This is a genomic window from Neorhizobium fuzhouense, from assembly GCF_042611105.1.
Taxonomy (GTDB): domain Bacteria; phylum Pseudomonadota; class Alphaproteobacteria; order Rhizobiales; family Rhizobiaceae; genus Neorhizobium; species Neorhizobium galegae_A.
In genome coordinates, this window is the sequence record NZ_JBHFFP010000006.1 from 1 (window position 1) to 56649 (window position 56649).

Sequence of the window (56649 nt, forward strand, 5' to 3'; positions counted from 1 at the left end):
ACCATGCCATGCCGAGACTTACGGCGGCCCATGCAGGCGGGCAGCCTTTGCCGCGCTCAACCAAACTCCCCCATCGAATGTGGATGGAAAGGCAGAGGCCCGGGACGCGGGGATTTCATTTGGCATTGCCATTTCCGTTGCTTTTCTCATCCGTGACCGTGACGAACCGACCATCGCCCGCGAATGGTGGGATGCAGCCGGCCTCACGATCGAGCAGTGCGAACGCATCGGCGTTGACGAATATGACCTTGAGCCGATCCGCGCCGCCCTCGCCACCACGGAGGGCAAGCCATGAGCATGGAGTGGGTCAGAAAGAACTACGGCGTTCCGGCAAAGCGCGGCGGTCGCGTGGAATATACAGGCGACAAGTCAGGTCCGCGCCTCGGCACAATTACCGCCTCAGTCGGCCCCCGTATCCGCATCCGGCTGGATGGCGACAAGGACGCCCTGATCTACCATCCGACTTGGGAGCTTCGCTATCTCGACGCCCCATCGCCCCAGACGAGGGAGCGGGCGCAGAAATGAGCACAAGCCTTGTCCTGAAGAGCGCGAGCATTCAGACCGCGCTGCACGCAAGATCTACTGCCGTTGTGGATCGTCTGAGAAGCCTTGAAGCTGGGGAAAATTTCCAGCTTCCCACCACCTGCAAATTTCTTCGCGACACATGCCCGCAACGCGGTCAGTGGAGGCGAAAATTTACCTACTACGGCCAATCCATGCATGGCACTGACTGGCCTGATCGGTGGCTGGTTGAATTCGGAGAGGCGGAAAAACAATGCTCCGAACCGAGGGAGGATTCGTGATGGGACGCCGCGCCGTCATCAGATCAACCGACATCACCACGACGATCGCAGCCCTCAAAGCGGCCGGCCTTACGCCAGTTGCAATGGACACATTGCCAGATGGTGGCACAAGATGGCACTTTACCGCGCCGAACCGCGCGGACGAAGACGAACTAGACCGCGAACTGAGGGAACACGAAGAGCGCCATGGAAATCGAGCTTAAGGGCATCCACACGGTAAAGGCCAAAGGCCGCGTCTACTATTATGCGTGGCGCGGCGGTCCAGCACTGAAAGGACTACCCGGCTCGATCGAGTTCATGAAATCCTATAACCAGGCGATCGCCGATCGGCAGACGCCGGATGACAGCAAGTTTCGCGCGGTCGTCACCCACTACAAAACCCATGAATTTCCAAAACTGGCAGCATCGACACGCCGCGTGTGGGCGCCATGGCTTGATAAGGTATCGCTGCGCTTTGGTGATTTGAGCATCGCCCAGTTCAACCGGCCGGAGAAGATCCGGCCCGCCATCATTCGCTGGAGGTCGGAATTTTCCGAAACACCACGCTCCGCAGACTTCGCGCTGCAGGTGCTTTCACGCATCCTTGCCCACGCGGTCGATCCAATGGGCAAGATTGCCTCAAACCCTTGCGAAGGCATCAAGCACCTTTACAGCGCCTCCCGCGCCGAAATCATCTGGACGCCCGATGATATCGCCCAGCTGAAGGCGGCGGCATCTGAAGAAGTCGGCTTCGCGGTCGATCTCGCCGCACACACCGGCTTGCGCGTCGGAGACATGGTGCGCCTCTGCTGGTCCCATGTCGGCCAGGATGCAATCATCATCACCACCGGCAAAAGCCGCCATCGCAAGGAAGCGGTGATCCCGCGCTATGACGCGCTAAACGAACTGTTGGATCGTATTCCGAAACGCTCGCCCGTCATCCTCACCAACAGCCGCAAGCGCCCATGGACGCAGGACGGCCTTGCCAGCTCCTTCTGGACGGCAAAGGTGCAAGCCAAAATGCAGGAGCGCGATTTACACTTCCACGACCTGCGCGGAACAGCCGCCACGAAGTTTTACATCGCCGGCCTCTCGATCCGGGTGATTGCCGAAATCATGGCGTGGGAAGAAGACCAGGTGGAGAAGATCATCCGCCGTTACGTCAGCCGCGGATCCGCAACCCGTGAGGCCATCAGGCAGTTAAACGAGGCGATGCCGGCCAGAGCGTCAGACTACATGGAAGAAAATCTTGAAATGTCTGAAGCGGTAAGGGAAGCCGCTATAGCCGCCGCGAGATTGGGTGGCGGCGTGTACTTTGTTAGGGCGCTAAAGGCAAAGCGTATAAAGATCGGTTTCGCCGCATCTCCTCTTGCTCGGATGCTATCACTGTTCACGGGATCACCTGAAACTTATCAGTTGGCGGCAGTGATACCGGGAGACAGAAAGATCGAGGCATATATGCACGATTGGTTTAAAGGCAGTCGCGCAAAAGGAGAGTGGTTCGATGAAAGCAGCATCTTGCTCGATTTCATTTCGTCTGCGTCTAGCAACCCCATGCTCGATTTCAAAGAGTGGCGCTGGCTGCGCGACATGGAAAACGTTGTGCCGATAGAACGAGACAAGAACAACTGATCGACAAAACTGCCTGTAAAACTTCATTTTGTTCTCGTCGGTGGAAAACGCCTGAAACCCTTGTGGAGCAGGCTGGAGCGGGTGAAGGGAATCGAACCCTCGTATTCAGCTTGGGAAGCTGCTGCTCTACCATTGAGCTACACCCGCCCACTCTTTAGGCTTGAGCGGCCAAGCTCTAGCATCAAGCGGCTTTGCCGTTCAAGACAAAAGCGTGAAAAAAGCAAGCCGCCGTCAGCTGCGGAAATGCTTGGACAGTTTCAGCCCCTGCGCCTGGTAGTTGGAGCCGAGGCCCGAGCCGTAGAGGCCTTGCGGGCGCTCCAGCATGTGTTCGTAGACGAGGCGGCCGACGATCTGGCCGTGCTCGAGGATGAAGGGCACTTCGTGGCTTCTGACTTCCAGAACGGCCCGCGCGCCCGCCCCGCCAACGGCGGCATGGCCGAAGCCCGGATCGAAGAAGCCGGCATAATGCACGCGGAATTCGCCCACCAGCGGATCATAGGGCGTCATTTCGGCCGCATAGAGCGGCGGCACATGGACGGCCTCGCGCGACACGAGGATGTAGAACTCGTCCGGGTCGAGGATCAGTTCGTCGCGGCCGCGGCTGTAGAGCGGTTCCCAGAAATCGAGCACGTCATGGGCGCTCTTCTGGTCGACATCGATGACCGAGGTGTGGTGCTTGCCGCGGTAGCCGATCAGGCCGTCAGGGCCTGTGCCCTTCAGATCGATGGAGAGCGCGATACCGCCGCCGGATACGTTCGGGGTTTCGCTCGCCACCAGCGTTTCCGCCTCATGCAGTGCCAGAACTTCCGGCTCGGTCAGAAGCGCGTGGCCGGTGCGGAAGCGGATCTGCGAAAGGCGCGAGCCGCGCCGTACGATGACGGGAAAGGTGCGCGGGGAGATTTCGAGATAGAGGGGTCCGGTATAGCCGGCCGGGATCTTGTCGAATTCCTGCGCGCGGTCCACCATCACGCGGGTAAAGATGTCGAGACGGCCGGTCGAGCTTTTCGGATTGGTGGAGGCCGAAAGATCGGCCGGAAGGTCAAGGCTTTCCATCAGCGGCACAATATAGACGCAGCCGGTTTCCAGCACGGCGCCGTTTTCAAGATCGATCTCGTGCAGCGTCAGCCGCTCGATCTTGTCGGCCACCGTGTGGTTGGGGCCGGGCATGAAACTTGCGCGCACGCGCAGCGCCTTGGAGCCGAGGCGCAGGTCAAGGCTTGCCGGCTGGATCTGGTCACCATCCAGCGGCGCCGTGCTTTTCAGCCGGCCGGCCTCGAAAAGGGCGCCGATGGCGCTGTCCGCCAGAATGCCTGATGTACGTGTCATAAACCCTATCCTTCAATCGTCGGACAAAAGCAAAAGCGGGCAATTGACGCAAGCTCCAGAGAGGCGTAAGGCAGGCTTATCCCGTGGTGATTTGGCCGGTCGGCTTGCAGCCACGTTAAATAAGTGGCTAAAAAGACCGGGTGCGAAACCGGTCTGCATATGCGACCGGTTTTTTTGTTACGAAGGTGACACGCATGAGCAAGACCTGGCGCCCCGCAACCCGATTGGTTCACGAAGGCACGCTGCGCTCGCAGTATGGCGAAACGTCCGAAGCGATCTACCTGACGCAAGGGTTCGTCTACGAGAATTCCGCCGCCGCCGAAGCCCGCTTCAAGGGCGAGACGGACGGTTTCATCTACGCCCGCTACGGCAGCCCCACCAATGACATGTTCGAAAAGCGCATGATCGCGCTGGAAGGCGCTGAAGACGCGCGCGCCACGGCATCCGGCATGGCAGCGGTTGCTGCGGCAATCCTGTGCCAGGTGAAGGCCGGCGACCATATCGTCGCTGCACGCGCGCTCTTCGGCTCCTGCCGCTACATCGTCGAGACGCTGGCGCCGAAATATGGCGTCGAGTGTACGCTGGTCGATGGACGCGACCTTGCCAACTGGGAAGCCGCGATCCGCCCCAACACCAAGGTGATGTTCCTTGAAAGCCCGACCAACCCGACGCTGGAAGTGGTCGATATCGCAGGCGTTGCCAAGCTCGCCAACCAGATCGGCGCCAAGGTGGTGGTCGACAATGTGTTTGCCACCCCGCTCTTCCAGAAGCCGCTGGAACTGGGTGCGCATATCGTCGTCTACTCCGCGACGAAGCATATCGACGGCCAGGGTCGCTGCCTCGGCGGCGTGATCCTCTCCGACAAGCAGTGGATCGACGAGAACCTGCACGACTATTTCCGCCACACCGGCCCGGCCATGTCGCCGTTCAATGCCTGGACGCTGCTGAAGGGGCTGGAGACGCTGCCGCTTCGCGTGCGCCAGCAGACGGAAAGTGCGGCCCGCATCGCCGATTTCCTGGCCGGTGAGCAGAAGGTGGCAAAGGTCATCTATCCCGGCCGCAAGGACCATCCGCAGGCCGACATCATCGCCAAGCAGATGACCGGCGGCTCGACGCTGATCTGCATCGAGCTGAAGGGTGGCAAGGAAGCCGCCTTTGCCGTGCAGGACGCGCTGGAGGTCATCAAGATTTCCAACAATCTCGGCGATTCCAAGAGCCTGATCACCCATCCGGCGACGACGACGCACAAGAACCTCACCGACGAGGCCCGCGCCGAGCTTGGCATTTCCGGCGGCACGCTGCGCCTCTCCTGCGGCATCGAAGACACCGACGACCTGATGGACGATCTGACGCGGGCGCTTGCGACCGTCTCCGCCTGAAAATCCCTGAGACATCTGCAAAGCACGCAGTTGAACGCGGTTAATTGACAGTTCGTGACTGTCCCGATGGGCGCATTTCTTGACCTTGCGCCCATCCTGTACGATATCCCTCTGTGTACAGAGTAAAGGTATCGCGCATGTACCGGGCCCGGACGAAGGATATCGAAGTCGAGGTGGAACCCTATTATCTGGAGGAGCAATCCGATCCGGACGACAGCCGCTATGTCTGGGGCTACCGCATCGTCATCGCCAATCACTCGGATCTCACCGTCCGCCTCATTCACCGCTACTGGCACATTACCGACCAGAACGGCCTTGTGGACGAAGTGGAGGGACCGGGCGTCGTCGGCGAGCAGCCGCGGCTGAAGCCGGGCGATACCTATGAATATTCGTCGGGCTGCCCGCTCGATACGCCATCAGGCCTGATGTTCGGCCATTACCAGATGGAAACCGACGAAGGCGAGATCTTTACCGTCGACATCCCCGCCTTCTCGCTGGATAGCCCGGGGCTTGCGCGGGTTCTGAACTGACGTCCCGCGCAAGGTTTGATCAGGCCGGCTCGAATTCCGACGGATCGTAGCGGTAGGTTGTCGAGCAGAATTCGCAGGTGACCGCGATTTCGCCCTCTTCGATGCTGGCGGTGATTTCCTCGGCGGTAAAGCCGGCCAGCACGCCCTTGATCTTGTCGCGCGAGCAGCTGCACCGGTCGAGAACCGCCTGCGGTTCGAAAATGCGCACGCCGCGCTCATGGAAGAGGCGAAACAGCAACCGCTCGATCCCGACCAGCGGATCCGTCAGTTCGTCGGTATCCACCGTCTGCACCAGCGTGCTGGCTTCCGTCCAGGCATCGTCGGAGACATGGTCGAGCTCGCGCTCATCCCCGTCACCGCCATGCAGGTCCTGCTGCCGCATGCGCTCGGGCGCCTGCGGCAGAAACTGCGCCAGCACGCCGCCGGCGCGCCAGTTGTGGCGCGGCTTTCCCGCTTCATCCCGGTCGATCAGTTCGGCCACGCCGAGGCGCACCTTGGTCGGGATCTGTTCCGACTGGCGGAAATAGACGCCGGCGATTTCCTCAAGCGAGGAGCCATCGAGCGGCACGATGCCCTGATACGGGGTCATGCCATGGCCCTGGTCGATGGTGAAGGCGAGAAACCCCTCGCCCAGAAGCTCCGGCGGCGAAACGCGCCCGGCCTTGACCGCAGCCGCAAGCGCCTCCTCGTCGAAACGGGCATAGGCGCGCATGCTTTCCGGGCTCGAAAAATCCGCCACCAGCAGGTCGACCGGACCGTTCCCCTTGGTCTGAACGGTGAACCGCCCTTCGAACTTCAGGGAGGTGCCGATCAGCGCCGTCAGAACGATGGCTTCGGCCAGCAGGCGCGCAACCGGCGCCGGATAGTCGTGACGACCCAGAATGGTATTCAAAAGCGGCCCGAGCTGCACGGCACGGCCGCGCACATCCAGTCCCTCGACCTGGAACGGGATGACGCGGTCATCGCCCGCCAGATCAAGTTCACTCAGGTCCACTACAGCTTCTGCCATGACTTACTCCTTCACGCCGGAGCACCCATTTCGCACAAAAGGCGGCCGAGCGGAACCGCTGACCGGGCAAAGAGGCCGACGATATGTCTTGAAACGCCCGAACCGGCAGGGTTAAGGGCGCAATTGGAAAGCCGACAGATGGGGTGGCCCGGCCGCTAAATCAAGCCGGGCGCCCAACACGCCTAGACGGCGCCAAAGCACCAGGCCAGGATCGACTTCTGCGCATGCAGGCGGTTTTCCGCCTCGTCGAAGACCACCGACTGCGGGCCGTCGATCACCTCGTCGGTGACTTCCTCGCCGCGATGGGCCGGCAGGCAGTGCATGAACAGCGCATCGGCACCCGCCCGCTGCATCAGCTGGCTGTTGACCTGGAAGGGCTGGAAGACATTGTGGCCGCGCGCCTTGTGCTCCTGGTTCATCGAGACCCAGGTATCGGTGACGACCATGTCGACGCCTTCGACGGCCCGCTCGGCATCATGGAACAGCTTGACGTCGCCGCCATTGTTGCGCGCCCAGTTGAGATATTTGTCGGAGGGCTCCGACCCGAGCGGCACGGCCATGTTCATGCGGTAGCCGAAGCGGGCAGCGCCCTCGACGAAGGAATGCAGCACGTTGTTGCCGTCGCCGGTCCAGGCAAAGGTCTTTCCCGCCACCGGTCCACGATGCTCCTCGAAGGTAAGGAGGTCCGCCATGATCTGGCAGGGATGCGTCTCGTCGGTCAGGCCGTTGATGACGGGCACTGTCGCATGTTCGGCAAGCTCCAGCAGGCGCTTGTGATCGGTGGTGCGGATCATGATGGCATCGACATAGCGCGACAGGACCTTGGCCGTGTCGCCAATAGTTTCGGCGCGGCCGAGCTGCATTTCGGTGCCGGAGAGAAACAGCGTCTCGCCGCCGAGCTGGCGCATGCCGACATCGAAGGATACGCGGGTGCGCGTCGACGGCTTTTCGAAGATCATCGCCAGCATCTTGCCGGCGAGCGGCTTGTCCGCCGTGCCGGCCTTGGTGGCCTGCTTGCGGGTGCGGGCGTCGTCGAGAATGCTGCGCAGTTCCCCGGACGAAACCGCCGAGAGATCGAGAAAATGCTTAGGTGATGCCATGGTCCAATCCATCGGGGCGCCGTCCGGCGGCCCTTGCGTTACGAAAGAGCCCGTCAGGCCGTTTTCTTCAACTGTTCGCGGCTGAGCTTTTCGGCAGCCCGTTCGATGCGCGCCAGACCCTCGCGGGCCTCATCCGCCGTGACCACCAGAGGCGGCAGCAGGCGGATGACGTTATCCCCGGCGGGAACGCCGAGCAGATGCTCCTCCCGCATGGCAAGCGCCAGATCGCCGGCCGGCACGCGCGCCTTGATGCCGAGCATCAGGCCTTCGCCGCGGATCTCCTCGATCACATCGGGAAAACGGTCTTTTAGCGAAGCAAGGCCCTGACGGAAGACGAGCGCCACGTCACGCACGTTTTCCAGAAAGCCATCAGCAAGCACGACGTCAAGCACGGCATTGCCGACGGCCATGGCGAGCGGATTGCCGCCATAGGTCGTGCCGTGGATGCCGGGCTTCATGCCGGACGCTGCCTCGGCGGTTGCAAGGCAGGCCCCGAAAGGAAAGCCGCCGCCGATGCCCTTGGCAACGGCCATGATATCGGGCGCGATGCCGGTTGCCTCATAGGCGAAGAATTTTCCGGTACGGCCAACGCCGGACTGCACTTCATCGAACATCAGGAGAATGCCGCGGTCATCGCAGATCTGGCGCAGCTCGCGCAGGAATTCCTTGGCGACGACGCGGATACCGCCCTCGCCCTGGATCGGCTCGATCAGCAGGGCTGCGGTGTTTTCCGTGATGGCGGCCTTCAGCGCCTCGAGATCGCCGAAGGGAACCTGGTCAAAGCCTTGCGCCTTCGGGCCGAAGCCCTCCATGTATTTTTCCTGGCCGCCGGCGGCGATCGTCGCGATCGTGCGGCCATGGAAGGCGCCTTCGAAGGTGATGATGTGGAATTTTTCCGGGTGACCCTTGGAAAAATGGTAGCGGCGGGCGGTCTTGATGGCGCATTCCAGCGCTTCCGCGCCCGAATTGGTGAAGAACACCTTATCGGCAAAGGTCGCCTCGACCAGACGACGGGCCAGCCGCTCCTGATCGGGGATCTCGTAGAGGTTGGACAGGTGCCAGACCTTTTCGGCCTGATCCTTCAGGGCCTGGACCAGATGCGGGTTGGAATGGCCGCAGGAGGTGACGGCGACGCCCGCACCGAAATCGAGATATCGCTCGCCCGTTTCCGTCACGAGCCAGACCCCCTCGCCACGCGTAAAACGCAGCGGGGCCCGTGCAAAGGTGTCGAAAAGCGCGGCTTCAGCCATGGCGACATCACTCCTTGGGCAATCATCCGTCCAAGCGCCCGCGGGCTGCCCGAACGCAAACCAGAAATCAAAAATGCCGCCTTGAGCGGCGGCAGGCGCACTATCTGCATTTCAGGATCAACTGTCAACAAATCGCTTGAATTCCGGGGGATTTCCGCTGCGTGAGGCTGGCTTGCGCCAGGCTTTCGCGCTGTGACAAAAAAGACTCGCCTTAAAAGCAAGTTGGGGAAAACCCGGAAATCGATTCGCGGCGATTCCACCGACTCTTGTCAGCGAGTCCCCGGGCCGATAGGTTAAAGATCAATTACTAGACTGCATGCGGCGGAACTAGTCACCAAACGTATAGATATGGTATGTCCGGCAGGAAATCCTCCCGCCGGAGGGTGAACGATTCTGTCTCGCACAGATGCTCTAAGGCGGAGAGACAGCATGAACTGGACGGACGAGCGCGTCGAGAGACTAAAGCGGCTTTGGGCCGAAGGCCTGAGCGCAAGCCAGATCGCCACACAGCTGGGCGGCGTCAGCCGCAACGCCGTGATCGGCAAGGTGCATCGCCTCAACCTGCCGGGCCGCGCAAAGGCCGGCGGCACGCAGGCAACGGCGCGCACCGCGCCCGCCAAGCGCACCACGTCGGCGCCGCGCGCACCAAACTTTGCCGCCCGCACCCCGGCCGGCGCCCCCACCCGCACCGTTACCCGTCCGCTCGGCGCCACGCTGGTGACGGAAGAGGTCGAGGCCGAAGCCGCCGAACCGGCAGAATTCAAGGCACCGAGCAATGTCGTCGTGCCGATGTCGCGCAAGCTGTCGCTGACGGATCTCACCGAGCGCACCTGCAAGTGGCCGATGGGCGACCCGCTGAAGGACGATTTCCACTTCTGCGGTTCGGAATCTGCCGATACCTCGCCCTATTGCAAGTATCACGCGCGGCTTGCCTACCAGCCGGTGAACGAGCGTCGCAAGGCCGCCAACATCTCGGCCGCTGCCCGCGCCTGATCCTTAAGGGATCGTCAGCCGATGCGAACGAAAAACGGGCCCCGCGCCCGTTTTTTTTGCGCGCTCGGCAGTGACCGGTGACTGGGGACAAGACAAACGCCCGGCAGCAGGGCCACCGGGCGTTGAACGTTTTGGGTCTGGCAAAACCGGCGTGCGGGGACCGCCTCAGGCTTCCATCGAATAGCCGGCGCCGCGCACGGTGCGGATCACATCCTGCATGTTGGAAAAGTTGAGCGCCTTGCGCAGGCGCCCGACATGCACGTCGACGGTGCGCTCGTCCACGTAGATATCGTGACCCCAGACGCCATCGAGAAGCTGCGAGCGCGAATAGACGCGGCCGGGCGATGTCATCAGGAATTCCAGCAGGCGAAACTCGGTGGGCCCAAGCCGCACTTCGCGGCTCTTGCGGTGAACGCGATGCGTTTCGCGGTCGAGTTCGATATCGCCGCAGCGCAGCACGCTCGACAGAACCTCCGGCCGGGCGCGGCGCAGCATGGCTTTCACACGCGCCATCAGTTCCGGCGTCGAGAAGGGCTTTACCACATAGTCGTCGGCACCGGTCGCCAGACCGCGCACACGCTCGCTTTCCTCGCCGCGTGCCGTCAGCATGATGATCGGCAGGCGTTCGGTATCCGGACGCATGCGCAGGCGCCGGCAAAGCTCGATGCCGGAGACGCCCGGCAGCATCCAGTCGAGGATCAAGAGATCCGGCAACCGCTCCTGCAGGCGGATTTCCGCCTCGTCGCCGCGCAGGATGGTCTCGACCTCGTAGCCTTCGGCCTCGAGATTATAGCGCAGGAGGACGCTGAGAGCTTCCTCGTCCTCCACAACCGCAATTTTGGGCAGCATGGTTCAGGCACTCCGTCAGTATGGCCTTACTCGGCCACGGCACCAAGCGTGTTGGACGTATCATCCTTGGGGCGCTCGCCTTCCGGCTGGGCACCGGTTGCAATGTAATAGATCGTCTCGGCGATGTTGGTGGCATGGTCGCCGATGCGCTCGATGTTCTTGGCGCAGAACAGGAGATGCGTGCACGACGTGATGTTGCGCGGGTCTTCCATCATGTAGGTCAGCAGCTCGCGGAACAGCGAGGTGTACATGGCATCGATTTCCTCGTCGCGCTGGCGGATGGCTTCCGCCTTCTGCACCGAGCGGCTGGAGAACACATCGAGCACTTCCTTCAGCTGCACGAGCGCCAGCTCGGACAGATGCTCGAGGCCACGGGCAAGCTTGCGCGGAACGCCGGTGCCCTGCACGGCAATGACGCGCTTGGCGGTGTTCTTGCCCAGATCGCCGACGCGCTCGAGATCGGCTGCAATGCGCAGCGTGCCGATGATTTCGCGCAGATCCGCCGCCATCGGCTGGCGCTTGGCAATCGTCACGATCGCCTTTTCCTGGATCTCGCGCTCGGCGTGATCGAGGATCACGTCGTCGGAGATGACCTTCTGGGCAAGCGCGCCATCGGAATTGACGAGCGCGCGCACGGCATCGCCGCACATCTGCTCGGCAAGGCCGCCCATTTCGGAAATGCGGCGGTTGAGGTATTTCAGGTCTTCGTCATAGGCCGAAAGGATGTGCGAAGGCATTTTGGCGTCCTCGGATAGGGGTGTCAGCACAAGGCGGCAGGCAGGGATCGGCGGCGGCAATCAGCCGAAGCGACCCATGATGTAGTCCTGCGTGCGCTGATCATCCGGGTTGGTGAACATCTTGTCGGTGTCGTTCTCCTCGACCAGCTGGCCGAGGTGGAACATGGCGGTGCGCTGCGAGACGCGGGCCGCCTGCTGCATCGAGTGGGTCACGATGACGATGGTGTAATTGCTGCGCAGCTCGTGGATCAGCTCTTCCACTTTCGCGGTCGCGATCGGATCGAGCGCCGAGCAGGGCTCGTCCATCAGGATGACTTCCGGCGACACGGCAATGGCGCGGGCAATGCACAGGCGCTGCTGCTGGCCGCCCGAGAGGCCGGTGCCGGATTCGTGCAGGCGGTCCTTTGCTTCGTTCCAGAGACCGGCGCGCTGCAGGCTTGCCTCGACGATCTGATCCATGTCCGCCTTGTTGCGGGCAAGACCGTGGATACGCGGACCGTAGGCGATGTTTTCGTAGATCGACTTCGGGAACGGGTTCGGCTTCTGGAACACCATGCCGACGCGGGCGCGCAGTTCCACCACGTCGATCGACGGATCGTAGATATCGTCGGTATCGAGCGTGATGCGGCCGGTGACGCGGCAGCTTTCGATCGTATCGTTCATGCGGTTGAGGCAACGCAGGAAGGTGGACTTGCCGCAGCCCGAAGGGCCGATCAGCGCCGTCACCGTATTTTCGCGGACATTGAGATTTACGTCGAAGAGGGCCCGCTTCTCGCCGTAATAGACGGAAACGTCCTTGCCCACCATCTTGTAGGAAACGTCATTCATTTTCTGATCCAGAGCCTTTTCAACTGCTGCTTCCGACATCATGTTCATTGGCCGTATCCTTCTACCAACGCCGTTCGAAGCGACGACGCAAGAGGATCGCGCCGACATTCATGACAATGAGGAACAGGAGCAGGATGATGATTGCTCCGGAGGTGCGCTCGACAAAGGCGCGCTCCGCCTCGTTTGCCCACATGTAGATCTGCACCGGCAAGGCCGTCGACGGGTCGAGCGGCGTCGTCGGGTAATTGGCGACGAAGGCGACCATGCCAATGAGAAGAAGCGGTGCGGTTTCGCCCAGCGCATGGGCAAGACCGATAATGGTGCCGGTGAGAATGCCGGGCATGGCAAGCGGCAGGACGTGGTGGAAGATCGTCTGCATCTTGGAGGCGCCGAGCCCGAGCGCTGCGGCGCGGATCGACGGCGGCACAGCCTTCAGCGCCGCACGCGTGGCAATGATGATCGTCGGCAGGGTCATCAGCGTCAGCACCAGGCCGCCGATCAGCGAGGCCGAGCGCGGCAGGCCCATGAAGTTGATGAAGACGGCAAGCCCGAGCAGGCCGTAGACGATCGAGGGCACGGCGGCCAGATTGTTGATGTTGACCTCGATCAGGTCCGTGAAACGGTTCTTCGGGGCAAACTCTTCCAGATAGATCGACGCGGCGACACCAATGGGCAGCGCCAACACCAGCACGATCAGCATCATGTAGAAGGAGCCAATCAGGGCCACGCCGACACCGGCTGCTTCCGGACGGCTGGAAGCACCGTTGAAGAAGATCCCGGTGTTGAAATGCTTGGCCAGAACGCCGCTTTCAGCCATCTGGTTCATCCAGCCGACCTGGCGGTCGGAAACCTTGCGGTTGTTTTCGGTGACCGACAGGTTGATCTGCCCCTTGAAGGCCGAGTCCGTATCGCCCGAGGCGAGCAGTTGGACCGTCTGCGTCTTGCCGATGATCGAGGGATCGGCAACGACGAGGTCACGCAGCTGCGAGCGCACGCTGTCAGACAGCATCAGGCCCACATCGCGCATGGCGGTGCGGTCGGTTTCGGCAACGCCCAGAACCTTGGCCACCGCAGTGCGGGCGAGGACCGGATAATTGGCGGTCAAAAGCTTCTGCGGATTGCTTGCCCGCTCATTCTTAGGATCGATCAGCTGCTCGGAAAACTCGACCGGCACCGTGATCATCGTCTGCTGAAAGGCCGTATAGCCTTTGGAGACGACCGACCAAAGAAGGATGAACAGGAAGACGAGGCCGAACAGGATCGCGGCAATGCCATAGGCGCGGAAACGACGTTCGGCAGCATAGCGGCGCTTGATCCCGATATCGCGGCGCGGGCGGCCAAGAGCGGCGGCCGGTGCGGCCGAAGGCGTGATGACCTGGCTCATTCGTACTGCTCCCGGTATTTGCGCACGATGTAGAGCGCGTAGATGTTCAGGCAAAGCGTGATGGCAAAGAGCGTAATGCCGAGCGCAAAGGCAACCAGCGTCTGCGGCGAGGTGAACTCGAGGTCACCCGTCAGCTGGTTGACGATTTTTACCGTCACCGTGGTCATCGGCTCGAACGGGTTGATCTGCATGCGGGCGGCAACGCCGGCGGCCAGAACCACGATCATGGTTTCGCCGATGGCGCGCGAGGCCGTCATCAGGATGGCGCCGACAATGCCGGGAAGTGCTGCCGGCAGGATGACGCGCTTGACCGTTTCGGATCGCGTCGCGCCAAGGCCGAGCGAGCCGTCCCGCATGGCGCGGGGCACCGCCGTGATGATGTCGTCCGACAGCGAGGAGACGTAAGGGATCAGCATGATGCCCATCACGAAGCCGGCCGTCAGAACGCTCTGTGCCTGGATGAAGCTCGTATAGTTGCCGGTCGTGAGGCCCGCGATCTGCGCCGAGATATCGCGCAGGAACGGCCCGACGGTGGTCAGCGCAAAGAAGCCGTAGACGATGGTCGGGATGCCGGCCAGCACTTCCAGAAGCGGCTTCACCACCGAGCGCAGGCGCGGCGAGGCATATTCGGCCATGTAGATGGCCGAGAAGAGGCCGACCGGCACGGCAAACAGCATGGCGACGAAGCCGATATAGAGCGTGCCGAGCAGAAGCGGAACGAGACCGAACTGGCCTTCCGAGCCGCCGGAACCGGCTGCCGCAAAGCGCGGATCCCAGACTGTGCCGAAGAAGAATTCCCAGGCGGGGATCGCATGGAAGAACTGGGTCGCTTCCGTCAGCATCGAGGCGACGATGCCGACGGTGGTCAGGATGGCAATCGAGGAGGCAACGATCAGGCTGCCGAGAATGACATGTTCGACCCGGTTGCGGGCGCGAAACCGCGGCGCGATCAGCCGGTAGGAAATGAGGGCGCCGAGCACCGCGACGATGAGGACGCCGACCGCCGAGCCCCAGGAATTGAGCATGCGCATGCGGTTAAGGTCGATGGCGGCCTTGACCATATAGGGTTCCGGATCGCCGGCAATCGCGACACCGCGGCCGCCCATCAGGGCGCGAAGGTCGCCGGGATTGCGCTCGGCCTGCGCCGTCTCGTCGGGCGAGAGCGCATTGAGGCCGCGGGCGATGCCTTCGATCATGCCGAAGTTGAGGCTCTGGGTTGCCGAAGACTGGGCAAGCGCCTCTGCGGGGAAATCACTGCGCACGACATTGTTGATGACCGCTGGCGAAATGATCAGCCAGGCGGCAAGCACCAGAAGGGCAGGAAGCGCGGTCCAGACGGCGACGAAGGAGCCGTAATAGCCCGGGCGCGAATGCATGGTGGACGACCGGCCGCCCGACAGGGCAAGTGCCCGCCGCGTCCCGGCCAGATAGCCCAGAATGGCTATCACCGCCGTCGTCAGAAGGAGCATTGATGTACTCATGAAATCCCCCGGCTACCGCCTGTCCGGCCACCATGGTGCATGGCCGTTCGGCTTCATTCATTGAAGCAGACTAAATTTTGGTAAAAACAGGTGTTAGCAAATGTCTTTTGGTCGCCCGGTCGATCCAGGCATGCCGTGGCGGCCATCGACCGGCGGGACCAAGCCCCGCCGGTCGATCGTTTTGCAATTACATGGTCTTGCCGGCGGCGAATGCCTTGCGGACAGCGTCGCGCTGGTCATCGGGAGCAGCAACCAGGCCGTACTGGGCCAGCGGCGAGTCAGGGCCGACCATATCGTCAGAGATGAAGAACTCGACATATTCCTTCAGGCCCGGGATCACGCCGAGATGGGCCTTCTTCACGTAGAAGAACAGCGGACGCGAAACCGGATACTTGCCGGACGAGATGGTTTCCGTCGACGGAACAACGTCCTTGACGGTTGCGACCTTCAGCTTGTCCTTGTTGTTTTCGTAGAAGGCCAGGCCGAACACGCCAAGGCCGGTCTTGTTGGCCGAGATGCGGGCCAGCGTTTCGGTGTAGTCACCGTCGATGTCGACGGCAGCGCCGTCCTTACGGACAGCAACGCACTTGGCGGCAGCCTGCTTGGCATCGGTGATGGCAGCCTTGATCACGTCAGAAGCGCCTGATTCCTTGCAGCCTTCCGTCATGATCTTCTCTTCGAAGACTTCGCGGGTGCCGTGCTTGGAGCCCGGGATGTAGGCAGCGATCGGGCCCTTCGGCAGCGTCGGGTTGATCTCCGACCAGTTCTTGTAGGGGTTGGAAACGAGCTTGCCATCGACGACGACTTCAGCAGCCAGCGCCTTGTAGAGGTCCTTCGGCTCCAGCTTCATGTCGCTATTGCCGGAATCGGTGGCGAAAACGATGCCGTCATAACCGATGCGGACTTCCTGGACGTCCGTGACGCCGGCAGCCTTGCAGGCTTCCAGCTCAGACTTGTTGATCGGGCGCGAGGCATTGGCGACGTCGATCGTGGCTTCGCCGACGCCCTTGCAGAATTCCTTCAGGCCAGCGCCGGTGCCGCCGGATTCAACAACCGGGGTCTTGAAGTTCGGGAAAGTTTCGCCGAACGTTTCAGCAACAATCTTGGCATAGGGCAGAACGGTGGACGAGCCGGCAACCTGGATCTGGTCGCGCGCGGCAGCTGCGCCTGCGAATGCGACAGATGCCACCAGGGCAGCTGCGGAAAGTTTCAGGATGGTCATTGTAGTCTCCCGTCATGGGCTGGTGTGAATTCTGGCTGCAACCGGCTGTCGCTCTCGCCGATCATCAGGCAGCCTGTCTTAGCCGCCCGAGCCTCACCCTTTTATGTCATTTCGGTGAAACATTTGTGACAGAACAAGCGATTGATTTTAATCGGAAATAATCATCGCCCCACAGATCGCCGGGCGCTTTGTGTCAGAACCGGACGGTAAAGTCCGTGCCCTTGCCCAGTTCGGATTTGACGATCAGCCGTGCACGATGGCGCGTGAGGATATGCTTGACGATGGCAAGGCCAAGACCGGTGCCTTTCTTCGACCGGCTGTCGGCCACGCTCACCCGGTAAAACCGCTCGGTGAGCCGCGGCACATGCTCGGCCGGAATGCCTGCACCCCGGTCGACGACGCTGAATTCCACCGGCTGCTGCGGCTCGCGGCGCAGGTGGACATCGACGATCTTGCCCTCCTGGCCATATTTGCAGGCGTTCTCGATGAGATTTTCGATGACCTGCACCAGTTCGTCGCGGTCACCGGTCACCTCCACCTTACCCTCGGGCAGGTGCATGCGGATTTCCACCCCCAGTTCATGGGCAAGCGGCACAAGGGAATCGCGCACGCTGCCGACGAGCGGCACGAGATCCACGGTCTGGTTCGGCGCGATATGCGCCTTGGATTCCAGCCGCGACAGGGACAGGAGATCGTCCACCAGCCGGCTCATGCGGGTCGCCTGGTCCAGCATGATCGCCAGGAAGCGCTCATGCGCGCCGGGATCGGATTTCGCCGGCCCCTGCAGCGTCTCGATGAAACCGCGCAGCGAGGCAAGCGGCGTGCGCAGCTCATGGCTGGCATTGGCGACGAAATCGGAGCGCATGCGGTCGATGCGTCGCAGCTCGGAAATATCGCGAAAGGACAGCGCGAAGTAACGCTTGGCGGAGCGGCTGCCTTCCTCCTCGATGGGGGCTACGCGCAAGATATAGACCCGTTCGGAGGGAAGGCGTTCGGAATGCTCGATCTGGTTCGGCTCGCCGGTGGCGATGGTTTCGCGCACCATGTCGAGAATGCCGGGCGTGCGCAGCCGCGCCGACAGATGGGCGCCCGGCGTCATTTCGCCGAAGGCCCTGGTGGCTGCCGGGTTCTGGAAGAGCACATTGGCATCGGTGCCGAGAACGATTACCGGCATATCGAGCGCGCCATAGGCATCGGCAACGTCCTTCAGCGGATCGCGCGGCGCGGGCGCGGGTGCCGCCACCGGCGCTGACGGCTCCTCGTCGATCGGAAGCGAGGGCCCAAGAGCCAGGGACAGGAGGATCAGCAGGAAGCCCGCGCCGACGAAGACCGGGTTGACATCGGCTGCAAGCGCAAGGACCGACAGCAGGCTTGCCGCCGCAACGACCAGCCAGCCGCGCCGCAACTGCTCGACACGCCCTGCCTTTACCTCACGCGCCATGCACGCCCTCCCCGCAAAATCCCTGATGAAACGCCAGCCTGACGGATGGTGATAATCGTCTCGCATGACAGATATACATCGGCACGGCGCGGCGTTTCACAAAATTGGAACCCTTGCAGCTTTCTCAACAGCAAAACATTTTTTTGGATCGCCTCCCTGACGGCGCGCATTCCTGCTTTAGATAGATAAGCGCACAGGATGAGGACACACGGATGGACGCATACGACAGAACGGGCGAGATCGGCAGCCGCATCGCGCACCTGACGATCGACGGCAAGGGCCGAAGCTTCGATATCGACGATCCGCATCTGCCCAAGTGGGTGTCCGAAAACGCGCTGGGTTCCGACAACTATCCCTACGACAAGAAGCTCGATAACGACCGCTATCACGAGGATCTGGAAAAGCTGCAGATCGAACTGGTGAAGGCGCAGATCTATCTGCAGAAGACCGGCAAGCGCGTGATGGCGCTGTTTGAAGGCCGCGACGCCGCCGGCAAGGGCGGCTCGATCTTTGCCATCCATGCCTGCCTCAACCCGCGATCCGCGCGCGTGGTGGCGCTGACCAAGCCCACCGAAACAGAAGCGGGACAATGGTATTTCCAGCGCTATGTGACGCATTTTCCGACGGCGGGCGAGCTCGTGCTGTTTGACCGCTCCTGGTACAACCGTGCCGTGGTGGAGCCCGTGATGGGTTTCTGCACGCCCGAGCAGCACCGGCACTTCCTCAAGATGACGCCCTCCTTCGAGCAGCTGATCGTCGACGAGGGCATTCATTTCTTCAAGTTCTGGCTGAATATCGGCCGGGAAATGCAGATGAAGCGGTTTCACGACCGGCGCCATGATCCGCTCAAAATCTGGAAACTGTCGCCGATGGATATCGCCGCCTTGTCCAAATGGAACGATTACAGCGAAAAGCGCGACCTGATGCTGGACAAGACCCATACCAAGGCAGCCCCCTGGACGATTGTGCGCGCCAATGACAAGCGGCGGGCGCGGCTCAACATCATCCGGCACATCCTGACGACGCTCGATTACGATGGCCGCGACGACAGGGCAATCGGCAAGATCGATGACGACATCCTGGGCTTTGGCCCGGATGCCTTCTCCTGAGGCTCGCTTCTCACCCGACGGCAAGAAGCGCCCGGCTCATTGGCCGGGCAGCACCCGCACCGAAAACAGGTAGATCGACGACCGGCCGCCGAGAATATCGCTGTTGATATAGATGCGGCCCGGCTGGGTGGGCGCCAGCGTGCGATCGAAGGTGACGCGGAACAGGCTGTCGGCGCGCTCCTGCGAGGCGGCAATGCGGTGGCGCGCGCAATCGCCAAGGCTTGAGAAATCGCAGCGTACCGCCACCTGGACCGAACTGTCGGCCGCCGACTGCAGGGTGAGCGCAATGGTCGAGGTCTTGCCGGAGAGTTCCCGCAGAACGTCGACCGGAACCTCGATGGCGACATCGCCGCTCTGGCTGGGCGAGGTAGACGTAATGCGCAGCGCCGGACCATCGGCCATGGCAACCGTTTCCACCGTGGCGGACGCTCCCGCCGCCGCTGCCGCCTTGCGGTTCGGCCCATAGACCTCCAGCCAATCGGAGGAAAAACCGTGCTGCGGGTCAAAGCCCGAGGGCGTGCCGGGAGCCGCGCCGGAAAAATCTTCCTCGCTGACGGTGGCCGGCGGATTGGGAACGCTCGTATCGCGCTGGGCGGCCGTGAGGAACAGGCCGGACGTCCAGGCCCACCAGCCGCCCATCACGATAAAGGTCAGCATGGTCAGCCAGATGAACAGGCGCGAAAAAACGCCACGCCGGCGGCGCTTGCGCTTTTCGCCGGGAATGCCGGGGGCAAGATCACCGCTCTCTGCCGCCGTCTGAGCTTGGCCTTTGCGGCCACGCGACGCTTTTGCCTTGCCGGCGCGCGCCTTGCGGTCGCCAACAGGGGCCGCACCCAGCCGCTCGTTTCGACGTTCGCCGGACATGGCGCCGAGATCGGCAAGACCGTCACCTGCCGTAAGCTGCGACGCTTCCGGCTCGCCTGCGCCAAGGCGCGTGGCGCCGTCGAGACGCGGCTCCGCATGGACCGCAGCCTGGGACCCATCAGGTCGTGCGGCATCAGTGCGCACATCCACCTTCGGCGCTTCGGCGCGGGGCGCCTCATGGCGCGGCGCGGACAGACCTTCGCCTGTCGGCTCCGGATCGATGGCGGGAGAGAGGACCGGATCGATCCGCATCGGGCGCGAACCGGACGGGGCTTGGGTGGAAATCGGAGCAGTTGCAGGAGCAGGCTTTGCGGCCACAGGCGCCGATGAAGACGGCTGCGGTGCGGACGCAGGGGGCACCTCAACTGGGAGCACCGAGGTAGGGGGCACCGAAGCGGGAGCCGGCGATGCCGGTGCCGGGCGTTCGGCGTCGCGCGCCTTTTCCTCGCTCTCGATCTCGCGGATTTTTGCTTCCAGACGCTGGCGTTCAGCTTCGATTACGGCGGGATCGGTCACGGCCTGACGGGTGAGGCCGGCGTCCAGCGCCTGGCGGGCCGTCTGGTAGATACGGGCGCGCGTTGCGGCATCGCCGCGCTCGGAGCGTGACAGCGCGTTCCTGATTGCCGTTTCCAATCCACTCACTGCGTCGCCTTCACTTTCGCTGTCCGTCCTGTCCGTTCGCCGTCGGTTCGGTCATCCGGGCGCTGCCTCGGCGCCCGTCTGCCCTGCACCCTGCGGCGCTGTCGTTCTTTCGGTAAACGCTCGCAGGACGAACTGCAAGCACCGGCGCTTGTCTGTTCCTTTTGGCGCCATAGAAGGCCCTTCCAAGGCAGTTTGGCAAAAGAGATCCACAGGATGTGAAAATCCCCGCTTGAAATCTCTGCGCATTGCCTGTATCAGCCCCGTCACACCGCAAGACCAACCGGTTTTGCCGGCGCCGCTTTAGCTCAGGTGGTAGAGCACATCATTCGTAATGATGGGGTCGCAGGTTCGAGTCCTGCAAGCGGCACCACTTTCTTCTCCCCGACATCAGTCACGCAAACCACTTGTCGACGCCCTCGATGGCCCTGTTGCGCGCCCTCCATTTTTCTCCTGGTCGTTTTTTCCGAAACAATTCCGTGTTGGGCCTGTTGGACACCTGAAGGCCGGCAAATCATTGTCCGCCACGGAGGAAATACCATCATGAAAAAGCTGATCACGGTTGCCATCCTGTCGCTCGGTCTTGCAGGCACTGCCTTTGCACAATCCGGTTCGGGTTCGGGCGGCGCAGGCGGTGGTGCCGGCGGCACGAGCGGTTCCGGTACCAGCGGTTCCGGCACGAGCGGTTCGGGTTCAACCGGCACCTCGGGAACATCCGGCCAAAGCGGCACGGGGAGCATGGGCGGCAGCACCGATACCAACAACACGGCAACCGGCGCCGGCGGCACCGCGGGCACCAATTGCGCTCCCGACACCTCAACCCCGAATTCGAAGACGCAGGGCACATCCGCCCAGACCACGCCGAACCAGCATTGCTGATGGGCGTCTGATTGACCGAAAGGCCCGGGGCACAGCGCTCCGGGCCTTTTTCTGTGCGGCAACGGATGGAGGGCGACGCAGGCCCCTCTCCCGATACCTTGCCCCGCACGCAAAAAGGCCCCGCATCGGGTAAGATGCAGGGCCTTCTGTCGGAACGGACTTGGTTTGCCTTACATCCAGTAGGGCGGCACACCGTAATAGTCGTAAATGGTGCGATCGTTTTCGCGGTAGTACCGGTCGTCGTCGCGATCCTGATAGCGGGGCGCGCCGATGATCTGGTCCTTGGTCAGGTCGATGCGGTAGCCGTCGAGCGTTTCGTCATAACGCAGCTTTTCCCACGGCAGCGGAAAGTAGTCGTCGCCGATGCCGAGAAAGCCACCGAAGCTCAGGACTGCATAGGCCACCTTGCCGCCGCGCTTTTCCAGCAGCAGCCGCTCGACCGAGCCGATCCGCTTGCCATCGGCGCCATAAACGCTGGTGCCTTCGACCTTGTCGCTGGCGATCAGCGCATAGGTGTCCTTTACATAAGGGTCCTGGCCGGCTCTTGGTTCCTGGTGCAACATCGCTGTTCCTCCGTGTTGTTTCGGATAAAGGGAAAACGGTGCTCGCCGCGGAAGGTTCCTCCGCAAGACGCAACCGCTCCTTGCCTCCTGCCCGCGGATGCCGGCATCCTGTCGCGCAGCCGATTGACGTTTACGTCAAAGTTATCTAGCTTCCCGCCATGGCTGGTTTCGCAAGAGCCGGCAGGGCCAAGGGGTCAGGCAACTGGAGTGGAGGCCAGTTGCCTGACCCTTCGATAACCGAGGAGGAATACGCCGCCATGACACCCGTCCCCCCCGCAGCTCAGGCTCAGACGCCGAAGAAGATCTGGCTTGCATCCTATCCGCCGACCGTTCCCGCCGACCTTCCGCCGCTTGCCCATCGCTCGCTCGGCCAGCTGTTTGAGGAAAGCTGCACGCGCTATGCCGATCGCATCGCCTTTTCCAGCATGGGAAGGAGCATGACCTTTCGCGCGCTGGAAGAAGAAAGCCGCAAGATCGGCATCTGGCTGCAGGGGCTCGGCCTCGTCAAGGGCGACAGCGTGGCGGTGATGATGCCGAACGTGCTGCAGAACCCGGTCGTGGTCTACGGTATCCTTCGCGCCGGCCTCGTCGTCGTCAACGTCAACCCGCTCTACACGCCGCGCGAGCTGGAACACCAACTGAATGATTCCGGCGCGCGCGCCATCTTCGTTCTGGAAAACTTTGCCCATACGGTGCAGCAGGTCGTGGCCAGAACCGATGTGAAACATGTGGTGGTGACGGCGCTGGGCGACATGCTGGGCCTGAAGGGCCACGTGGTCAACCTTGTCGTGCGGCGTGTGAAGAAGCTGGTGCCTGCCTGGTCCATGCCGATGGCAACCTCTTTCCGGCAGGTTCTGTCGGCCGGCGGCCGCGGCACGCTGCGGCCGATCGAGGTGGCCCTCGATGACCTCGCCTTCCTGCAATATACCGGCGGCACGACCGGCATCTCCAAGGGCGCCATGCTCACCCATCGCAACCTTCTCTGCAACAAGGACCAGATGGGCTACTGGCTGGAAAGCGCTTTCCTGAAACGCCAGCGGCCGGAGGTTCTGGTGTTTCTCTGCGCGCTGCCGCTCTACCATATCTTTGCGCTGACGGTGAATTCGCTGATGGGCATTGCGACCGGCAGCCACAATGTGCTGATCGCCAACCCGCGCGACCTGCCGGCCCTGGTCGGCGAAATCCGCAAGCACCGGATTCACATCTTTCCCGGCCTCAACACGCTGTTCAACGCGCTTTTGAACAATGCCGAATTCCAGAAGCTCGATCATTCGTCGCTGACGCTGGTGTTCGGCGGCGGCATGGCCGTGCAGCGCCCGGTGGCCGAGCGCTGGTACGAGATGACCGGTTGCCCGATCACCGAGGGCTACGGGCTTTCCGAAACCGCCCCGGTCGCCACCGCAAACCGCGTCGACACGACCGAATTCACCGGCACGATCGGCCTTCCGGTGTCTTCCACCGAGGTCAGCATCCGCGACGAGGACGGCCATGACTTGACCCATGGCGAGGTGGGCGAGATCTGCATCCGCGGCCCGCAGGTGATGGCCGGCTACTGGAACCGGCCGGATGAAACCGCAAAGGCGATGACAGCGGACGGCTATTTCCGCTCCGGCGACATGGGCTTCATGGACCAGCGCGGCTACGTGAAGATCGTCGATCGCAAGAAGGACATGATCCTCGTCTCCGGCTTCAACGTCTATCCGAACGAGGTGGAGGAGGTCGCCGCCATGCATCCCGGCGTGCTGGAATGCGCCGCGATCGGCGTGCCGGACGGCAATTCCGGCGAAGCGGTGAAGCTTTTCGTCGTCAAGAAGGATCCGGCCTTGACGGAAGCGGCGCTGAAGGCACACTGCGCCGAAAACCTGACCAATTACAAGCGGCCTAAACTGATCGAGTTTCGAACGGAACTGCCGAAATCGCCCGTCGGCAAGATCCTGCGGCGCGAATTGCGGCCGAAGTGACGATCCGTGAGGATCGTCACGATTTGTGACGCATCCGGGATGGACGCCCCGCCGCACGGCGTCTATGGAAAAGCATCAAGAGGGGCCGCCGGCCCGCCAGACACGGATGTCGCAACAGAATGGTCACGCTCATGTCCTTGCCCCGCATCCGCGTGTCGTCCTGCCCGAAGGGGCCGGCATTGGCCTTTGCCCTCCTTGCGCTTCTGTCGCTGGTGTCCGGCTGTGCCAGCCGCGCCGAGGGTGTTCTAGTGCCGACCACGGTTGAGGCGCGCGGCACGTCCAAGGTGGATGTGCTGGTGGCCACCACCCGCAAGGCTTCCGACAATCCCGGCATCCTGTTTTCCGGCGAGCGCGGCAAGGAACCGCAGGTAACCGAGATTGCCGTCTCCATCCCGCCCGAAACGGCGCGCAAGGTCGGCCAGGTTCAGTGGCCAAAACGGTTGCCGGCCGATCCGGCGCGCGAATTCGCCACCCTTTCCGTCAACGAGCTGTCGCTCGCGCAGGCGCGCCACTGGGTGCATGGCCACCTGCCGAAAAGCCGGCGCGTGCTCGTCTTCGTCCACGGTTTCAACAACCGCTATGAGGATGCCGTCTATCGCTTTGCGCAGATCGTGCATGACAGCGGCGCCGATGTCGCGCCCGTCCTCTTCACCTGGCCATCGCGCGGCAGCATCTTTGCCTATAACTACGACAAGGAAAGCACCAATTATTCGCGCGATGCGCTGGAGACCATGCTGCGCCGGGTGTCGGAAGATCCAAGCGTCGGCGAGGTCACGGTGATGGCCCACTCCATGGGCTCGTGGCTGACGATGGAGGCGCTGCGCCAGATGGCGATCCGCGACGGCCGGGTATCGCCCAAGATCCAGAACGTCATTCTCGCCTCGCCCGATCTCGACGTCGACGTGTTCGGCCGCCAGCTGGACGAGATGGGGAAGAAAAGGCCCAATATTACCCTGTTCGTCTCGCAGGATGACCGGGCGCTGCAATTGTCGCGGCGTATTTCCGGCAATATCGACCGCCTCGGCCAGATCGATCCGCGCCAGGAGCCCTACCGGTCTGAACTGGAAAAATCCGGCATCACCGTGCTGGACCTCACCGCGCTTCAGAGCAATGACCAGCTCAACCACGGCAAATTTGCCGAAAGCCCCTATGTGGTGAAACTTCTCGGCAACCGGCTGATCGCCGGCCAGACGGTGACCGATTCCTCCGTCGGCCTTGGCGAGAGCATCGGCGCGATCGCGCTCGGCACAGCCCAGACGGTGGGGGGGGCGGCAAGCGTTGCCGTCAGCGCCCCGATTGCCGTCTTCGATTCCCGCACGCGCCGCACCTATGTGGAACAGGTCGATCGGCTTGGCCAGACAATCGGCGGAACCGTGCAGACGGCTGTCGGCCAGTAGGGACGATCTGCCAAGACGGGCTGTCGTCAGCCTTGATTTGACATTAAAACCGAATAGGTTCCCTCCTCTATCATTGATGACCCAAGAGGTAATGCCATGCAGGCAATCGTTGAACAGCTGAAGTCTACCGCCGCCGCCACGAAGGCTACGGATCTGCGCGCCGCCTTTGCCGCCGATCCGACACGCTTTGAACAGTTCAGCGCTCGCCTCGATGACCTGTTGATGGATTATTCGAAATGCGCCGTGAACGACAAGATCATGGACTTGCTCGAAACCCTGTTTGCCGAAGGCGGCGTGGCGGAAAAGCGCGCAGCCATGTTTGCCGGCGAAGCGATCAATTTCACCGAAAACCGTGCCGTGCTGCATACGGCACTGCGCAACCGCTCCAACACGCCCGTTCTCGTCGATGGTCGTGACGTGATGCCGGATGTGAACGCCGTGCTTGCCGCCATGGGCGCCTTTGCCGACGGCATCCGCTCCGGCGCGCTGAAGGGTGCGACCGGCAAGGCGATCACTGACGTCGTCAATATCGGCATCGGCGGCTCCGACCTTGGCCCGGTCATGGCGACGCTCGCGCTTGCCCCCTTCCATGACGGCCCGCGCGCCCATTTCGTCTCCAATGTCGACGGCGCCCATATTGCCGATACGCTAAAACTTCTGGACGCGGAAACCACGCTGTTCATCATCGCCTCCAAAACCTTCACCACCATCGAGACGATGACGAATGCCGCCTCTGCGCGCGCCTTCATTGCCGATACGCTGGGCGAAGAGGCGGTCAAGCATCACTTCTGCGCCGTCTCCACCGCGCTCGACAAGGTCGCCGCCTTCGGCATCGACAGCGACCGTATCTTTGGCTTCTGGGACTGGGTCGGCGGACGCTATTCCATCTGGTCGGCCATCGGCCTGCCGCTGATGCTGGCGATCGGACCGGAGAATTTCGGCAAATTCCTCGATGGCGCCCATGCCATGGACACGCATTTCCTGAAGGCGCCGGTGCGCGAAAACCTGCCGGCGCTCCTCGGCCTCATCGGCTATTACCATCGCAACGTGCTGGATTACCCTTCGCGCGCGATCCTGCCCTACGACCAGCGCCTGACGCGTTTCCCGGCCTATCTCCAGCAGCTCGACATGGAATCGAACGGCAAGGGGGTCACCATCGACGGTTCGCCCGTGAAGGGCAATTCCGGCCCGGTGGTCTGGGGCGAGCCCGGCACCAATGGCCAGCACGCCTTCTACCAGCTGATCCACCAGGGCACGACGGTGATCCCGGCCGAATTCATGATCGCACGGACGGGCTTCGAGCCGAACCTTCGCCACCAGCACGAGCTGCTGATTGCCAATTGCCTCGCCCAATCGGCAGCCTTGATGAAGGGCCGCACCCTGGACGAAGCAAAGGCCCAGCTGCAGAAGGCCGGCATGGACGCCGCAAAGATCGACCATATTGCGCCGCACCGCGTCTTTACCGGCAACCGGCCCTCGATCACCTTCGTGCATGACCAGCTGACGCCGTTCGCGCTCGGCCGTCTGATTGCGCTTTACGAGCACCGCGTCTTCGTCGAGGGCGTGCTGTTCAAGATCAACTCCTTCGACCAGTGGGGCGTGGAGCTTGGCAAGGAACTGGCAACCGGCCTTCTGCCGGTCATCCAGGGCAAGGCCGGCACCGAGGGGCAGGATGCCTCGACGGCAGGGCTGGTCAAGGCGCTGGTGGGCTGAGGCTCAACCGATGCGCCTTGCCGGTCCCAGCAAGACGGCACGGGGAGCCGCGGGCTATCGTGCCGCGCACCAGACGATCGATGGGGCAACGGTGTTTCGCGACCCCTTTGCTCGTCTCATTCTGGAACCGGAGGCGCTGGCGGAGGCCGATGAGCGGGCGAGCGATCCTGCGTCACGCGGCATGCGGCTGTTCATGGCAGCAAGAAGCCGTTTTGCGGAAGATTGCCTCGCTGCTGCCGTGGCGGAAGGGCTGCGGCAGGTGGTGGTACTCGGCGCCGGCCTCGATACGTTCGGCCTGCGCAATCCCTATCGCGAACTCGGCCTGACGGTTTTCGAGGTGGATCAACCGCCGACACAGACGTGGAAGCGGGCACGGCTGTCTGCAGCGAAACTGCGCGAACCTTCCGAACTGGTCTGGGTGCCGGTCGATTTCGAGACCGACGATCTGGCGGACAGGCTGCGGGAGGCGGGTTTTAGGGCAGATCAGCCTGCCTTCTACATCTGGCTCGGTGTCACGCCTTACCTCGAACGTGACACGGTTCTGTCACTGCTGCAGCTGGCGGCACGCACGCCGGACGCCAGCATCGTCTTCGATTATTCCGAGCCGCTCGACAATTACCCGCCGGAGCGGCGGCCGGCGATGGCTGCGATGGCGGAGCGGGTGGCCAGAGCCGGTGAGCCCTGGATCACGTTGCTCGATCCGCACGAGATCCGAGCGGCGCTTGCGACGATGGGCTATGCCGGCATCGAGGATCTGGGACCCGGGGATGTTGCTGCCCGCTACTATGGTCCCGAGCATGCGCAAAGTCGGGGCGGTACCGGCCCCCATCTCGTTCATGCGCGGATGCGGCCGGCTTGACGCTTCGCTCTACCACCATGACGATGACCACTTTACCCCGCGGTTCGCGCGGCGATTGAGAGCGTTTGCCGCGCCTCGCTCGGCCACCATTTGCCTTGCCTGACGTTCACGAAACTGTGTGCAGCGCAGCAAAGCGCCGCCGCCTTTTTTGGCATCCGCACCATTTCCGGGCGCTTGACGAAGCCATCAGACAGGCGCAAGAGCAGCAACGAAGGGCGCTTTCCGGATGAAGCCGGACGGCCTTCAAACCAGGGAGCTGGCGTATCGTTTCGGAAATGGGTTCCGCCACGGTCGTTAGCAGATGAAAGCTTATGGACAGTTCCAGTCGATCTAGAACCTCTATCATTCGGCCCGTGACCGGCTGAGCTTTCCGCTCGTCCGCCGGTCTTCGGTGACCGGGAAAGGATGAGCCGCAATGCATGCTCTCAATCTGACTTTATTGCCTGTTTTTCCACCTCGCCTGCGGGCTGAAGGTGCGCCGCAGGTCATGCGGATGCCATCGCATTCCCCATGGGCGACTGCGCCTTTGCCTTGCTTACGGGCGAGGATCGCGGCCACGTGACGGCCTGAGATCAAGCCCGGCTGGCCGGATCCAAAATCTCACCAATCTCCCCGCAAATTCCGATTTTCGGAGCGTTCTCATGCTCTTTCCGAAACACGCACCGCTTGCGCTGCGCCGCTCTGCCCTGCCGACCTTTTGGGATGTCGTTGCCCTGCTTCTGGTGATCGGCCTGATCGTGGCTGTTGCCTATGCGGCAGAAGCCACCAACGAGCCGCTTTCCGCACTCGATGCCGCGCCCCTGTCGCTCGATCCATCGAACCTGCCGCTTTATGCACTGCGCACCATGCTGCGCATGCTGGCGGCCATCATCTGTTCGCTGATCTTCACCTTCATTTACGCAACCCTTGCCGCTCGCAGCCGCAGGGCGGAAATGGTGCTGGTCCCGGTCCTCGACATTCTCCAGTCGGTACCGATCCTCGGCTTCCTGACCTTTACCGTCACCTTCTTCATGAACCTGTTTCCCGGCAGGGTGCTGGGTGCGGAACTGGCGAGCGTCTTTGCCATCTTCACCAGCCAGGCCTGGAACATGACCTTCAGCATGTACCAGTCGATGCGCAACCAGCCCAAGGATCTGGAAGAGGCCAGCGCCAGCTTTCACCTCAGCGCTTGGCAGCGCTTCTGGCGGCTGGACGTGCCCTTTGCCATGCCGGGCCTGGTGTGGAATGCCATGATGTCCATGTCCGGCGGCTGGTTCTTCGTGGTCGCCTCCGAAGCTATCACGGTGGGCGACACGACCGTGACGCTGCCGGGTGTCGGCTCCTATGTGGCGCTCGCCATCAAAGAGCAGAATATCGCAGCCATCGGCTATGCCATCGCCGCCATGCTGGCCGTGATCATCCTGTACGACCAGTTCCTGTTCCGCCCCCTGGTCGCCTGGGCCGACAAGTTCCGCTTCGAGACCACCGCCTCCACCGAGGAGCCGACCTCCTGGATGCTGGACCTGATGCGCCGTTCGCGTCTCATCGCCATGCTGACGGCGCCGCTGGCCTGGCTTGCGCGGCAGGTCTGGTCGCTGCGCTTGCCTGAATTTCGTCCGAAGGCACAAAAGGCCGGCACCCGTGCGGTCCAGTCGCGGCTTTTCGACTGGCTCTGGCTGGCGGTCATCCTGGCTGCCGGCCTCTATGCCGCCCTTCAGAGCATCGTCTATCTTCGCGATACGATCGGCTGGGGGGATGTGGCGACCGCCGTGCTCGACGGCTTGATCACCCTTCTCCGCGTGGTGGTGCTGATGGCGATTGCGACGGCCGTCTGGGTGCCGGTCGGCGTGTGGATCGGGCTTCGCCCGGCCATTGCCGAAAAGGTGCAGCCGCTGGCGCAGTTCCTCGCAGCCTTTCCGGCCAATCTCGCCTTTCCGGTCTTCGTCGTGGTCATCGTCCGCTACGACCTCAACCAGCATATCTGGCTGAGCCCGCTGATGATCCTCGGCACGCAGTGGTACATTCTCTTCAATGTCATCGCAGGCGCCTCCGCCTATCCGAGCGAGTTGAAGGAAGCCGCCCGCAGCTTCGGCATCAGGGGCTGGCGCTGGTGGGCGAAGGTCATCCTGCCCGGCATTTTTCCCTATTACGTCACCGGCGCGATTACCGCATCCGGCGGCTCGTGGAATGCCAGCATAGTGGCGGAAGTCGCCAGTTGGGGCAATGAGCAGCTCTCCACCCCCGGCCTCGGCTCATACATCGCCGATGCGACCACGAAGGGCGATTTCCAGCGCGTCGTACTCGGCATCATCGTCATGTGCGCCTTCGTCACGCTCTTCAACCGGCTGGTCTGGCGGCCTCTCTACTCGCTCGGCGAACGACGCCTGAGACTGTAACCGCCGACCGCACGTCCACCCATTTGCCGCTTTACTTCTGACCGGAGGGTCATTCCATGCTCGATATCACCAACAAGGCTCCGCTCATCGACATTCAACAGGCCTGCCGCTCCTTTCCCAAGGGCAGCGGCCATGACGTGATGGTGCTGGAAAATGTCGACCTCACCATTCGCGAAGGCGAGATCGTCGGTCTGCTCGGCCGCTCAGGCTCCGGCAAGTCCACGCTGCTGCGCATCATTGCGGGTCTGATCGCGCCCTCTGCCGGCCGGGCGCTGTGCCGGGGCGAAGTCATCGACGGCCCGCCGCCGGGCATTGCCATGGTATTCCAGTCGTTTGCCCTCTTTCCCTGGCTGACGGTTCTGCAGAATGTGGAACTCGGCCTCGAAGCACAGGGCGTGGAGCGCGGGGAGCGCCGCAAACGGGCGGAAGCCGCCATCGACCTGATCGGCCTTGGCGGTTTCGAAAGCGCCTATCCGAAGGAGCTTTCCGGCGGCATGCGCCAGCGTGTCGGCTTTGCCCGTGCGCTTGTCGTCCATCCGGACCTGATGCTGATGGACGAGCCCTTTTCCGCGCTCGACGTTCTGACGGCAGAAACGCTGCGCACCGACATGATCGACCTGTGGATGGAAGGCCGGCTGCCGATCAAATCCGTGCTGATCGTCACCCACAACATCGAGGAAGCGGTGCTGATGTGCGACCGCATCCTGGTGTTTTCCTCCAATCCGGGCCGAGTGGCGTCCGAAATCAAGGTGGACCTGCCGCATCCGCGTAACCGTCTCGACCCCATGTTCCGCCAGCTCGTGGACAGCATCTATGCCCGCATGACGCAGCGCCCGGAACCGAGAGTGCCGAGCGTCGAAGGTATTCCCGGCACGGGCGTCGGCATGATCCTCGAGCCGGTTTCCACCAATGTCATGGCCGGTCTGCTGGAAGCCTTGGCACGCGAGCCCTATCATGGCCGCGCCGACCTGCCGGTTCTGGCGGGCGTCCTGCAGCTGGCGGCGGACGAACTGTTCCATCTGGCCGAAGCCCTGCAACTTCTGCGCTTTGCCCAGTTGAGCGAAGGCGATGTCGTGCTGACGGACGAGGGCCGGCGCTTTGCCGATCTGGATACGGAAAGCCGCAAGCAGCTGTTTGCCAGCCACCTGACGGCCTATGTGCCGCTCGCGGCCCTGATGCGCCGCGTGCTGGAAGAACGTCCCTCACACACGGCGCCGGCGGCGCGCTTCCTCACCGAACTCGAGGACCATATGTCGGAAGCCTATGCGGAAGACACGCTGAAGACGATCATTTCCTGGGGACGTTACGCCGAACTCTTCGCCTATGACGAGCATGCGGAAATGTTTATCCTGGAATAGCCGCCACACAGGCAGGACCCGGGCGGCTTCTCCCACAGATGATCACCGCCTGATCGGTCAAAATCGGTCAGGACATGGTCCTTCAGCCCGAGTGACGGGCAATAAAATGCCGGGGCAGATCCTGCCCCGGCCGCGAAGATGTGAAAGAGCAAAAGCCGTCAGAGGCCGATTTCGTGGGCGTAGGGCGGGTTTGCGCCGGCGCGCGACACGGTGACGGCCGCCGCCTTGGCACCGAGGACAAGCGCATCCTTCACCGCCTGTTCTGAGAGGTTTGCGACCTTTTCCTTCGACAGCAGGTTCTGGCGCTTCAGCGAGGCAAGGATGCCTGCATCGAACGTATCGCCGGCACCGACGGTATCGACCACGGTGACGCGCTCGGCCGGCACAGCCACCTTGAAGCCCGCCGTATAGCCGACAGCGCCTTCGGCGCCGCGGGTGATGACGACGAGCTTGGCGCCCTGCCCCAGCCAGTATTTGGCCAGCGTGTCATGGTCGCCTTCCATGCCGAACCAGTCGAGATCCTCATCGGAAAACTTGATGATGTCGGACATGGCGGCCATGCGGGCGACGCGGCCATGATGCTTTTCGCGGTCCTTGATGAAGCCCGGGCGGATATTGGGATCAAATGAGATGACGCGGCTCTGGTATTCGCGCGCCATCAGCGTTTCATAGGTCTCGCCGCAGGGTTCCGGGATCAGGCTGATCGCGCCGAAATGCATGGCCTCGATCTCCGGTCCAAGCTCCGGCAGGTCCTCGCGCGACAGCATGCGGCCGGCAGTGCCCTCGTCGTAGAAGGCGTACGTAGCCTGGCCGTTCACCAGCTTGACGAAGGCAATTGTCGTCGGGCGCGACGAGACGGCGCAGAAGCGCGCATCCACATGGCTTTTCTTCAGCGTCTCGCGCAGGATGTCACCCATCATGTCGTCGGAAAGGCCGGTGAAGAAACCCGTCGGCTGTCCAAGACGCCCAAGCGCAATGGCGGTGTTGAAGATGGCGCCGCCGGCATAGGGCGCAAAGCCGTTTTCGCCAAGCGTCGTTTCACGCGGCAGCATGTCGATGAGGGCCTCACCGCAGCACAAGATCATTTGAATTCTCCTCGAAGGCGGACCGGTTCTTCAATCGATTAAATCAGGTTTGCGAAAAAGGCCAGCCTCAGGCCTCGGGCAATTCGCTGACGCCACCATGCGCGGCCGACCAGGCAAGCGGCGCATCGAGGAAGCTTTCCACCTCGCCAAGCGTTGCGTCATCGAACAGCTTTTGCGCACGGGCAACTGCCAGCACTTCGCGCCAGGTGGCGATATGGTGCAGCGTGACGCGGCCATTGGCAAAGCGGGCCTCGGCCTGCGGGAAAAAGCCATAGTAGAACAGCGCGATCGCGTGATCGACGACACCGCCTGCGGCCCGCACCGCATCGATGAACTGGAACATGCTACCGCCGACCGTCGTCAGGTCCTCGATGACGAGCACGCGGGCGCCTTCCGGCATATGACCCTCGATCTGGGCGGCGCGGCCATGGCCCTTGGGCTTTTTGCGCACATAGATCATCGGCAGCGCAAGCCTGTCGGCCAGAAGGGCGGCAAAGGGAATGCCCGCCGTCTCGCCGCCGGCAATGCAGTCGAACCGTTCAAAGCCGGCATCGCGGGTGACGGTTGCGGCGGCGAAATCCATGATGGCCGAGCGGATGCGCGGATAGGAGAGAAGCTTGCGGCAATCGATATAGACCGGGCTCGCCATGCCGGAGGCCAGCTTGTAGGGCTCCTCAGGGCGGAAATGCACCGCGCCGATTTCCCAGAGCATTTTTGCCATCAATTCGGCCATCACGCCGCGCTCGGGATAGATCAACCGGACCATGCTCATCTCCATCTTTTTTGCCCTGCGCGCAGATAGCAGCAACGCGCCGCAGTGACCAGCGCCAGAGGCGGTTTATCCGATCGAGGGCCTGCAGAAATTGCGGTTTTGCCGGGCGGGCGCCCCCTAAGGGCGTGTCCCTCAGGCGCTGGTGCGTGATCCCTGCCGGGGATGATCGGCGGCGCGCTGCACGCGGTTTCGGCCGTTCCGCTTGGCCTCGTAGAGCGCCGCATCGGCCGCGTTCAGAATTCCGTCGAAATCCCGCCCCTCGCTGAAGCCATAGGCGATGCCGGCGCTGACGGTGACGCGGAAGCGGGCGTCGCCCGCCGACAGTTCCCGCTCGGCGAAATTGCGCCGGATGCGCTCGGCAAGCCACTCGGCATAGCCGGGGGCGGCCGTGCGAAGCACCGCAGCGAATTCCTCGCCGCCGAGCCTTGCGGTGGTGCTCAAGCCCGAGGCGTCCTTCAGGTCTTCGGCAAGGCAGCGGATGACCTCGTCCCCCACGGCGTGGCCATACTGGTCGTTCACCGCCTTGAACCGGTCGATGTCGAAGACGATCACCGCCATATCGTCGGTGAACAGATCGCGCGCATGCAGTTCAAACAGCGCACGGCGATTGTAGAGCCCGGTCAGCGCATCCGTAATGGCCTCGCGGCGGTGGCGGGCGGTGATGCGCGCCTGATGCACCATCAGGGACATGGCGCCGATGCCGGTCATGCCGGCAATGCTCATGCTGGTATTGAAGGTTTCCGCCCAGTTTTCCGGCGCCGAGCCCATCACCCAGCGACCGTCGGCCGCAATGACCACCGCACAGACAGCAAACGAAAACCCGGTCAGGGCATAGAGGAGCGACATGCCGAGAAGCGCACCCGGAGCCTCCCGGCGTCCTCGGGCGTATTCGACAGCTGTTCCAAACAACATGCTCGCGCAACACAGATTGAGCATGATGAAGCCGATGCCGTCATAACCGACGATGATCGGCGCAAGCGTGAGGGGCAGCGACACGAGGCCAGCAACAGCCACATGGCGGACAGGCGAGCGATCCGTGCGAAACTGAAAGGCGGCCGCATAAATGATGGCAAAGCCCACGAGCATCGGGCTGAAGCTGGCGGCAAGCGCTGCTGCCGAGGGAAATTCTGTATAGTAGCTATAGCAGAATATGGCCGCGACCAGGAAGGCAAGGCCCAGAACCCAGGTCAACAGAAACCCGTCACCACGCCGCGCAAGCCAGGTTGCGAACAAGGTGACCAGCAGGCAAAGCGTTGAAACGCCGAGCGAAATCAGCAAGGTCCTGTAATCAAGCATCATGCCCGCCAGATTTCGAAGCACTGTCGGATTTTTTAAAGCGACAGGCTGTCACTTTGTTCCCCATCCGATCTGAACTCAGAATACTAATGCACCTATAACAAAAACGTTAAAACGTATAGCTATCCTTCGCAGTCTGAACGGAAAGGCGCGCCGGGCACACTTGTGCAGTCTTTGCATTGCGCCCCTCCACCCCATGTCTTCCTTCACAAGCCGTCACACCACGCAAAAGCCGATGCATGGCGCAACAATGCTCAACGGGCGGCTTGGCCAACTAGCTGGGCCGACTAGACGACAGTCCAGTGCAGCGGGAACATCGGGTCAAACACGGTGACCGGTCCTGCCTCGGTGTCGCGTTTTGCCGGATAGGCCACCGGCTGTTCCTGCTTCTCAAGCAGAATGGTGTCCTCGTTGGCGGCAAGTCCGTACCAGGCCGGGCCGTTCAGCGATGCGAAAGCCTCCAGCCGCTCGAGCGCGCCTTCCTCCTCGAACACATGGGCAAGGCAGCTCATGGTGTTGATCGAGGTATAGATGCCGGCGCAGCCGCAGGCGCATTCCTTCAACGGATCAACATGCGGCGCCGAATCGGTGCCGAGGAAAAAGCGGGCGTCGCCCGAGGTCGCCGCCTTGCGCAGCGCCTGTCGGTGATGTTCACGCTTGGCAACCGGCAGGCAGTAATAATGCGGCCGGATGCCGCCGACGAGCAGCGCATTGCGGTTGATGATGAGGTGATGGGTGGTGATCGAGCCGGCAAGGTTGCGGTCGGCGCCCAGAATGTAATCGACGCCGTCCTTCGTCGTCACATGCTCCATGGTGATGCGCAGATCCGGCAGGCGGCGACGGATCACATCCAGTTTCTCGTCGATGAAGACCGCCTCGCGATCGAAAATATCGACCTCCGGCGTCGTGACCTCGCCGTGCACGCACAGCGGCATGCCGATCTTGGCCATGCGCTCCAGTGTCGGCATGGCCTTGTCGAGATCGCGCACGCCGCCATGGGAATTGGTGGTGGCGCCGGCCGGATAAAGTTTGACGGCGGTGATGAGGCCGCTCTTCAGCCCCTCCTCGACATCGTCCGGATCGGTCTGCTCGGTCAGATAGAGCGTCATCAGCGGCTGGAAGCGGTCACCGGCCGGCAGGACATCCAGAATGCGCTGCCGGTAAGCCTTGGCATCTGCCGTGGTGACGACCGGCGGCACAAGGTTCGGCATGATGATGGCGCGGGCAAAATGCCGGCTGGTATCGCCAATCACGGCCGCCATCACCGCGCCGTCACGCAGATGCAGGTGCCAGTCGTCGGGGCGGCGGATGCGAATGCTGTTCATGGCGTCTTCTTCCGTATGGTCGCTCTTTACCCTTGGCCATAGCACCCGTTGGCAAAGCCCGACAACCGAGCGACCTCGAGTTTTTTTACCGCAGACCTTGAAGGGGACGCTCGCCGATCATCAAGACGTGATCGGCAAAGTGATGCGGAACCGGCTGTCAAGTCCCGCGTTCATTAATCAAATATAAAGTTTTGAACCGGAGAGAAGAATGAACGCCCGTTCTTCACATGTCAGAATCATCGCAAAGCTCTGTGCCGGAACCGCCGTCGCGCTTGCCGCGCTGACTGTCGCACCCAATGCACGCGAACCCGCTCCGGTGGTGCTCGCAAGCGTCATGCAGGACCAGTGCGACCGCATGGCCGGCAGCCCCTATGACCAGAACCGCAACACTGCCTATGCGCCGGTCGGCATCGAAGAGATCGACACGGAGGCGGTGACCGCCTGCCGGATCGCCTTCGAGGCGACCCACAATCCCCGCTTTGCCTATCAGCTGGGCCGGGCGCTCAACCGCACGCAGGAAGCCGATCAGGCGATGACCGCCTATGAGACGGCCGTCAACGCCGATTATTCCGCCGCGAAGGTGAATTTCGGCATGCTGATGGGTCGTATGGGCGACACCTCGACCGAGTTCAAGATGTATAGCGAGGCCGCAGCGACCGGCAATGTTCTGGCCGCCTACAATCTCGGCGTCGCCTATCGCGACGGGCTCGGCACCGACAAGAACGGCGAAAAGGCCTTGTCTTGGTTCGAGAAGGCAGCCGCCGGCGGCGATAGCACCGCAGCCTTCAACATCGGCGCCATGTATGACGAAGGCGACCTCGTTGCAGAAGACAACCAGCTGGCGATTGCCTGGTATGACATTGCCGCCAAGCGCGGCAATGCGGACGCCATGATCAACCTTGGCCTGATGTATCAGGCAGGCGAAGGCATTCCGGCCAATCCGCAGGCAGCGGCCGAAATGTATGCTGAGGCGGCAGCCGCCGGCGACAGTTTCGGCGCACTGAAGCTGAAGGAAATGCAGGATGCAGGCGTCGTGCCGGCTCCGGCACCCGATGTTGCCACCACTGACCACACCCCCAAGGGCGGCATCGACATGCTGGTTCTGCAGGAAGGCGACGTTGAAATTCCCTCGACGCTCCTGTCGATCTAGCAATCAGCCGGGAATATCGCCGGCCGAGGGGCCCCAGACATCCGTCATGGCAAAACCCGCAGCCAGCGGATCGAACGGGTCAAGCGCCACCGTCTGCTGACCGAAGGTGAAGCCGCGTCCACTGATCGTCGGAATGACGGCCGGACGCCCGGCAATCTCGGTGACGCCGGAGAGGCCGACGCGGAATTCGGACCCGATGATGGAGCGCGAGGTAAACACGTCGCCTTCCCTCACCTTTCCGCGGGCAAACAGCGTCGCAAGGTTGGCGGAATTTCCCGTACCGCAGGGCGAGCGGTCGGCGCGGCCGGGCCACATCGTGGTGCAGGTGCGCACGGCACCATCCGGATCGACATCGCGGAACATCACATAGGCGACGCCGGAAACGGCCGGGATTTCCGGATGAACGACCGGGAATTTCTCGTTGACCAGCGCCTTCAGTTCCATGCCGGCGGCAACGAGGGCGGCGGCATTGTGCTTTTCGATGGTGAGCCCGATCTGGCCCACATCGACCAGCGCGTAAAACACGCCGCCATAGGCGAGATCGAGGCTGATCGTGCCCCACCTTGTCTCCAGCGCTACATCCAGCGCATGGACGAAGGACGGCACCATGGTCAGTTCCACGCGCTCGCAGCGGCCGTCATGGCATGTCGCGCGCGCCCGCACGAGGCCCGCAGCCGTTTCCAGCACCACGATGGTTTCCGGCTCCTGCATCTCCACCATGCCGCTTTCGAGAAGCGCCGTCGTCACGCAGATGGAGTTGGACCCGGAACTGGCATGTGCCTGATCCGGCTGGAGAATGACAAAGGCCGCATCGGCTGACGGATCGCTCGGCGGCAGGAGGAGGTTCACCGAACCGATCGGGTTTCCACGCGGCTCAAGGCACAGGAAACGACGCAGCGCCTGGCCCTTCGGATCGCTGTTCAGCCAGGCCAGCTTGTCGGCGGTGGTCACCCCTGGGATTTTCGGCACGCCGCCGATGGCCACCTTGCCGATCTCCCCTTCGGCATGGACGTCCAGCAATTGCATCGTCCGTTTCCATCTCATGGTGCCCGCCCTCTCATGCTGATCTGTCGCCACCTGCTTCGTCCGGCGGCAGCGGACCATAGGGCGGGTGCCGGGCTGCGGGCAAGGCGGTTGATTTGCTTTTTCGCAACCGATGGCGCATCACCGAAACGATAGGCTCAATGGAATGGCGAATGCTGACGATTTTTGAACAGGCGGCTCTCAAGGCTGGACGGGTTATTCTGGAGATCTACGCCGAAGGTTGCGCAGTGGACGTGAAGGCCGATGCGACCCCGGTGACGGAGGCCGATATCCGCGCCGAAGAGATCATCCTGTCGATCCTGCGCCCGGCCTTTCCGGACCTGCCGATCATCGCCGAGGAAGAAGTCGCCGCCGGCATCGTGCCGGATATTTCCGGCGGCCGATTCCTGCTGATCGATCCGCTGGACGGCACGCGCGAGTTCATCAGCCGCAATGGCGAGTTCACCGTCAACATCGCGCTCATCGATGAGGGCGTGCCGGTGGCCGGCATCGTCTATGCCCCGGTGCTTGCCACCGCCTATCTTGGCGGGCCGGACGGCGCCGTCAAGCTGACGCTCGACTCCGACCAGACGGTTGTCGCGCGCCAGGCCATTCGCGCCCGCCCGGTTGCCACGCCGCCGATTGCCATGGCCAGCCGCTCGCATCAGGACCCCGAAACCGCCGCCTGCCTGCAACAGATGCAGGTGGAAGAATGTCGCCATATCGGCTCGTCCCTGAAATTCGGCCTTCTGGCGGAAGGGCTTGCGGATGTCTATCCGCGCTTTGGCCGCACCATGGAGTGGGACACAGCTGCCGGCGATGCGGTGCTGCGAGCCGCCGGCGGCGCCACCGTTCTCACCGACGGGACGCCGCTTTCCTATGGCAAGCGGCGCCGGCCGGATATGGCCGATTTTGCCAACCCCGCCTTCATTGCCTGGGGCCGGCGCTGATCCCATGCGTTGATCTTCAGACCGCGACCGAGTGGCGCGCCTTGCCAGCCCCGAAATAGCGGTCGAAGCGGGCCGCGATGGTGCGCACGAAGAGCCGTCCTGGGGCCAAAACCTCGAAACGGTCACCGTCGAAGCGGATGAAGCCGTCGGTATCCTCTTCTTCGATGCGGGCGGCATCCGCCCGCACGCTTTCGGCCGCCGCGCCATGGCATGCCTTGAGGGCATCGACGGAAAACTCGTAAGAGCACATAAGCCCCTCGATCGCATCCCCCACCGCCTTGTCGAGGGGAGAGAGCGCAAACCCCTTGGCAACCGGCAGCTGCCCTTGCGCCACGGTGCGGATATACTCGCCGGTCGTAACGATATTTTGCACATAGCCGCCCTCGACGCGCCCGATGGACGAGGCGCCGAGACCGATCAGGCTTGGCGCGCGGTCGGTCGTATAGCCCTGGAAATTGCGCTTCACCTCGCCGCGCTCCAGCGCCTGGGCGAGACTGTCGCCGGGGCGTGCAAAATGATCGATGCCGACGGCGACATAACCAGCCGCACGCAACTCTTGCCCGATCAGCCGCTGCATCTCCAGGCGCTCCTCGACACCGGCAAGCGCTGCCTCGTCGATCAGCGTCTGGTGCTTCTTCATCCAGGGCACATGCGCATAGCCGAAAATCGCAAAACGGTCCGGCTGCATGGAGAGCGAAAGCCTCAGCGTTTCCTTCAGGCTCTCCTTCGTCTGGTGCGGCAGGCCATAGACGACATCGAGATTGACGCCGCCGATGCCCAGCTCCCGGAGCAGACCAACGACACGCTGCGTCTGCTGAAAGCTCTGCGGCCGGTTGATCGCCGCCTGCACGGCCGGATCGAAATCCTGCACGCCGACGCTTGCCCGCGTCATGCCGAACTGGCGCCAGGCGGCAAGCTTGACCGCATCCACATAGCCCGGATCGATCTCGACGCTGACTTCGGCTGCGGGGTCCACGTCGAAATGCGCATCCAGCACCTGGCGAACCCGGGTGAGATCTGCCGGCGACAGGATGGTGGGCGAACCGCCGCCGAAATGGATCGTGCCGACCTGCCGGCGTTTGGGAAGGTGGGACGCCACCACCGCGATTTCCGCCACCAGAGCGTCCACATAGGCAGCCACCGGATCATAGCGCCGGACCTGCTTGGTGTGACAGCCGCAGTACCAGCACAGCCGGTCGCAGAAGGGAACGTGCAGGTAAAGCGACAGCGGCGCGTCGCCCTCCTCGGCCCTCAGCCACCGCGCATAGGTCTCTGCCCCCACGCCCGGATGAAAATGCGGTGCAGTGGGATAGCTCGTATAGCGCGGCACGGGCGCCGAATATCGGGCAAGAAGATCTGGCTGCATGGTCCCTTCCTTTCTGAGCTTGGAATACAAAGGGAAAAACCGCGCTGCCTTGATCAAGATCAAGCCGGATGGCGTGGTAGCACCGGACGGGCTATATCTTGCGGGCCATGGACATGACCCGCCGCGACATCCACTCCCTCGACATCCCCGTACTCTGCAAAAGCTGCGAAGTGCGGCACAAGGGCATGTGCGGGGCGCTGCCGCCGGAAGACCTGCAGTATCTGTCGCGACAGACCCGCCAGATCGAGCAGCCGGCCGGCACCGAACTTGTCGGGGAAAGCACCGATGTCGGTGCCTATGACAATGTGATGTGCGGCGTGGTGAAACTGTCGAAGACGCTGGAAGACGGCCGCCAGCAGATCATCGGCCTGCAGTTCGCGCCGGACCTGGTCGGCCGGCTCTATGCCAGCGAAAGCCCGATGACGGCCGAAGCCGCCTCAGACGTCACCGTCTGCCGCGTGCCGAAGGCGACGCTGGAACGGCTGATCGAGCGCAATCCATCCTTGCGCAAGCGCCTGATGGACCAGGCTCTGCGCGAACTGGACGAAGCGCGCGACTGGATGGTGACGCTCGGGCGCAAGACGGCGGCGGAAAAGGTGGCAAGCCTCCTGCTGTTGATCGCCACCCATCTTGATCCGGATGCGCCGGGCGAGGCGCGCGTCTTCGATCTGCCGATCTCGCGGCTTGATATCGCCGACTATCTGGGGCTGACCATCGAGACCGTATCCCGGCAGTTTTCGCGGCTGAAATCGGACGGCATCATCACCATTACAGCCAACCGGCATATCGAGATCGTCAATCTCGAGCGCCTGGCCAAGCGCTGCGGCTGACGCAACGCCCTTCCCGCACCGGGTGAAACCGGCTGCGACCCAATCTGACAAAGATCAAAAAACAGACAGGCGCCTGCCTAATGGCCGGGCAAGCCGCACGAATTTTATTGATCAGTCGGTAAATTTTTGACCAGTTGATAAATTTTTCTCGGCGCAATTTTCCAACCACTTGAAATATAACCATAATTCAAGTCTGGCATGCGAATTGCTTTTCCTTTTGTCATATCGGGGCCGCTCGTGCCTCGCGACAGAGGGAGCATGAACATGGAAATTGGTGTCTTCATTCCGATCGGAAACAATGGCTGGCTGATTTCGGAAAACGCGCCGCAATACAAGCCGAGCTTCGAGTTGAACAAGGCGATCACGCTGAAGGCCGAGGAATACGGCTTCGACTTTGCGCTCTCGATGATCAAGCTGCGCGGCTTTGGCGGCAAGACGGAATTCTGGGACTATAATCTCGAAAGCTTCACGCTGATGGCGGGCCTTGCCGCCGTCACCTCCAAGATCAAGCTGTTCGGCACCGCCGCCACCCTCATCATGCCGCCGGCGATCGTGGCGCGCATGGCCACCACGATCGATTCGATCTCCGGCGGCCGTTTCGGCGTCAACCTCGTCACCGGTTGGCAGCGCCCGGAATACAGCCAGATGGGCCTGTGGCCCGGCGACGACTATTTCTCCGACCGCTACGAATATCTGAGCGAATACGCGACCGTTTTGAAGGACCTGCTGACCACCGGCCAGTCGGACCTGAAGGGCAAGCATTTCCAGATGGATGATTGCCGCATGAAGCCGATCCCGGAAGGCGACGTGAAGCTGATCTGCGCCGGCTCGTCCAATGCCGGCATGGATTTTTCCGCCAAGTTTGCCGATTACAGCTTCTGCTTCGGCGTCGGTGTGAACACGCCCAAGGCCTTTGCCCCCACCAATGACCGCCTGCTGGCGGCGACCGCCAAGACCGGCCGCGACGTGCGCTCCTTCGTGCTGACCATGGTTCTGGCCGAGGAAACCACGGAAGAAGCGTTTGCCAAGTGGGAGCACTACAAGGCCGGCGCCGACGAGGAGGCCATTCAGTGGCTTGGCCTGCAAAGCGCTGCCGACACCAAGTCCGGCGCCGACACCAATGTGCGCCACATGTCGAACCCGGTCTCGGCCGTCAACATCAACATGGGCACGCTGATCGGCTCCTATGCGGAAGTGGCCGCCATGCTGGACGAGATGAGCGAAGTGCCCGGCACCGGCGGGGTGATGCTGACGTTTGACGATTTCCTCGAAGGCATCGAGAAATTCGGCAAATATGTGCAGCCGCTGATGAAGAGCCGCCGTCACGTGACCGAAATGCTGGAGGCAGCGGAATGAGCGAGACTATCGTTGCAGGCTACCAGCCGCGCCCGGAGCGGACGAAAAGCGTCACGCTTCCGGCCAGGCCCGAGCCGATCAGCCTGAAGCCGTCGGAAACCGCCGTCGTCGTCGTCGACATGCAGAACGCCTATTCCACCGAAGGCGGTTATGTGGATCTTGCCGGCTTCGACATTTCCGGCGCCAAGGGCACGATTGCCAATATCAAGAAGACGGTCGAGGCGGCGCGCGCCGCCGGCGTGCTGGTCGTCTATTTCCAGAACGGCTGGGACAAGGACTATGTCGAGGCCGGCGGCCCGGGCTCGCCCAACTGGCACAAGTCGAACGCGCTCAAAACCATGCGCGCGCGGCCCGAACTGCAGGGCCAGCTGCTGGCCAAGGGCACCTGGGACTATGCGATCGTTGACGAACTGCAGCCGCAGCCGGGCGACATCCTGGTGCCGAAGACGCGCTATTCCGGCTTCTTCAACACCAATATGGACAGCGTTCTGCGCGCCCGCGGTATCCGCAACCTCGTCTTTGTCGGCATCGCCACCAATGTCTGCGTCGAAAGCTCGCTGCGCGATGCCTTTCACCTCGAATATTTCGGCGTGATGCTGGAGGATGCGACCCATCACCTGGGACCCGAGTTCATCCAGCAGGCGACGGTCTACAATGTCGAAAAATTCTTCGGCTGGGTTTCCACCGTCAATGATTTCTGTGGCGCGATCGGTCAGGCTGCCCCTGCCGAAGCCGCCGAATAACCACCCGCAACGCAACGGAGAGAATGAGAATGCCGAAGACTATCGTCGTTCCCGAAGGCACGCAGAAGCCCATCGCCCCCTATTCGCCCGGCGCACTGGCCGATGGCGTGCTCTACGTGTCGGGGACCCTTCCCTTCGACAAGAACAATGACGTCGTGCATGTGGGCGATGCGGCCGCACAGACCCGCCATGTGCTGGAGACGATCAAATCCGTCATCGAAACCGCCGGCGGCACGATGGAGGATGTCACCATGAACCACATCTTCGTCACCGACTGGGCCAACTATCAGGCGGTCAACAAGGTCTATGCGGAGTATTTCCCGGGCGACAAGCCGGCCCGCTACTGCGTGCAATGCGGCCTGGTGAAGCCGGACGCACTGGTGGAAATCGCAACGGTGGCGCATATCGGCAAGACCTGAATGGGTAACGCCCCTCATCCGCCTGCCGGCACCTTCTCCCCGCAAGCGGGGCGAAGGGCAGAAGCCGCAACAGCCTGCCCCAAAGGTTGATCTTGCACGGGGCCGCCGTCCCCTCTCCCCGCCCGCGGGGAGAGGGTTAGGGTGAGGGGCAATCAAGACACACGCGCTGAAGGTAAGTTCGCAATGCATTACGACATCCACGGCCTGACCGCGCCCGACGCGCCCACCATCCTCCTCTCCTCCGGGCTTGGCGGATCGGGCGCCTATTGGGCGCCGCAGATCGCAGCCCTTGGCGAAACTTTTCGGCTCGTCACCTACGACCATCGCGGTTGCGGCCGCACCGGCGGCGAGGTGCCCGAAGTCGGTGGCATCGCAGCCATGGCCGATGACGTGCTGGAGATCGTGGAAACGCTGAAGCTCAAAAGTTTCCACTTCATCGGCCATGCGCTTGGCGGCCTGATCGGCCTCGACATCGCGCTTCGCCGCCCGGACCTCATTGAAAAGCTCGTGCTGATCAATGCCTGGAGCAAGGCGGATCCGCATTCCGGCCGCTGCTTTGACATTCGCCTGGAACTCCTGGCGAAATCCGGCGTGGAAGCCTTTGTGAAGGCGCAGCCGCTGTTTCTCTATCCCGCCTGGTGGATGAGCGAGAATGCCGCGCGGCTTGCCGACGACGACAGACACGGCGTGTCGCATTTTCAGGGCAGCACCAATGTCACCCGCCGGATTGCGGCGCTGCGCGCCTTCGATGTCGATGCACGCCTTGGCGAGATCACCGCTCCGACGCTGGTGATGGCAACACGCGACGACCTTCTGGTGCCCTATACGCGCTCGAAACGGCTGGCGGACGGCCTGCCAAACGCCACGCTGGCGCTCAGCGACAGCGGCGCGCATGCCATGAACATCGTCTTTCCGCAGGTATTCAACCAGACCGTCCTCGAATTCCTGAAAGCCTGAGACCGGGCGCGGCTTTTCAAAGTAACGTCCGCCAAAAAAACTGCCCCGACGGAATTCCTTGCCGGTGATTGAACTCCCGGCGCAAAAATGCCGTAGAGTGCCCCGTAGCTGCCTTCTGGAGAACTGCATGCCCGCTGCCACCGCCACCCCGGCCACTGCCCCGGCCCTCACCGATGAAGCTCGCCGCCTTGCCTTTCGCGATGCGATGGCACGGCTTGCCGCCGCCGTCACGATCGTGACGACCGACGGGCCGGGAGGGCGCGCAGGCTTTGCGGCCACCGCCGTCTGCAGCGTTTCCGACAATCCGCCGACGCTGATCGTCTGCCTCAACCGCGGCTCGTCGGCCTATGCGGCGGTGAAGGCCAATGCGGTTGTTTGCGTCAATGTTCTGTCAGCCGATCATATCGAGGTGAGCCGCCTCTTCGGCGGAAAGACGCCCGTCGACGAACGCTTTGCCGCCGCCAGCTGGTCCACCGGCGACACCGGCTGCCCCCGCCTCGACGACGCCCTTGCCTCCTTCGACTGCCGCATCCGCTCGGTGGCTGACGGCAGCACCCATGACGTTCTGTTCTGCGAGGTGGAGGCGATCCACTCCAGAACCGAGGGCCAGGCGCTCATTTATTTCAACCGGGATTATCGCACCGTCTGAACGCGGGCACGCAGGGGGATTAAGGGCGGCGAAGCAAAACTTTGCCGCCTTTTTGCTGTGCGCTCATCCGGCAACGTCGAACCGCATCGGCAAGCCGAACACGCAAAATCCGGTGCAGCTGAAGCTGAACCGGAGCGCAGATCGACGAAAATGTCACGAAAATAAGAATGGCGCACCCGAAGAGATTCGAACTCCTGACCCCCAGATTCGTAGTCTGGTGCTCTATCCAGCTGAGCTACGGGTGCTTGCCTCACCGACTGTCCGTCGGCGTTGGCGATCCTCTAAAGCCTCCTTGCGGGGATTGCAAGCGATTTTGCCGAACCACTTGTCATTTTGTTGAAACAACTTTTCAAGTCGTTGAAAAAACTAGGTAAATTTCAGGCGCGGACGCGATAGGCGTCCAGCGCCACCGGGCGATCGGGAATTTCGATGCGGAAAAGCGTGCCCGGACCGGGCTTTTCGACCAGCGCAATCGTGCCGCCATGGGCCAGCACCAGTTCGCGGGCAATGGCAAGGCCGAGACCGGTGCCACCGGAGCGGGCGGAGCCCCGGAAAGCGGCAAACAGGTTTTCGCGGGCCTTGCGCGGCATGCCGGGGCCGTTGTCGTCCACGGTGATGCTGACGACGCTGCCGACACGCTGGGCAGACAGGAAGATGCGATGCGGCTGCCCGTCCTCCGGCAGCGGCGCCTGCATCAGCGCCTGAACCGCATTGCGGCAGAGATTGTGGATGACCCGGAACAGCTGCTCGCTGTCGGCATCAACTTCCAGCGTCTCGTCGATCTGCTCGACGAATTCGATGCCGGCATCCGGATCGAGCGCCAGGATCTCGCGCACATCCTGGCACAGCCCGGCAAGGCGCAGCAGCCGGCGCCGGGGGGCGGCTTCCGAGGCCTGTCCATAGGCCAGCACCTCGTTGGTGTAGCCGACGGCCCGGTCGATGGTGCGCAGCAGCTTGGGCGCGAAGCTTCGCACCATCGGATCCTCCACATCCACGAGCCGGTCCGACATCAGCTGCGCCGAAGCCAGGATGTTGCGCATGTCGTGGTTGATCTTGGAGACGGCAAGGCCAAGGTCGGCGAGGTTCTTCTGCTGCTTCAGAGTGCGCTGCAGCTGGCGCTGCATGGCGGCCAGATGGTGGCCCGCCACCTCAAGTTCTCCCTTGGCGCGGCCGGGCACGAAGACGCGGGCCGGATCCTCCGGGTGTTCGGAAAACACCTGCATGCCATGGGTCAGGCGCCGGATGGGCCCGATCATCATGCGATTGATGGCAAGATAGATCAGAAAGGCGGTGACCAGCGAAATCAGCAGCGAAATGACGAACATCAGCCGCGAGAAGGCGATCATCGCCTTGCGCAGCGTGTCGTCATTCATCACCAGCTCGATGATCATGTCGGTATCATTGATCGGGCCATAGACCCGCATGGCGCGGCCGCCGCCGAAAATCAGCGTGTCGAGCGCATTGGTCATGGCACCCAGCGGCGTCTCGTGGGCAAGGTCCACCTGCACGTCCACCTGCGGGGGAACATCGATGGCGGCGAGAAGACGCGAGGTGCCGTCCTTGCGCAGCGCCAGAACCTTCGTGCCGGTGGCAAGCAGCGTGTCCTGCTGCACTTCCCGTGGCAGTTCGGCCGGCTGCAGCCCGTCGATGACGATGCCGGCGGCAGCGGCGGTATCCAGCCGGTCGCGCAGCCAGGTGGTGCGCATCACCGAAATCGAGGGGACGAAGATCAGGATTTCGGCAAACATGACGAACATGACGGTCAGCCAGAGAAGCCGTCCCGACAGGCCGCGAAAGCGCCGGGGCATTGGCTGAAGAGGCATATCCAACCCCTCTGCCGAGTGCGTCCCCAGCGGGGCGGAGCCCTCCGCCTCGTTCATCATGCGGATCTCCGTTCCGTCCATGCGCCAGCGCGGCAGGTTCCTGCAGCGCCTGTTATCATCCGTATAATAAAGATGCCCGAGCGCTTTTTCCAGCCCTCGGGCATGTCCGTCGTTTCAGAGGGGCGCAACGGGCGTTTTGAGCCGCTGCGGCATCAGAATTCCTCCCAGTTTTCCCCACGCGGAGAAGCGGCGGCGGCGGCGGCAGGTGCGGCGCCAATGGCGCGCGCAAGGTTGCCCATGATGCGGCGGGCCGGCGAGGCCTTGGGCGCTGCGCGCTCGTCTGCCACGTGGATGGCGGGAGCACGGGCGGGTGCCGGGCGGGCGGGGCCGGCGTCAAAGCTGCGGCGCGCGGCATCGCCGCCTTCGCCGATGTTGAAATGCGACAGCAGCGAGAACAGCCCATCGGCTTCCTGGGACAGCTTGTGGGTGGCCGCCGAGGTTTCCTCCACCATGGCCGCGTTCCTCTGCGTCACCTGGTCCATCTGGTTGACGGCGGTGTTGACCTCGTGCAGGCCGGTTGCCTGCTCGCGGGCGGCCGTTGCGATCGAGTGGATATGGTCGTTGATGCCGAGAACGCGGCTTTCGATCTCGTGCAGCGATTCGCCCGTCTTCTGGACAAGCTTGACGCCGCCGGCCACTTCCTCGCCGGATTTGGTGATCAGCGCCTTGATATCCTTGGCGGCATTGGCCGAGCGCTGGGCAAGTTCGCGCACTTCCTGGGCGACCACGGCAAAGCCCTTGCCGGCTTCACCGGCGCGGGCGGCTTCCACGCCGGCATTGAGCGCCAGGAGGTTGGTCTGGAAGGCGATCTCGTCGATGACGTTGATGATCTGCGAAATCTCGCGCGAGGCCTGTTCGATGCGGCCCATGGCGGCAACCGCATCGCGCACGACGACGGCGGACTGGGCCGCACTTTCCTTGGCTTCGCCCACCATGCTGCTGGCCTCCTGGGCCCGCTCCGTGGAGGACTTGACGACGGCGGTGATCTCGTCGAGCGCAGCAGACGTCTGCTCGAGGGCCGCCGCCTGCTGCTCGGTGCGCTTCGACAGGTCGTCGGCGGCTGCACGCAATTCGCCGGCATTGCCGTTGATCGTGCCTGCGGCACTGCGGATTTCGCCCATCGTGTTGCGCAGGTTGAGGATCGCCTCGTTGACATTGCGCTGCAGCTCGGCAAAGGCGCCACGGAAGCTGCCATGCATGGTGTCGGTGAGGTCGCCGGCGGCAAGGCGCTTCAGGATCTGGCCGGTCTGGGTGAGGCCGCCATCGACGGTCGCCAGCAGCTGGTCGACATTGCGGGCGAACCGATCGAGGCCCTCGTCGCCGAACTGCTTGTCGATCCGGGCGGTAAAATCGCCCTCGGCAGCAGCAGCCACGACGGCTGCCATGCGCGTCTGCAGGTCGTCAGAGCGGGCGCGCGACACGCCTTCTTCGGCGTTCATGCGCTGCACCGCGATACCGTTCTGCTTGAACACCTCGACGGCCGAGGCCATTTCGCCGATCTCGTCCTTCTGCCCGACCCCGGGGACGGCCGTGGCAAAATCGCCCGAAGCAATGCGCTTCATCGCATCGGTCAGAGCAAGGATCGGCACGATCAGCGAACGGCGGCTGATGATGGCGGCAAGGCCGGTGCCCAGCGCCACGCCTGTAACCGTAATGACGGCGATCAACAGGAACAGCGTGTCTCCGAACTGATCGATGCCCTTGCTCACCTCGTCCAGTTCTGCGCGGTCCTGGCCGACGATGGTGTCGATTTCCTGCTGGAAGGCCTTGCGGTTGTTCCGGTTGGCTTCGTTATTGCCCTGCTTGTTGGCAGCCTCGGGTCCTTCAGTCTTGCCAAGCCGAACGGTCTCGGAACGGAACGCCTTGAATTCCTCCGCCCGCTTTACCATCGCCTCAAAGGATGCTTGCTGCGCGGCCGGCACCATCGGGCGCCATTTTGCCAGGAGCGCATCGATCTGCGAGAGGTTCTTCAACAGGCCCTCGCCGAACTTGACGGTTTCCTCAGGCGTTTTGGACGCGTAGATACCGCGGGATTCCATCACCACGCTGGTGACCAGCCGGTTGAGGTTTTCCCCCATGTAGGCGCGGTCTGCATCCGAATGAAACACCGCAATGCGGCGGCCGTACTCGGAGATTGCAAACAGCGATGTTGCGCCCAAGATGAGGGCCACCAGCCCCATCATGCCGACCAGCAAGTTGATTTTGCCCCTGATTTTCATAGATCACCCTTCACCAGCACTGGACCCTTGAGGCTTCACGCCTTTCCAGTTGTCGAATATTCGCATAGAGGAATTAAAGAAGGCTTGAAGTTGCGCGACACGGGAACACGGGGCGCATCCACCGGTGGAACAGGCCCTTTCGCCGCCGACAAAGGCCTGCAGCGGCGCGCGGAAAAGCCCGGCGCCAATTGACTTTTGCGATGGCTTGCTCTTATAAGCCGCCCACGTCCGGCTTTCGCAGGCGCGCGCGAGCGTGTTCCTGTGCCGATACGTTATCCAGCAACGCTCTTGTCCTCTAGAAGGACAAACCCAAGAAGGGCCGCACACCGCGGTATTAAAAAATGAAGCGTACCTACCAACCGTCCAAGCTTGTTCGCAAGCGTCGCCACGGCTTCCGCGCCCGCATGGCAACCAAGGGTGGCCGCAAGGTCCTGTCTGCCCGTCGCGCACGCGGCCGTCAGAGCCTGTCGGCCTAAGGCCGGCATGCCCGGCGACCGTGCCGGAAATGACGACTGAAGACCAGAAGACGAAAACTGTCGGGCGGCTGAAAAGCCGGCCGCAGTTTCTTGCTGTCCGGGATGGCGAAAAACGCCGCGGGCGCCTCTTCCTCATGGAAGTGCTCGACCGCAAGGAACCGGAAGGCGGTCCCCGTGTCGGTTTCACGGTGACCAAGAAGCAGGGCAATGCCGTCGAGCGCAATCGTATGCGGCGGCGGTTGCGCGAGGCAGTGCGGCTTTCCGGCGGCGCTGCAATGAAAGACGGTCATGACTATGTCATTGTCGCCCGACGCGAGATGCTGAACGCATCCTTCGCCGACATCACGGCGGCGCTTTCCGAACGCCTGGGAAGCCGACCGAAACACAAGCGGTCCGAGGAGACCCGTTCCAGGAAAGCATGATGGAAAAGAACCGCAATTACTTCATCGCGATCGCGCTCTCGGTGCTGATCGTTCTTGCCTGGCAGTTCCTCTACATGAACCCGAGGATGCAAGCGCAGCAGCGCGCCGAAGAGGCGCGACGCGCGCAGGTTGAACAGCAGCAGGCTGCAAACCCGCAGCCGGCCAATCCGACGGTGGGCGGCACCGCCAATGGCACGCTGCCCGGCTCCACCCAGGCCCCGGCAGCCGCCACCCGCGAACAGGCGCTTGCCCGCTCGGCCCGCGTTGCCATCGATACGCCCGCCCTTGCCGGCTCGATCAACCTGACCGGCGCTCGCTTCGATGACCTGAAGCTGCGCGATTATACCGAGACCGTCGACCCGAAGAGCCCGACGATCACGCTGCTGTCGCCCGCCGACACCAAGGACGGCTATTTCACCGAAGTGGGCTATATCGCCGGCGACACGTCCGGCACCGTGCCCGGGCCCGGCACAGTCTGGACGCTGGCCTCCGGTGACAAGCTGACGACGACGACCCCGGTGACGCTCTCCTTCACCAACGACAAGGGCGTGGTGTTCAACCGCACCATCTCCGTCGACGACCATTACATGCTGACGATCACCGACAAGATCGACAACCCGACGGGCGATGCCATCAGTCTTGCAAGCTATGGCCGCGTGACGCGCTACAACAAGCCGGCAACGCCCTCCGTCTACGTCATCCATGAAGGCTTCCTCGGCGTCCTGGGCGCCCAGAGCGGCCTGTCTGAGCACAGCTACAGCAGCATCGAGAAGGAAGCCTCGGTCAATGCCAAGGCCACCGGCGGCTGGCTCGGCATCACCGACAAATACTGGGCCTCGACGATCGTTCCGCCGCAGCAGCTGCCGTATGAATCGCGCTTTACGCATTTCACCGACGGCCAGCCGCGCTACCAGGCCGACTACAAGACCGATGCGGTCACCATCGCGCCCGGCCAGTCGACACAGCTGAAGAACCTCGTCTTTGCCGGCGCCAAGGAAGTGCCGCTGGTCGATGGCTACGAACAGAGCTATTCGATCCCGCGCTTCGACCTTCTGATCGATTGGGGATGGTTCTACTTCATCACCAAGCCGATGTTCAAACTGATGGACTTCTTCTTCCGCTACTTCGGCAATTTCGGCGTGGCGATCCTGTGCACCACCATCGTCGTGAAGGCGCTGTTCTTCCCGCTGGCCAGCAAGCAATATGCCTCGATGGCCGCCATGAAGCGCGTCCAGCCGAAAATGGCCGAGCTGAAGGAGAAGCATGGCGACGACCGCATGGCGCTGCAGCAGTCGATGATGCAGCTTTACAAGGAAGAAAAGATCAACCCGATTGCCGGCTGCTGGCCGGTGGTCCTGCAGATCCCGATCTTCTTCTCGCTCTACAAGGTCATCTACGTCACCATCGAAATGCGCCACGCGCCTTTCTTCGGCTGGATCCAGGACCTTTCGGCTCCGGACCCGACCTCGCTGTTCAACCTGTTCGGCCTTCTGCCCTATGACGTGCCGCATGCGCTGATGATTGGCGTCTGGCCGATCATCATGGGCATCACCATGTTCCTGCAGATGCGCATGAACCCGACGCCGCCGGACCCGACCCAGGCGATGATCTTCACCTGGATGCCGCTGGTCTTCACCTTCATGCTGTCGTCCTTCCCAGCCGGTCTCGTCATCTACTGGGCTTGGAACAACACGCTGTCGATCACGCAGCAGGCGCTGATCATGAAGCGCCACGGCGCCAAGGTGGAACTCATTGACAACATCAAGGGCCTGTTCAAGCGAAAACCGGCCGAGACGAAATAGCCGAAATCGTTCGAGACCCCGGCCTTGCCGGGGTCTTGTCGTTTCAGGATACGGTCAATCGGCGCCTGGCGCTTCAAGCTTGACATTACCGGCCAAAAGCATGAAGCCGGACCTTCAAAACAGACAAATGGCGATAAACGACATGGCGACAGATCAGAATTTCGAGGAAAGACCGCTTTTCGGCCGGCCGTGGGTTTTCATCCGCGGCGTTCCCGCGATGAAATTCCTGCCGCCGGAAGGGCCGCTGGAAGTAGCCTTTGCGGGCCGATCGAATGTCGGCAAATCCTCGCTGATCAATGCGCTGGTCGGCCAGAAGGGTTTGGCGCGCACCTCCAATACGCCGGGTCGCACCCAGGAGCTCAACTATTTCGTGCCCGACGGCTATTCCGGCGCCGGTGACGACCTGCCGCCCATGGCACTCGTCGACATGCCCGGCTACGGCTATGCGCAGGCGCCGAAGGACATGGTCGACAACTGGACGAAACTGGTCTTCGATTACCTGCGCGGGCGGGCCACGCTGAAGCGCGTCTATGTGCTGATCGACAGCCGCCACGGCATCAAGAAGAACGATGACGAAGTGCTCGACCTTCTCGACAAGGCCGCCGTGTCCTACCAGATCGTGCTGACCAAGACCGACAAGATCAAGCCGCCGGCGGTCGTGCGGCTGCTGGCCGAGACGCAGGAAAAGATCCGCAAGCACCCGGCCGCCTATCCGGAAGTCCTGTCGACATCCTCGGAAAAGTCCGAGGGGCTGGATGAGTTGCGGCAGGCCATTGGGCTGACCGTCGGAAAACCGGCCTGACGGACTTCAGGGGACGACAAGGAAAGCCGCCAGACCGGCAGCGGCGCCACGAACGTCAGAGCTGACGTGTCTCGCGGCGCCGTTTCTCAAGGCCTCACCCGGGCGGTGATGGCCGATTTGTTCGTTACATCTTCGGCAGCAGCACGTGGTCGATCACATGGATCACGCCGTTCGACTGCTTGACATCGGCGATCGTGACATGGGCGACACCGCCGGCTTCGTCGGTCAGTGTGATCTTGCCCTTGGCTTCCTTGGCCTTCAGCACGCAGCCGCCGACCGTCTTGACGTCATGCTCGCCGCCATCGTCCTTGATCATCTTTTCGATGGCCTTCGACATGGCATCGGCCGCCACCACGTGGCAGGTGAGGATCTTGGTCAGCTGAGCCTTGTTCTCCGGCTTCAGCAGCGTATCGACCGTGCCCTTCGGCAGCTTGGCGAAGGCTTCATTGGTCGGCGCAAACACCGTGAACGGCCCCTTGCCTTCCAGCGTCTCGACAAGACCCGCCGCCTTGACCGCCGCCACCAGCGTGGTGTGGTCCTTCGAATTCATGGCATTTTCGACGATGTTCTTGTTTTCATACATCGCCGCGCCGCCAACTTTCGGATTGGCGGCCTGGGTGGCGACGGCGCTTGCGGACAGAAGGGCAACGATTGCGACGCTGCGCAGGGCAGTCTTCAACATGGGGCTTTCCTCTTCCTCTAACCTTGAGACGGCCGGGCTTTGTGCCGCAGCCTCCGTCCCCGTCATCGGGGACATCAGCAAGGACGAGGGGAAAGACGAAAGAGTTTCAGCACCGCCGGCAAAAAGGTGATGCGGCATTGAACGGCCCAGTTGGCGCGCGACCCGTCTGGCAGGCAGCCTTGCGAACCGGCCGGCCAGCTCACGCTTCGACCGGCCCCGAACGAGCATCGGGGGCCGGCGGGAGGGGGAATCAGGGCATCTGCGCCTTGCCAAGCGCGAGAACCGGGCCGGTCGGTGCGCCGCTCGGCGAGCCGCCATAGGGTTCGAGGCTGACGGCCAGTGTCACGCCATCCTTCAGCTTCGGTCGAAGGGCCTGCGGCACGGCAAGCTCCCCCTCGCCCGATTGCGGCAGGATGCCGAGCGAGACGGCCGGATCGTTGCCGTCGATCACCCAGAGTTCCAGCGAATGCGGCTGGTCGCCAGCGGTGGCGACAGGCGTGAGGCGCAAGAGACCGTCGCCGGCACTGTAGCGCGCAATCAGGCTTACCGCATTGTTCTGGCCTGCGAGTTCTGCAAGCGGGCGAAGCGGGGCCGGTTGCCGCTGACCGGACCGGCCAGCGTCCGGTGCGCCGGGCAGCGGCGCCACGAACGTAAAGAACATCGTGCCGGCAAATAGGAAGATGGAGGCAAGCGCAAGCGTGCGCCAGAAGGCAAGCGAGCCCCAAAGTCCGGCAAACGTGCTGGTTCTCGATGCAAGTGCGCGGCGTCGGGTGGCAAGCACCCGGCGCTCCACCATCGGCAGGATGAAGTCGGGCGGTGCGATCGCCTCATATTCGTCGTTGAGCGGCGAAAGATTCTCTTCCCAGCGGGCGACGATGGCGGCAAAGGGGCGGTCGCGACGGATGCGCGCCTCCACCCGTGCGCGGCTTTCTGCCGACAGCACGCCCAGCACATATTCACCGGCAAGAACCTCGTCGCGGGCGCGGTCGCCTTCGCTCTGGTCAGGATTGCTCATCGCTCCATGCACTCTCTCAACGACAACAGGCTTCGCCTCAGCCAAGTGCGCATGGTGTTCAGGGGAACAGCATGACGCTTTGCCAGTTCCTGGTAGCTCAGCCCCTCCACATAGGCACTTTTGACAGCCTCGGCGCGCTGAGGATCCAACTCTTGCATGCACCTGTCAATGCGCCTTCCCTCGCCTTTGATGACGGCGGTGCTTTCCGGGTCCGGGGCATCATCTGGAAATTGCTGCGCCCCCTCCTCCAGGCTGTCGGAGGCGGGACGGCGGGCGCGCAACACGTCGATGGCATGGTTGCGCGCGATCGCACACAGCCAGGGCATCGGCCCGACATTGGAGCCGGCAAAGCGCTGGGCATTGCGCCAGATTTTCACATAAACCTCCTGCAGCGCATCCTGCGCATCCTCGCGATCCTTGAGGATACGAAGGCAGACGCCAAAAAGTTTTGGCGAGGTTTTTTCATAGACCGCCCGGAAGGCGTCACCATCCTTCAGCGCAATCTGCGCCACCAGGTGGGAAAGCTCCGCATCACTGCTTTTCACGTGGTCGGCCTCCCGGCATTGCAGCCTGTCTTTTTTGACGTCATCGTGACACTTACGCTCATTTGTTGGCGCCGGATTATTTCCTCTGTCAAAAACATGCGTTACAAGGCCGCACCTGAGGTTCCAGAGGTAATTCGATGTCCCCTTCCGAAAGTGAGATGCAGGCGCAGCTGCTCGCGCAGGCGCTGCCCTTCATGCAGCGTTACGAGAACAAGACCATCGTCGTGAAATATGGCGGCCATGCCATGGGCGATGCGGCGCTTGGCAAGGCCTTTGCCGAAGACATCGCGCTTTTGAAGCAGTCGGGCGTCAACCCGATCGTGGTTCATGGCGGCGGCCCGCAGATCGGCGCCATGCTGTCGAAAATGGGCATCGAGTCGAAATTCGAGGGTGGCCTGCGCGTGACGGACCAGAAGACGGTGGAGATCGTCGAAATGGTGCTGGCCGGTTCCATCAACAAGGAAATCGTCGCCCTCATCAACCAGACCGGCGAATGGGCGATCGGGCTTTGCGGCAAGGACGGCAACATGGTGTTTGCCGAAAAGGCCCGCAAGACCGTCATCGATCCGGACTCCAACATCGAACGTGTGCTCGATCTCGGTTTCGTCGGCGAAGTGGTCGAAGTCGACCGCACGCTGCTTGATCTTCTGGCCAAGTCCGAAATGATCCCGGTGATTGCCCCGGTCGCTCCCGGCCGCGACGGCGCGACCTATAACATCAATGCCGATACGTTTGCCGGCGCGATTGCCGGCGCGCTGCGCGCCGACCGCCTGCTGTTCCTGACCGACGTTCCGGGCGTGCTCGACCGCGACAAGAACCTCATCAAGGAACTGTCGGTTGCCCAGGCACAGGCACTCATCAAGGACGGCACGATTTCCGGCGGCATGATCCCGAAGGTCGAAACCTGCATCGACGCCATCCGCGCCGGCGTGCAGGGCGTCGTCATCCTGAACGGCAAGACGTCCCATTCGGTGCTGCTCGAAATCTTCACCGAAGGCGGTGCCGGAACGCTGATCGTTCCCTGACCTCAGACGTCAGAGAAACAGAAGACCGAGGATGCCTGCAACGATCAGCAGGCATCCCAGAACCTCCAGCCGGTTGATCTTCTCGTGGAAGAGGAAGACCGAGGCCATGAAGGTGAAGACCAGCTCGATCTGGCCGAGCGCCCGCACATAGGCCACCTGTTGCAGGGTCATCGCCGTAAACCACCCGGCAGAGCCGA

Annotated in this window: 51 protein-coding genes, 3 tRNA genes, 1 pseudogene and 1 riboswitch (1 of these 56 only partly in view); of the genes and pseudogenes, 28 read left to right on the forward strand and 27 right to left on the reverse strand. The window is 62.5% G+C overall.

What is annotated here, in order from left to right; translation table 11 throughout:
- The 3 genes and pseudogenes from ACEXP3_RS12135 to ACEXP3_RS12145 all read left to right on the forward strand — a co-directional run.
- A partial coding sequence (locus tag ACEXP3_RS12135) for a hypothetical protein (protein WP_377297494.1) occupies nucleotides 1–295 on the forward strand: 295 nt, incomplete at its 5' end.
- Nucleotides 292–525: a hypothetical protein gene (locus ACEXP3_RS12140; protein ID WP_377297495.1), complete on the forward strand. Its 234-nt coding sequence runs from the start codon at nucleotides 292–294 to the stop codon at nucleotides 523–525. The genes ACEXP3_RS12135 and ACEXP3_RS12140, both read left to right, overlap by 4 nt.
- Before the next feature lie 464 nt (nucleotides 526–989).
- Nucleotides 990–1994, forward strand: a pseudogene (locus ACEXP3_RS12145) (tyrosine-type recombinase/integrase); the annotation flags it as partial.
- Nucleotides 1995–2487: 493 nt separating this feature from the next.
- On the opposite strand, the gene ACEXP3_RS12155 reads toward ACEXP3_RS12145, so the two are convergent.
- Nucleotides 2488–2561 (reverse strand) — tRNA-Gly (locus tag ACEXP3_RS12155).
- A gap of 84 nt (nucleotides 2562–2645) precedes the next feature.
- On the reverse strand, nucleotides 2646–3740 hold the full coding sequence (locus tag ACEXP3_RS12160) for a 2'-deoxycytidine 5'-triphosphate deaminase (protein ID WP_210103654.1): 1095 nt from the start codon (nucleotides 3738–3740) through the stop codon (nucleotides 2646–2648).
- Nucleotides 3741–3813: 73 nt separating this feature from the next.
- Nucleotides 3814–3892: riboswitch (SAM riboswitch) on the forward strand.
- Between the two features lie 42 nt (nucleotides 3893–3934).
- On the opposite strand from ACEXP3_RS12160, the gene ACEXP3_RS12165 reads away from it, so the two are divergent.
- Both ACEXP3_RS12165 and apaG read left to right on the forward strand, forming a co-directional pair.
- On the forward strand, nucleotides 3935–5119 hold the full coding sequence (locus ACEXP3_RS12165; RefSeq protein WP_377297496.1) for an O-succinylhomoserine sulfhydrylase: 1185 nt from the start codon (nucleotides 3935–3937) through the stop codon (nucleotides 5117–5119).
- Between the two features lie 137 nt (nucleotides 5120–5256).
- Entirely contained in the window at nucleotides 5257–5649 is a 393-nt protein-coding gene (apaG, locus tag ACEXP3_RS12170) for a Co2+/Mg2+ efflux facilitator ApaG/CorD (protein WP_210103656.1), read from the forward strand.
- A gap of 19 nt (nucleotides 5650–5668) precedes the next feature.
- Here apaG and ACEXP3_RS12175 read toward each other — a convergent pair whose 3' ends face one another.
- The 3 genes from ACEXP3_RS12175 to ACEXP3_RS12185 form a co-directional block, all read right to left on the reverse strand.
- On the reverse strand, nucleotides 5669–6658 hold the full coding sequence (locus ACEXP3_RS12175) for an Hsp33 family molecular chaperone (RefSeq protein ID WP_377297497.1): 990 nt from the start codon (nucleotides 6656–6658) through the stop codon (nucleotides 5669–5671).
- Nucleotides 6659–6840: 182 nt separating this feature from the next.
- Nucleotides 6841–7758, reverse strand: a complete 918-nt coding sequence (gene argF, locus ACEXP3_RS12180) for an ornithine carbamoyltransferase (protein WP_377297499.1) — start codon at nucleotides 7756–7758, stop codon at nucleotides 6841–6843.
- 53 nt (nucleotides 7759–7811) lie between these two features.
- Entirely contained in the window at nucleotides 7812–9008 is a 1197-nt protein-coding gene (locus ACEXP3_RS12185; RefSeq protein ID WP_377297500.1) for an aspartate aminotransferase family protein, read from the reverse strand.
- A gap of 429 nt (nucleotides 9009–9437) precedes the next feature.
- Here ACEXP3_RS12185 and ACEXP3_RS12190 point away from each other — a divergent pair, with 429 nt between their 5' ends.
- Nucleotides 9438–10001 carry a GcrA family cell cycle regulator gene (locus ACEXP3_RS12190; RefSeq protein WP_377297501.1) on the forward strand — a complete coding sequence of 188 codons (564 nt, stop codon included), beginning with the start codon at nucleotides 9438–9440 and terminating at the stop codon, nucleotides 9999–10001.
- A gap of 165 nt (nucleotides 10002–10166) precedes the next feature.
- Here ACEXP3_RS12190 and phoB read toward each other — a convergent pair whose 3' ends face one another.
- From phoB to phoR, 7 genes are all read right to left on the reverse strand, one after another.
- Nucleotides 10167–10850, reverse strand: coding sequence for a phosphate regulon transcriptional regulator PhoB (gene phoB / locus ACEXP3_RS12195; RefSeq protein WP_210103661.1), 684 nt, complete (start codon nucleotides 10848–10850; stop codon nucleotides 10167–10169).
- A 26-nt stretch (nucleotides 10851–10876) separates the two neighbouring features.
- Nucleotides 10877–11587: a phosphate signaling complex protein PhoU gene (gene phoU / locus ACEXP3_RS12200; RefSeq protein WP_210103662.1), complete on the reverse strand. Its 711-nt coding sequence runs from the start codon at nucleotides 11585–11587 to the stop codon at nucleotides 10877–10879.
- A gap of 60 nt (nucleotides 11588–11647) precedes the next feature.
- A complete protein-coding gene (pstB, locus tag ACEXP3_RS12205; protein ID WP_377297502.1) occupies nucleotides 11648–12463 on the reverse strand; it encodes a phosphate ABC transporter ATP-binding protein PstB in 816 nt (271 codons plus the stop codon).
- Nucleotides 12464–12476: 13 nt separating this feature from the next.
- Nucleotides 12477–13799: a phosphate ABC transporter permease PstA gene (gene pstA / locus ACEXP3_RS12210; RefSeq protein ID WP_377297503.1), complete on the reverse strand. Its 1323-nt coding sequence runs from the start codon at nucleotides 13797–13799 to the stop codon at nucleotides 12477–12479.
- Complete coding sequence (pstC, locus tag ACEXP3_RS12215; RefSeq protein WP_377297504.1) at nucleotides 13796–15280, reverse strand: phosphate ABC transporter permease subunit PstC; 1485 nt, start codon at nucleotides 15278–15280, stop codon at nucleotides 13796–13798. Before pstC ends, pstA begins: the two co-directional genes overlap by 4 nt.
- Nucleotides 15281–15467: 187 nt before the next feature.
- Entirely contained in the window at nucleotides 15468–16502 is a 1035-nt protein-coding gene (locus tag ACEXP3_RS12220) for a substrate-binding domain-containing protein (RefSeq protein ID WP_377297505.1), read from the reverse strand.
- A 193-nt stretch (nucleotides 16503–16695) separates the two neighbouring features.
- A complete protein-coding gene (gene phoR / locus ACEXP3_RS12225; RefSeq protein WP_377297506.1) occupies nucleotides 16696–17943 on the reverse strand; it encodes a phosphate regulon sensor histidine kinase PhoR in 1248 nt (415 codons plus the stop codon).
- A 212-nt stretch (nucleotides 17944–18155) separates the two neighbouring features.
- On the opposite strand from phoR, the gene ppk2 reads away from it, so the two are divergent.
- Complete coding sequence (ppk2, locus tag ACEXP3_RS12230) at nucleotides 18156–19052, forward strand: polyphosphate kinase 2 (protein WP_377297507.1); 897 nt, start codon at nucleotides 18156–18158, stop codon at nucleotides 19050–19052.
- Between the two features lie 36 nt (nucleotides 19053–19088).
- Here ppk2 and ACEXP3_RS12235 read toward each other — a convergent pair whose 3' ends face one another.
- On the reverse strand, nucleotides 19089–20558 hold the full coding sequence (locus tag ACEXP3_RS12235; RefSeq protein ID WP_377297508.1) for a hypothetical protein: 1470 nt from the start codon (nucleotides 20556–20558) through the stop codon (nucleotides 19089–19091).
- A 294-nt stretch (nucleotides 20559–20852) separates the two neighbouring features.
- Between ACEXP3_RS12235 and ACEXP3_RS12240 the strand changes: the two genes are divergently transcribed.
- Nucleotides 20853–20928, forward strand: a tRNA-Thr gene (locus ACEXP3_RS12240).
- Nucleotides 20929–21098: 170 nt separating this feature from the next.
- Entirely contained in the window at nucleotides 21099–21434 is a 336-nt protein-coding gene (locus ACEXP3_RS12245; RefSeq protein WP_377297509.1) for a hypothetical protein, read from the forward strand.
- 170 nt (nucleotides 21435–21604) lie between these two features.
- Here ACEXP3_RS12245 and ACEXP3_RS12250 read toward each other — a convergent pair whose 3' ends face one another.
- The gene (locus ACEXP3_RS12250; protein WP_210103671.1) at nucleotides 21605–21997 is read right to left on the reverse strand and encodes a PRC-barrel domain-containing protein; all 393 of its coding nucleotides are present in this window, start codon (nucleotides 21995–21997) and stop codon (nucleotides 21605–21607) included.
- A gap of 257 nt (nucleotides 21998–22254) precedes the next feature.
- Between ACEXP3_RS12250 and ACEXP3_RS12255 the strand changes: the two genes are divergently transcribed.
- From ACEXP3_RS12255 to ACEXP3_RS12280, 6 genes are all read left to right on the forward strand, one after another.
- Nucleotides 22255–23958: a long-chain-fatty-acid--CoA ligase gene (locus tag ACEXP3_RS12255; RefSeq protein WP_377297510.1), complete on the forward strand. Its 1704-nt coding sequence runs from the start codon at nucleotides 22255–22257 to the stop codon at nucleotides 23956–23958.
- 131 nt (nucleotides 23959–24089) lie between these two features.
- On the forward strand, nucleotides 24090–25355 hold the full coding sequence (locus ACEXP3_RS12260) for an alpha/beta hydrolase (protein WP_377297511.1): 1266 nt from the start codon (nucleotides 24090–24092) through the stop codon (nucleotides 25353–25355).
- A 96-nt stretch (nucleotides 25356–25451) separates the two neighbouring features.
- Nucleotides 25452–27068 (forward strand): glucose-6-phosphate isomerase, encoded by a 1617-nt coding sequence (pgi, locus tag ACEXP3_RS12265; protein ID WP_377297512.1) that lies wholly within the window; start codon nucleotides 25452–25454, stop codon nucleotides 27066–27068.
- 10 nt (nucleotides 27069–27078) lie between these two features.
- Nucleotides 27079–27927: a class I SAM-dependent methyltransferase gene (locus tag ACEXP3_RS12270; protein WP_377297514.1), complete on the forward strand. Its 849-nt coding sequence runs from the start codon at nucleotides 27079–27081 to the stop codon at nucleotides 27925–27927.
- A 641-nt stretch (nucleotides 27928–28568) separates the two neighbouring features.
- A complete protein-coding gene (locus tag ACEXP3_RS12275) occupies nucleotides 28569–30302 on the forward strand; it encodes an ABC transporter permease (RefSeq protein WP_377297515.1) in 1734 nt (577 codons plus the stop codon).
- Nucleotides 30303–30358: 56 nt separating this feature from the next.
- On the forward strand, nucleotides 30359–31660 hold the full coding sequence (locus ACEXP3_RS12280; protein ID WP_377297516.1) for an ABC transporter ATP-binding protein: 1302 nt from the start codon (nucleotides 30359–30361) through the stop codon (nucleotides 31658–31660).
- A gap of 158 nt (nucleotides 31661–31818) precedes the next feature.
- Here ACEXP3_RS12280 and ACEXP3_RS12285 read toward each other — a convergent pair whose 3' ends face one another.
- From ACEXP3_RS12285 to pyrC, 4 genes are all read right to left on the reverse strand, one after another.
- Nucleotides 31819–32745, reverse strand: coding sequence for a carbohydrate kinase family protein (locus tag ACEXP3_RS12285; protein WP_377297517.1), 927 nt, complete (start codon nucleotides 32743–32745; stop codon nucleotides 31819–31821).
- 67 nt (nucleotides 32746–32812) lie between these two features.
- Nucleotides 32813–33511, reverse strand: coding sequence for an orotate phosphoribosyltransferase (locus ACEXP3_RS12290; protein WP_377297518.1), 699 nt, complete (start codon nucleotides 33509–33511; stop codon nucleotides 32813–32815).
- A 138-nt stretch (nucleotides 33512–33649) separates the two neighbouring features.
- Entirely contained in the window at nucleotides 33650–34813 is a 1164-nt protein-coding gene (locus tag ACEXP3_RS12295; RefSeq protein ID WP_377297519.1) for a GGDEF domain-containing protein, read from the reverse strand.
- Nucleotides 34814–35100: 287 nt separating this feature from the next.
- Nucleotides 35101–36138: a dihydroorotase gene (pyrC, locus tag ACEXP3_RS12300; RefSeq protein WP_377297520.1), complete on the reverse strand. Its 1038-nt coding sequence runs from the start codon at nucleotides 36136–36138 to the stop codon at nucleotides 35101–35103.
- A gap of 208 nt (nucleotides 36139–36346) precedes the next feature.
- On the opposite strand from pyrC, the gene ACEXP3_RS12305 reads away from it, so the two are divergent.
- Complete coding sequence (locus tag ACEXP3_RS12305; protein WP_377297521.1) at nucleotides 36347–37288, forward strand: tetratricopeptide repeat protein; 942 nt, start codon at nucleotides 36347–36349, stop codon at nucleotides 37286–37288.
- Between the two features lie 3 nt (nucleotides 37289–37291).
- On the opposite strand, the gene ACEXP3_RS12310 is transcribed toward ACEXP3_RS12305, so the two are convergent.
- A complete protein-coding gene (locus tag ACEXP3_RS12310) occupies nucleotides 37292–38332 on the reverse strand; it encodes a proline racemase family protein (RefSeq protein WP_377297522.1) in 1041 nt (346 codons plus the stop codon).
- A gap of 152 nt (nucleotides 38333–38484) precedes the next feature.
- On the opposite strand from ACEXP3_RS12310, the gene cysQ reads away from it, so the two are divergent.
- Nucleotides 38485–39261 carry a 3'(2'),5'-bisphosphate nucleotidase CysQ gene (gene cysQ, locus ACEXP3_RS12315; protein ID WP_377297523.1) on the forward strand — a complete coding sequence of 259 codons (777 nt, stop codon included), beginning with the start codon at nucleotides 38485–38487 and terminating at the stop codon, nucleotides 39259–39261.
- A gap of 16 nt (nucleotides 39262–39277) precedes the next feature.
- Here the strand turns inward: cysQ and hemN are convergent, their stop codons facing one another.
- Nucleotides 39278–40627: an oxygen-independent coproporphyrinogen III oxidase gene (gene hemN / locus ACEXP3_RS12320; protein WP_377297525.1), complete on the reverse strand. Its 1350-nt coding sequence runs from the start codon at nucleotides 40625–40627 to the stop codon at nucleotides 39278–39280.
- A gap of 113 nt (nucleotides 40628–40740) precedes the next feature.
- Here hemN and ACEXP3_RS12325 point away from each other — a divergent pair, with 113 nt between their 5' ends.
- The 6 genes from ACEXP3_RS12325 (at nucleotide 40741) to ACEXP3_RS12350 (ending at nucleotide 45581) form a co-directional block, all read left to right on the forward strand.
- Nucleotides 40741–41457 carry a Crp/Fnr family transcriptional regulator gene (locus tag ACEXP3_RS12325; RefSeq protein WP_281067714.1) on the forward strand — a complete coding sequence of 239 codons (717 nt, stop codon included), beginning with the start codon at nucleotides 40741–40743 and terminating at the stop codon, nucleotides 41455–41457.
- Nucleotides 41458–41721: 264 nt separating this feature from the next.
- Complete coding sequence (gene rutA / locus ACEXP3_RS12330) at nucleotides 41722–42813, forward strand: pyrimidine utilization protein A (protein WP_377297767.1); 1092 nt, start codon at nucleotides 41722–41724, stop codon at nucleotides 42811–42813.
- A complete protein-coding gene (rutB, locus tag ACEXP3_RS12335) occupies nucleotides 42810–43556 on the forward strand; it encodes a pyrimidine utilization protein B (RefSeq protein ID WP_377297526.1) in 747 nt (248 codons plus the stop codon). The genes rutA and rutB overlap by 4 nt, the downstream gene beginning before the upstream one ends.
- Before the next feature lie 29 nt (nucleotides 43557–43585).
- A complete protein-coding gene (rutC, locus tag ACEXP3_RS12340; protein WP_210103688.1) occupies nucleotides 43586–43975 on the forward strand; it encodes a pyrimidine utilization protein C in 390 nt (129 codons plus the stop codon).
- A 183-nt stretch (nucleotides 43976–44158) separates the two neighbouring features.
- Nucleotides 44159–44932: a pyrimidine utilization protein D gene (rutD, locus tag ACEXP3_RS12345; protein ID WP_377297527.1), complete on the forward strand. Its 774-nt coding sequence runs from the start codon at nucleotides 44159–44161 to the stop codon at nucleotides 44930–44932.
- Nucleotides 44933–45059: 127 nt separating this feature from the next.
- Nucleotides 45060–45581, forward strand: a complete 522-nt coding sequence (locus ACEXP3_RS12350; RefSeq protein ID WP_377297528.1) for a flavin reductase — start codon at nucleotides 45060–45062, stop codon at nucleotides 45579–45581.
- A 168-nt stretch (nucleotides 45582–45749) separates the two neighbouring features.
- Here the strand turns inward: ACEXP3_RS12350 and ACEXP3_RS12355 are convergent.
- The 3 genes from ACEXP3_RS12355 to ACEXP3_RS12365 form a co-directional block, all read right to left on the reverse strand.
- Nucleotides 45750–45826 (reverse strand) — tRNA-Arg (locus tag ACEXP3_RS12355).
- Nucleotides 45827–45958: 132 nt separating this feature from the next.
- Nucleotides 45959–47404 (reverse strand): ATP-binding protein, encoded by a 1446-nt coding sequence (locus ACEXP3_RS12360; protein WP_377297529.1) that lies wholly within the window; start codon nucleotides 47402–47404, stop codon nucleotides 45959–45961.
- 212 nt (nucleotides 47405–47616) lie between these two features.
- On the reverse strand, nucleotides 47617–49683 hold the full coding sequence (locus tag ACEXP3_RS12365; RefSeq protein WP_377297530.1) for a methyl-accepting chemotaxis protein: 2067 nt from the start codon (nucleotides 49681–49683) through the stop codon (nucleotides 47617–47619).
- A 341-nt stretch (nucleotides 49684–50024) separates the two neighbouring features.
- Here ACEXP3_RS12365 and rpmH point away from each other — a divergent pair, with 341 nt between their 5' ends.
- The 4 genes from rpmH to yihA all read left to right on the forward strand — a co-directional run bounded on the left by rpmH (nucleotide 50025) and on the right by yihA (nucleotide 53185).
- Nucleotides 50025–50159 (forward strand): 50S ribosomal protein L34, encoded by a 135-nt coding sequence (gene rpmH / locus ACEXP3_RS12370; RefSeq protein ID WP_137129837.1) that lies wholly within the window; start codon nucleotides 50025–50027, stop codon nucleotides 50157–50159.
- A gap of 29 nt (nucleotides 50160–50188) precedes the next feature.
- A complete protein-coding gene (gene rnpA, locus ACEXP3_RS12375; protein WP_210103692.1) occupies nucleotides 50189–50581 on the forward strand; it encodes a ribonuclease P protein component in 393 nt (130 codons plus the stop codon).
- A complete protein-coding gene (gene yidC, locus ACEXP3_RS12380; protein WP_377297531.1) occupies nucleotides 50581–52383 on the forward strand; it encodes a membrane protein insertase YidC in 1803 nt (600 codons plus the stop codon). Before rnpA ends, yidC begins: the two co-directional genes overlap by 1 nt.
- Before the next feature lie 142 nt (nucleotides 52384–52525).
- Nucleotides 52526–53185, forward strand: a complete 660-nt coding sequence (gene yihA, locus ACEXP3_RS12385) for a ribosome biogenesis GTP-binding protein YihA/YsxC (RefSeq protein WP_377297533.1) — start codon at nucleotides 52526–52528, stop codon at nucleotides 53183–53185.
- A gap of 124 nt (nucleotides 53186–53309) precedes the next feature.
- On the opposite strand, the gene ACEXP3_RS12390 is transcribed toward yihA, so the two are convergent.
- The 3 genes from ACEXP3_RS12390 to ACEXP3_RS12400 all read right to left on the reverse strand — a co-directional run bounded on the left by ACEXP3_RS12390 (nucleotide 53310) and on the right by ACEXP3_RS12400 (nucleotide 55427).
- Nucleotides 53310–53867 (reverse strand): fasciclin domain-containing protein, encoded by a 558-nt coding sequence (locus ACEXP3_RS12390; protein ID WP_210103694.1) that lies wholly within the window; start codon nucleotides 53865–53867, stop codon nucleotides 53310–53312.
- Between the two features lie 250 nt (nucleotides 53868–54117).
- Nucleotides 54118–54882, reverse strand: coding sequence for an anti-sigma factor (locus ACEXP3_RS12395; RefSeq protein ID WP_377297535.1), 765 nt, complete (start codon nucleotides 54880–54882; stop codon nucleotides 54118–54120).
- A complete protein-coding gene (locus tag ACEXP3_RS12400; RefSeq protein WP_377297536.1) occupies nucleotides 54879–55427 on the reverse strand; it encodes a sigma-70 family RNA polymerase sigma factor in 549 nt (182 codons plus the stop codon). Before ACEXP3_RS12400 ends, ACEXP3_RS12395 begins: the two co-directional genes overlap by 4 nt.
- Nucleotides 55428–55564: 137 nt before the next feature.
- Here ACEXP3_RS12400 and argB point away from each other — a divergent pair, with 137 nt between their 5' ends.
- The gene (gene argB, locus ACEXP3_RS12405) at nucleotides 55565–56452 is read left to right on the forward strand and encodes an acetylglutamate kinase (RefSeq protein ID WP_377297537.1); all 888 of its coding nucleotides are present in this window, start codon (nucleotides 55565–55567) and stop codon (nucleotides 56450–56452) included.
- A gap of 9 nt (nucleotides 56453–56461) precedes the next feature.
- On the opposite strand, the gene ACEXP3_RS12410 is transcribed toward argB, so the two are convergent.
- A protein-coding gene (locus ACEXP3_RS12410) for an EamA family transporter (protein ID WP_210103698.1) crosses the window boundary here: on the reverse strand, nucleotides 56462–56649 show its 3' portion. It continues 715 nt past the right edge of the window; the window shows 188 of its 903 coding nt (coding positions 716–903); its start codon lies beyond the right edge, outside the window; its stop codon occupies nucleotides 56462–56464.

Coding starts and splice junctions, on each gene's coding strand:
- ACEXP3_RS12395 (WP_377297535.1), bottom strand. CDS start 54,882: ATGAGCAATCCTGACCAGAGCGAAGGCGACCGCGCCCGCGACGAGGTT.
- rutB (WP_377297526.1), top strand. CDS start 42,810: ATGAGCGAGACTATCGTTGCAGGCTACCAGCCGCGCCCGGAGCGGACG.
- rutA (WP_377297767.1), top strand. CDS start 41,722: ATGGAAATTGGTGTCTTCATTCCGATCGGAAACAATGGCTGGCTGATT.
- rpmH (WP_137129837.1), top strand. CDS start 50,025: ATGAAGCGTACCTACCAACCGTCCAAGCTTGTTCGCAAGCGTCGCCAC.
- pyrC (WP_377297520.1), bottom strand. CDS start 36,138: ATGAACAGCATTCGCATCCGCCGCCCCGACGACTGGCACCTGCATCTG.
- apaG (WP_210103656.1), top strand. CDS start 5,257: ATGTACCGGGCCCGGACGAAGGATATCGAAGTCGAGGTGGAACCCTAT.
- ACEXP3_RS12285 (WP_377297517.1), bottom strand. CDS start 32,745: ATGATCTTGTGCTGCGGTGAGGCCCTCATCGACATGCTGCCGCGTGAA.
- ACEXP3_RS12220 (WP_377297505.1), bottom strand. CDS start 16,502: ATGACCATCCTGAAACTTTCCGCAGCTGCCCTGGTGGCATCTGTCGCA.
- pstB (WP_377297502.1), bottom strand. CDS start 12,463: ATGAACATGATGTCGGAAGCAGCAGTTGAAAAGGCTCTGGATCAGAAA.
- ACEXP3_RS12270 (WP_377297514.1), top strand. CDS start 27,079: ATGCGCCTTGCCGGTCCCAGCAAGACGGCACGGGGAGCCGCGGGCTAT.
- argB (WP_377297537.1), top strand. CDS start 55,565: ATGTCCCCTTCCGAAAGTGAGATGCAGGCGCAGCTGCTCGCGCAGGCG.
- ACEXP3_RS12255 (WP_377297510.1), top strand. CDS start 22,255: ATGACACCCGTCCCCCCCGCAGCTCAGGCTCAGACGCCGAAGAAGATC.
- yidC (WP_377297531.1), top strand. CDS start 50,581: ATGGAAAAGAACCGCAATTACTTCATCGCGATCGCGCTCTCGGTGCTG.
- ACEXP3_RS12365 (WP_377297530.1), bottom strand. CDS start 49,683: ATGAAAATCAGGGGCAAAATCAACTTGCTGGTCGGCATGATGGGGCTG.
- ACEXP3_RS12245 (WP_377297509.1), top strand. CDS start 21,099: ATGAAAAAGCTGATCACGGTTGCCATCCTGTCGCTCGGTCTTGCAGGC.
- rutD (WP_377297527.1), top strand. CDS start 44,159: ATGCATTACGACATCCACGGCCTGACCGCGCCCGACGCGCCCACCATC.
- ACEXP3_RS12185 (WP_377297500.1), bottom strand. CDS start 9,008: ATGGCTGAAGCCGCGCTTTTCGACACCTTTGCACGGGCCCCGCTGCGT.
- hemN (WP_377297525.1), bottom strand. CDS start 40,627: ATGCAGCCAGATCTTCTTGCCCGATATTCGGCGCCCGTGCCGCGCTAT.
- ACEXP3_RS12350 (WP_377297528.1), top strand. CDS start 45,060: ATGCCCGCTGCCACCGCCACCCCGGCCACTGCCCCGGCCCTCACCGAT.
- ACEXP3_RS12390 (WP_210103694.1), bottom strand. CDS start 53,867: ATGTTGAAGACTGCCCTGCGCAGCGTCGCAATCGTTGCCCTTCTGTCC.
- argF (WP_377297499.1), bottom strand. CDS start 7,758: ATGGCATCACCTAAGCATTTTCTCGATCTCTCGGCGGTTTCGTCCGGG.
- pgi (WP_377297512.1), top strand. CDS start 25,452: ATGCAGGCAATCGTTGAACAGCTGAAGTCTACCGCCGCCGCCACGAAG.
- pstA (WP_377297503.1), bottom strand. CDS start 13,799: ATGAGCCAGGTCATCACGCCTTCGGCCGCACCGGCCGCCGCTCTTGGC.
- ACEXP3_RS12305 (WP_377297521.1), top strand. CDS start 36,347: ATGAACGCCCGTTCTTCACATGTCAGAATCATCGCAAAGCTCTGTGCC.
- phoU (WP_210103662.1), bottom strand. CDS start 11,587: ATGCCTTCGCACATCCTTTCGGCCTATGACGAAGACCTGAAATACCTC.
- ACEXP3_RS12280 (WP_377297516.1), top strand. CDS start 30,359: ATGCTCGATATCACCAACAAGGCTCCGCTCATCGACATTCAACAGGCC.
- ACEXP3_RS12190 (WP_377297501.1), top strand. CDS start 9,438: ATGAACTGGACGGACGAGCGCGTCGAGAGACTAAAGCGGCTTTGGGCC.
- ACEXP3_RS12160 (WP_210103654.1), bottom strand. CDS start 3,740: ATGACACGTACATCAGGCATTCTGGCGGACAGCGCCATCGGCGCCCTT.
- ACEXP3_RS12290 (WP_377297518.1), bottom strand. CDS start 33,511: ATGGTCCGGTTGATCTATCCCGAGCGCGGCGTGATGGCCGAATTGATG.
- phoB (WP_210103661.1), bottom strand. CDS start 10,850: ATGCTGCCCAAAATTGCGGTTGTGGAGGACGAGGAAGCTCTCAGCGTC.
- rutC (WP_210103688.1), top strand. CDS start 43,586: ATGCCGAAGACTATCGTCGTTCCCGAAGGCACGCAGAAGCCCATCGCC.
- rnpA (WP_210103692.1), top strand. CDS start 50,189: ATGACGACTGAAGACCAGAAGACGAAAACTGTCGGGCGGCTGAAAAGC.
- pstC (WP_377297504.1), bottom strand. CDS start 15,280: ATGAGTACATCAATGCTCCTTCTGACGACGGCGGTGATAGCCATTCTG.
- ACEXP3_RS12260 (WP_377297511.1), top strand. CDS start 24,090: ATGTCCTTGCCCCGCATCCGCGTGTCGTCCTGCCCGAAGGGGCCGGCA.
- ACEXP3_RS12140 (WP_377297495.1), top strand. CDS start 292: ATGAGCATGGAGTGGGTCAGAAAGAACTACGGCGTTCCGGCAAAGCGC.
- ACEXP3_RS12295 (WP_377297519.1), bottom strand. CDS start 34,813: ATGCTTGATTACAGGACCTTGCTGATTTCGCTCGGCGTTTCAACGCTT.
- ACEXP3_RS12250 (WP_210103671.1), bottom strand. CDS start 21,997: ATGTTGCACCAGGAACCAAGAGCCGGCCAGGACCCTTATGTAAAGGAC.
- cysQ (WP_377297523.1), top strand. CDS start 38,485: ATGCTGACGATTTTTGAACAGGCGGCTCTCAAGGCTGGACGGGTTATT.
- ACEXP3_RS12175 (WP_377297497.1), bottom strand. CDS start 6,658: ATGGCAGAAGCTGTAGTGGACCTGAGTGAACTTGATCTGGCGGGCGAT.
- phoR (WP_377297506.1), bottom strand. CDS start 17,943: ATGGCGCGTGAGGTAAAGGCAGGGCGTGTCGAGCAGTTGCGGCGCGGC.
- ACEXP3_RS12310 (WP_377297522.1), bottom strand. CDS start 38,332: ATGAGATGGAAACGGACGATGCAATTGCTGGACGTCCATGCCGAAGGG.
- ACEXP3_RS12165 (WP_377297496.1), top strand. CDS start 3,935: ATGAGCAAGACCTGGCGCCCCGCAACCCGATTGGTTCACGAAGGCACG.
- ppk2 (WP_377297507.1), top strand. CDS start 18,156: ATGGACGCATACGACAGAACGGGCGAGATCGGCAGCCGCATCGCGCAC.
- yihA (WP_377297533.1), top strand. CDS start 52,526: ATGGCGACAGATCAGAATTTCGAGGAAAGACCGCTTTTCGGCCGGCCG.
- ACEXP3_RS12275 (WP_377297515.1), top strand. CDS start 28,569: ATGCTCTTTCCGAAACACGCACCGCTTGCGCTGCGCCGCTCTGCCCTG.
- ACEXP3_RS12360 (WP_377297529.1), bottom strand. CDS start 47,404: ATGCCTCTTCAGCCAATGCCCCGGCGCTTTCGCGGCCTGTCGGGACGG.
- ACEXP3_RS12325 (WP_281067714.1), top strand. CDS start 40,741: ATGACCCGCCGCGACATCCACTCCCTCGACATCCCCGTACTCTGCAAA.